We start from the raw sequence: 57671 nt of genomic DNA, 5'->3' as shown, positions 1-57671 counted from the left end.
TCCCAGGAAGGGCCATTTACCGGATCATCTATTCTTGTAATTTCATTGGAGGCAAAGGTGCCCTGCACGCCCAGCTCATACTGCAGCGCCCGCGTGTGCCCGGTATAATGCAGCACCAGCTCCCAGCCATTGCTCTTCATCTCCGCGTAATTCTCCTTGGGCAGCGTTCTGCCGAATGTGGCCGGTACGGAACGGGCGCGGTTCCATAGCATATCCGTTGTTGTGCGGAAATAATAATCGAAATTCAGGTCCAGCCTGCCTTGCAGCACCGTTGCATCTACCCCGATATTGGCGGTGCGCAGCTTTTCCCAGGTAATATCGGGATTGGCGTATACGCCATTATACAGTACGATGGCAGCCTCATTGTCCAGTACCGGCGCATAGAATGGCGGAAAGCTTCCGGGGACCTGACCCTGTGAAAAAAAATATTCATCAAGGTATTGAAATGCGCCTACGTTATCATTCCCGGTGATGCCGGCGGAAGCCCGCAATTTCAGATCGCTGAAAAAGCTGGTGTTGCGTAAAAACGGTTCTTCGGATAAACGCCATCCGGCTGAAACGGAGGGGAAGAGCCCCCATCTCCTGCCGGGCGGAAACCGGTAGGAACCGTCGTAACGCACCGTGGCGTTCATCAGGTACCGGTTGTTATAAGTGAAATTCACGATCCCTACCAGTGACCGTCTCGCATCGTCAATGGCCGATCTTCCGTCTATCGTTTGCTGATCGGGGCCGCTGGCATAAAAGTAATCCTGCCGGTTGGTAGGGAACTGCCGGCGGCTGGCGTTAAAGTAATCGCTGTTCTGTTCTATCTGTTCGTATAAAGCCAGTCCGCTGAATTCGCTTTTCCCGGCGGTCTTCGCATAATTCAGCGAGATGTTGCAGGTGTTGTTGGTAAACTGCCGCGACTCTTCGAACAAAGAGGTGCTTATCTGGTTGCCGATACCGATGGACCGTATGCCGGTGATATTCCCCTGACCATCTTCGCGGTACAACAGGTAAGGCGTTCTCCACCATTTCTGGAAGTACTGCCTTCTTACCATGGCCGCAGTGCCTTTTATGGACAAGCCTTGCGTAATAAAAGGCAGTTGCTGTTCAAAGAACACGGTTCCCTGGAATACTTCGTCGCGCTGCATGTTCTCCCCGCTTTCCCTGATATCTGCAAGGGGATGCGGGATCATGGCATCATAGTATCTTCCGCTGACCGTATAGGCGGGAACGGTAGGCGGTGATTGTACGGTGTGCTCAAAAATGTTGTAGGCGTCCAGGCCGGCGGCGCGGGTAATGCTGCGCCTTGCTTCCAGGTTGAGCCCTGTGGTGAGTGTTGCGTTGATACGTGCATCTATGTTGGCTCTCAGGTTGATGCGCCTGAAATTATAGGAGTCCCATAATCCCCGCTGGTACGCGCTTCCCAGCATACCAAAAAAGCGCACGTGTTCGGAACCGCCCCTGATGGAAAGATGCTGCTGCGACAGGGAGCCTTTCTCTGATAAAACGGTCTTCCACCAGTCTGTACCGGCTTTGCCCGACTTGAAATCCTGCAGTTGCTGCGCAGTGTAAAACCTGCTGGCATGAACGGGATTATCGGGATCATAGCCGGCATTCAGGCTGGCCTGATTCCACATAGCAGCATATTCATAAGCGTTCATCAGGCGCGGATACCGGGTAGGGCTTTCCATGCCGATGGAGCCATTGTAAGTGAGCACGGGGCGGTCCGCCGTTCCTCTCTTTGTTGTGATCAGGATCACACCGCCGGCGGCCCTGGCGCCATATACCGCTGTGGCGGCCGCATCTTTCAACACCGAAATGGTTTCTACTTCGTACGGATTGATGTTACCATATTCGTCGTTCCTGATGATCCCGTCCACCACCACCAGCGGGCCCGGTTCATTAAGGGATACTTTTCCCCTGATCCGGAAATATGCTCCGATACCCGGCCGGCCGCTCGTGGTGGTTGCCAGTACGCCGGGTACCCGTCCCGCGAGGGTATTGGAGATATTCAGGGTCGGCGTCTTTTGTATTTCAGCGCCCGGCACCGTGGCGATCGAGCTGATAATATTTCTTTTCTTCTGCGCATTATAACCCACCACCACTACCTGGTCCAGGGACCTTGTATCATTTTCCAGCGTAATGTTAAAGGGCGCCGAACGTTTTTCCTTTAATTCCACTTCCCGCGTAACATAGCCTACCATGCGCACCTGTATGCCTGCCGGCAGCTTTACATGTTCCAGTATGAACGCTCCTGATGTATCCGATGTGGTGCCGCGGCCGGCAGCCTTGATAAGGACCGTTGCGCCCGGCAACGCCGCTCCCTCTTCGTTAAAAACCCTGCCCCGTATAGTACAGCTGCTGTCTGTTTCTTTTTTTCTGAGGAGAATGGCAATACTGCTCCGGTTCACCCTGTAAACAAGTGGGGTGTTATTCAGCAGCAGGTCCAGCGTTTCTTCCAGGGAACGCATGCCTGCCGGCAGGTTCCAGTGCTGGTATGGGCTCAGCAGCGCATCTACATAAGCAAACCTGAAATCGGTCTGCTGTTCTATTTTCTGTAGCCCCGCCACTAACGGCTCGTTTTTCAAGCTGATCGTAACCATTGTACTTTTTATATTTTGTCCTTTCACAGGCATCGCCGGCAATACATTGACGAATAAAAAGAGTAAAACAGGTATCAGAGAATCGAGGCGCATATAAACACATTTTCAGGAGACATCCTGGCGGAGCACGACATTGCCGTACAACTCCATAATGAAAAAATTCATAACTTGGAGAAGTTTTAAAGTCCTCGAAACACTTAAAACGCCAGGCTGCGCTGATCCTGAGTCAGTGTAGCCTCTTTTTTTGGTATATGCTTTATTCTTTTCCTGTACATCCATCACCATCCAGCCAGATGGTATCTTTTTCATGTTCCCACCTGATGTCCGTCACCGTGGTAATCACATCCAGCACCTGCTCCAACTTGCTGTCGCTCAAAAAAGTGCCTGTGAACCTGCAGTGCCGCAGATCCTTGTTACGGAACAGGATCGTTACATCGTAATGGTCATTCAGAACGGTAACGGCCTCTCCCAGCGTCATATTCTTGAAGAAAAGGTTCTGGCGTTTCCATGCCGTCACCTGCCGCACATCCACCTGCCGCTGTATAACGGCTCCTGAAGTTTTATCCGCTACGATCTGACCGTTCCTGGTAAGTATGCCCAGCATCTTTTCCCGTTCTGACACCTGTACCTTGCCACTGGCCACAGTGACCGTCACATCCTCTTCCGCGGGATAATTGCGGATATTGAACCGGGTGCCCAACACCGTGGTGGTAAACTTCCCGGTATGCACCACAAAAGGCCGCCCGGCATGTTCCTGCACATCAAAGTAGGCTTCCCCGGTCAGGTATACATCCCGGCTATTCTCCTGGAACACGGGCGGATAGTCCAGCTTGCTGTTACTATTCAATATAGCGGTGGTGCCGTCCGGCAAGCTGATCACCTGGCGTACGGGCCGCTGGGCGTGATCCGCAGACAGCGGCGCGGTCTGCGGTGCTTTCCTCTCCCGCTGCCACCATGCCAGCGCCAGGCAGGCAAATAACACCGCCGCTACTTTTAAAAGCCGTATTACAGGTTTATGCCTCTTTTTCTGATGCAGCCTGTTATAATCTATCTGCTGCGCGGCTGCCCGCTCCCGGATGCTTGCATAGATCTTTTCTTTATCTGCTTTCCCCGATGGCTGATATTCCGGCGGCATCTTATCCCATAACGCCAACATCTCTTCGCTGACCAGGTCATTCTCCGACAGCTGCGACATTAGCTGCCAGAACTCGTTCAATTCGCTTTTACTGCAATTGTTCTGTAAATATTTTTCGAACAGATATTTTAGCCTGATGGGATTGGATGACATAATTATAAGACGGCTAAAAAAAGGGGGTGGTACTATTGCGGCCGGGTAATAATTTTTTCCGGGGTCAGCATCTGAAGAATACGCCAAGCGCTATCAGGGGTTCGATATCATTACTTTTCAGGTAATGGCGGATGGATTTCAGGGCTTCCGCCATACTATTGCGGACGGTATTCCTGGATAAGTTGAGTTGCCGGGCTATCTGGTCATGTGTTAATCCCTTTTCCCTGCTGAGGGTAAAAATAAGGCGGCGTTGGGGAGATAGCTGAAGAATAGCCTGCTGAAGGATGTCACGCGATTCGCCATCCAGCAGCCGGTGATCGGCGCCACAGGTTTCCTCCGTTTCCATTTCACGCGCAACGATCCGCTTCAGCTTTTCATCGCGACTGGCTATCTTGAAAAAATCCATGGCTTTGTTGTAGGCTACTTTTCGCAGGAAGGCATCCAGATGCTGGATATCCAGCAGCAGTTCCCGGCCTGTCCATAATTTCAGGAAGATGTCTATCACGATCTCTTCGGTGATCTCCGGGGATTTGATGATCCTGATCAGGTAGCCGTACAGCTTTGCCCAGTACAGATCATAGAATTGCCTGAACGCGCGTTCATTGCCTTCTGCAATCTGTGACAGCAGCTCTTTTTCCATATCGGGGGGATGGGATGGCAAATTTCTGATTTTGATCGATACCTGGTTGATACTTGTCAAAAGTAGCAATTTGATGAGAAAAACAAGAGAACGGGTTAAAAAATGGACAGACGTACGTATAAAAAAACCGGTAAACCGCCCGTCGAGGCTGCGTTTACCGGTTAAACCTGATGTTCATGAAGAAAGGTCACTGTTGACAGATGACAGTTGCTATCTGCATTGATTCCCTTAAACCTGTCTGTTTGTCTTTGTTTAATGAACAACTATCACCTGTCATCAATTCCCTTTTCTTCTATTGATAGCCTTATTGATAGCCGCCGCCCAGTGAGCGGTAGAGGTCTACCATCGCTGTCAGGCGCTGGCGGCGGATATCTACCTGTGTCAGCTCGGCCTGGAGGCTGTTGCTCTGGGCGGAGATGACTTCGAGGTAATTAGCGAGGCCGCTGCGGAAGAGCAGGCGGGCATTGAATACGGCCTGCTGCGTGGTTTGCAGCCTGGATGCGGCTATCTCCTGCTGGTCCTGCAGCTTGTCCAGCTGCACGAGCGCATCGGTGACTTCACGCACGGCGTTGGTCACTGCCTGGCGGAAGGAGATCACGGCCTGGTCGCGTTCCACTTTGGCCACTTCCAGCTGCGTCTTTAAGCGGCGCTGCTGGAATACGGGCTGCGCGATGTTCCCGGCTACGGTGCCGAACAGCGAGTTGGGCATGGAGAACCACTTCCCTATCTCGTAAGCATTGAGCCCCCCGTTGGCCGTGAGGCTTAACGTGGGATACATGCTTCCCTGTGCTACGCCCACATTGGCATTGGCGGCTTTCAGACTCAGTTCGGAGGCTTTCACGTCCGGGCGGTTGGCGATCACTTCCGTGGGTACGCCGGTATGCAGACTGTCCCACAGCGGGAAACGTTCGAGCGTGCCGTTCCGTATAACCGTACCCGGTAGTTGCCCGGTGAGGATGCGGATGGCATTTTCCTGTATCGCGGCGGCCTGTTCCAGCTGAGGGATCAGTAGTTCCGCGGCCTGGCGCTGTGTGATGGCCTGTTGTACGGCCAGCTCCGTTACTTCCCCGGCGGTCTTTTGCATGCTGATCATGTTCACGATCGTATCACTGAGGGAAACGTTGCGGCGGGCGATGGCCAGCTGCGCATCGAGCATCAGCAGGTTGAAGTAGCTGTTGGCTACGTTCGCCACGATACCGGTCTGCACGGCCTTGGCGGCCTCGAAGCTCTGCAGGTAAGAAGCCAGCGCGGCTTCTTTCTGCCGGCGGATCTTGCCCCATACGTCTATTTCCCAGGAGATGCCTACGCCCAGCGTATAGTCTTCAATGTGGCTGGTCTTCAGGAACTCATTCAGGCTCAGCCCGTTCAGGCTGTTTTTGGACGGTATGTTGGTATTGGCCGTGGCATTGGCTGTTACGGAGGGCAGCAGGGCGGCTTTGGCCTGTTTTACGTAGGCGGAAGCTGCTTCAATGCGCTTCAGCGCTATCTGCAGGTCGAAGTTGCCTGTCAGTGCTTCGGAGATCAGCTGCTGCAATGCAGGATCGGGGAAGAACTGCTTCCAGGGCGCTTTGGCCACGGTGCTGTCTGTTGCGGCGGTATTACCGAATTGTGATGGCAGCGCCACTTCCGGCCGCTGGAAGTCCTTACCCACTTTGCACGCGGCGAAGGAAGCGGCTGCCAGTATAATTATCAGATATTTTGAATATTGCGTCATGATCCTTGTTTTACTTTATACGGTTGCTTCTTCCAGCTCTTCTTCCATCTCTTCTTCATAGACCCTTAAACCAGGGCGGCCGGTTATTCTTTCCTGCAAGTACTGGAATATTACATACAGCACAGGAATAATGAATACGCCCAATATTACACCGGTCAACATACCGCCGATGGCGCTATAACCAATTGAATGGTTGCCCACTGCGGAGCCTTTCTGCACAAATACCAGGGGTATCAGACCTACGATAAAGGCGAATGAAGTCATCAGGATGGGGCGCAGCCTGGCTCTTGCCCCGGCCAGCGCCGATTCAAGCAGGCCCATGCCGTTGCGCCGCCGCTGCACGGCAAATTCTACTATCAGGATGGCGTTCTTCGCCAGCAAACCTATCAACATGATCATACCGATCTGTACGTAGATGTTGTTGTCCAGACCGGCAAAACCGATGAAGGCAAATACACCCAGGATACCTGTGGGGATGGTCAGGATAACTGCGAGCGGCAGCACATAGCTTTCGTACTGAGCGGCCAGCAGGAAGTATACGAACAGGATGCTGAGCAGGAAGATGTAGATCTGCTGGTCGCCGGCGCTGATCTCTTCGCGGGTCGCTCCGGTCCATTCGTACCCGTATCCATGCGGCAACGCTTCTTTTGCGGTTTCCTCAATGGCTTTGATGGCATCGCCCGTACTGTAACCCGGCTTGGGCGTACCATTGATGGTAACGGCATTGAACATGTTGTTACGGGTCACTGTTTCCGGACCGTATACACGTTTGAGCGACACCATGGATTTTACCGGCACCATCTCGTTCTGGCTGTTCTTCACGTAAATACCATCAAGCGAGTGGATATCCTTACGATAAGGTACATCAGCCTGCGCTACAACACGATAGTACTTCCCAAAACGGTTAAAATCCGAAACATAGCTGCTGCCGTAGTATATCTGCATGGTTTGCATCAGATCGCTAACGGATACGCCTAGTTGTTTAGCCTTGAAATTATCCACTTCTACCTTATACTGGGGGTTACCCGCGGAGAAGGTGGTGAAGGCTGCGCCGATTTCCGGTCTTTGCATTAAAGCACCGATGAAAGCCCAGGCACTGTTACCCAGCTGGTCCAGCGGGCGGCCCTGCTTATCCTGCAACATGAACTCAAAACCGCTCACGTTACCAAAGCCCTGTACTGTAGGGAAGGTAAAGAAGAAGGCGCTGGCATCTTTCAGCTGGCTTGCCGGCCCATACATCATGCCGGTGACCTCGTCGATGTTCTCCACATCCCCTCTCTCCCCTTTTTCTTTCAGGCGTATAAAACCTGCGGCATACGGGGATGCGGCGGCATTGCTGATAAAGTTAAAGCCGTCCACCGTCCAGGTATGTTTCACTGAGGGGAACTGGCGGATCGTTTCGTCCAATTTCTGCGTGGACTTGTGCGTTCTGTCCAATGAGCTGCCCGGAGGTGTGTTCAGTGCATATAATACGAAGCCCTGGTCTTCCGTAGGAATAAATCCGGTGGGCGTCTTTCTTACCAATATAAAAGCTATGACGGATACAATCACCAGCAGGCCGATGGCAACTACCTTCCTGCGGATCAGGAAATTAAGGCTCTTGATATACCGGTTCGTCATAGCGCGGAAACCGGCATTAAAAGAATTAAAGAAGCGGCTTCCAAATCCCGTCTTTCCACCATGCTCACCGTGCGCGGGTTTTAAGAACAAGGCGCACAACGCGGGGCTCAGGGTCAATGCATTGATCGCCGAGATCATGATGGCAATCGCCAGTGTGAATGCGAACTGCCGGTAGAATACGCCGGCAGGGCCTTCCATAAAACCAACGGGTATAAATACCGCCATCATCACCAGGGTAATGGAAATAACGGCTCCTGATATTTCGTCCATCGACTTCAGCGTTGCTTTTCTTGCCGGCCATCGCGTGTGTTCCATCTTGGCGTGCACCGCTTCCACCACCACTATCGCATCATCCACCACGATACCGATCGCCAGCACCAGGGCGAACAGGGTGAGCAGGTTGATGCTGAAACCGAATAGCTGCAGGAAGAAGAACGTACCTAAAATGGCTACCGGCACCGCAATCGCAGGGATCAGCGTAGAACGGAGGTCCTGCAGGAATATGTAAACCACGAGGAATACCAGCAAAAATGCGATCACGAGCGTTTCACGTACCTGATGTATGGAGGCGTCCAGGAAGTCCTTCGCGTTGTACATCACCACTGTCTTCACGCCGGTAGGAAGATTCGCTCTGAAATCCACCAGCAGTTGTTCGATGTTCTCCAGAATCTCATTGGCATTGGAGCCGGCCGTCTGGATAATCGCAAAACCAGATGCCGGTTTACCGTCCAGCAGGTTGTTCGCGCCGTAGTTGAGCGACCCGAATTCTATACGGGCTACGTCTTTCAGGCGAAGCATGGACCCGTCGCTGTTGGCCCTTACAACAATATTCTCATAGTCTTCATTCAGGCTCAGCTTCCCTTTGTATTTCAATACGAATTCAAAGGTTTCCGTGCTGTTTTCGCCCAAACGGCCCGGGGCGGATTCTATGTTCTGATCCCTGATCGCGTTCAGCACGTCTTGCGGGGCAAGGTTATTGGCTGCAAGGCGGTCCGGCTTTAACCAGATACGCATGGAATAGTCCTTCGCGCCAAAGACCTGCGCCTGGGCTACGCCGGGCACACGCTGGATCTGGGGGATCAGGTTGATCTTGATATAGTTTTGCAGGAATTTTTCATCGTATTCTTTAGGTTTTTCACTATACAAACCCATGAACATGATGAAACCGTTCTGCACTTTCTGCGTGCTGATGCCTGCCGTTACCACTTCCGCGGGTAACTGGCTGGTGGCTTTGGATACCCTGTTCTGCACGTTTACGGCAGCGATATCCGGATCAGTCCCCTGTTTAAAAAAGACCGTCAGCACCATACTGCCGTCGTTATTGGAGTTGGAGGTCATGTAGGTCATGTTCTCCACCCCGTTCACTGATTCCTCTATCGGGTTCGCCACGGAACGGGCCACTACTTCGGCGTTGGCGCCGGGGTAGACAGCTGTTACCGTCACGCTGGGCGGCGCAATGTCCGGGAACAAGGTAACAGGCAGGGCGAAATATGATATGATGCCCAATAATAACAGGATTATGGACACTACCGTAGAAAGGACCGGCCTTAATATAAATCTTCTTAACATGATGAATTCACTTTTTAGCTCGTAAGCAAAATGGATTTTTTGTACCTCCTGTTACTTACAATTGTTTTGATTTGAGCACGCTATCCGCCGGTACCGGCTGTGGTGTGATTACAGCTCCATCCTTTAAATTGGCTGTTCCGGACAAAACGATCCTTTCGCCTGCTTTCAGTCCGTCGCTTACAAAATAAAAGTTGGCTGTTTTACCGGCGATGCGGATGGGTCTGCTGGCTACTTTGTTGCTGTCAGCTACTGTATATACCAGCACTTTGTCCTGGATCTCGAATGTAGCTTCCTGCGGTATGGTAATGGCGGCGGGAACTTCCCGTGCGAACCTTACTTTGCCGGTGTTGCCTGTACGCAGTATGCCGTCCGCATTCGGGAAGGTGGCGCGGAAGGTGATGGCGCCGGTTGTTTTATCGAACTGGCCTTCTACCGCTCCTATTTTCCCTTTCTGGGAGAACGTACTGTTATCTGCCAGTATCAGCTCTACCGGAGGTGCGTTCTTCAGTTTCTCTTCAAGCGTTTTGCCTGGAAAATTGTTCTTGAATGTGATGAAGTCCGCTTCGCTCATTGAAAAGTAGGCGTACATTTCATGTACTTCGGAAAGCACGGTGAGGGGCTGGGCATCGGTGTTGCTTACCAGGGCGCCTACTTTATAAGGAATCCTTCCTATATAGCCGTTCACCGGTGCGGTGACGAGGGTATAGCCTACATTGATCCGCGCACTGCCTACTGCCGCTTTGGCCTGGGCTAAAGCAGCCTTCGCTACCTCATAGTTTGCTTTCGCTGTTTTCAATTGTACGTCAGAAACCACGTTGCTGGCTACCAGGGGTTCCAGGCGGTCCACTTCCACCTTCGCCTTTTCAACGTTCGCCTGTGCTGCAAGCTGGTTGGAGCTGGCGCCGTTCAGTTGTTCAGCATATACTTTCGGGTCTATTTTAAACAAGGGCTGCCCTGCTTTTACATGCGCGCCTTCATCTACAAATATTTTTTCCAGATAGCCGGACACCTGCGGGCGCACGTCTACATTCACCTTTCCTTCCAGCGAAGCGGGAAATTCCAGGTACGTAGTAGCCGGGGCCGATGCAACTACCATCACCGGCAACTGCGGAGGCCCTTGCTGAGGCGTACCTGCCTGGGGAGCTGAACAGCCATATAGTAGTACAGCCAACATCAGGATGCCTGGTGCGTAACGGAGTGGCGTATGTGTGATCATTTTTTTCAGTAATCGTTTCATGTGTTATTATATTATAGAATTTAACGTGCGTTTGATTTAAGCCGCCAGGGCAGATATGATATTGAACATATCAGGCATGGCGTATGCTTTACCGCTTCTTTTGTGCAAAAAAGCAGTTAACATAGAGAACATACGGGCACAAAAATGCCTGTGTATTCAAAACATGGTGTGAAAAAAGGAAGACTAAACAACTGCCTGGGCTTGCAGTATATCCATCATCGTTTGAGATTGCTTTTTGTTACTGCTGTCGTAAAAAAAAGCGAGGGGGGATGATGGACTGATTACATTTTCATAATCTTATCGAATTGATGCGTTGAATTGACATTGCAAATGTAATACGTTTAAGCTATACGATGTATGTTCCAAATTGGGGGTTTAGTTGTACTTTTCACGGATAGTCTTTTGAAATCCTGCCGGCGTCAATCCTGTATGCTTTTTAAAGAACCGCGAAAAATAAGCATCGTCGTCAAAATTCAGTTCCCCCGCTATCTGCTTTACAGACAGCCTTTGCCAGAACAACAACCGTTTTGCCTCCATGATGCGCTTCGCATCGATGATCTGCTTGGCGCTGCGGCCGATGGCATTTTTTACCGTATCGTTAAGATGACCGGGCGTTACATGCAGCATTTCCGCGTAGTCGGATACCTGCACTTTTTCCCTGAAATGCTGGTCTACCAGTACTTTGAACTGGATGCCGAGGCCGTTGATGGAAATGTCCGCCCGGAAATCCTCGTCGTTCTCCGGCCGCGCGATACGCCCACAGGCAATGATGAAGGCGCTCAGCACGTTCCGGATCACGGCTTCCTTGCGCGGCTTGTCGTTCCGGTACTCATGGAGCAGGATGCGCGCGAAGGACAGCACTTCCTGCAGCTGGCTTTCATCCAGATGCACGATGTTATCCTTGAATATGCACTGCCAGCAGCTCAGCACACCGAGTGTTTCCGTAATGAGAAAGTCGTGTGTGAAATACAACGTGAGCACTTCTGCATCGGTGCTCATGCTATGCTGATGTACCTGGTCCGGCTCCAGCATGATAATAGCCGGCGCGTGGATAGTATGTTTTTCGAAGTCGATATACCCGGTAACTGAACCTTTCAGCAATATATTTATGTTATAGCCATCGTGACGGCGGGGCATGTTTAACCCTTCCCAGTTGAGATCTTTCAGGTGCATCAACTGGATGACAAACTGAGAGCTTTCGGTGATACTCTCCGGATCCCCGACGCTAATGAGCGATGTACGGCTATATTTAGTCAGTTGCATGAGATACGAATTTTATCAGGTTAAATGGTGCGGTGGTTATTCCACCTTTTGCTTTTCCCGGACGAGTACCAGGTCATTTATTTTTACGGTGATGGGAATGTTCCCTACCTGTACGATCGCATTCTTGTTGCGGAGCGCTGTTACTGTTCCTACCTGGTTATTGACTTTTATTTTTACACGGTCCCCGATCTTTATGTCGCCTTTGATCTCCTCGAACTTGTCCTGCACTTTTTTCTGGATCTTTTCATTGATCGCTTTTTCTTTCCGGCGGAAGAGCAATGCTTCGGCCTGCTTGATCACCTTCTGCTTGTCATCCGTCCGCTTCCACTCCGCTACGATCTGTTTGAGCTTGCGCTCCATGTCTTTCAGGTAAATGATCTCTTCTTCGCGGATCTTGTTCTGCAGCTTCAGGATGTTGTATTGCTGCTGCACACGTTCCTTGTCTGACAGCACTTCATATTCTTTCTTCAGTCTTTCATTCTCACGAAGCAGCTTCTGCAGCTCCTTTTCCCTGCTTTCCACTTTCTGCAGGTCCTGTTCCGCTTTATTCAACAGCTTGTCCAGCCGGAAATGTCCTTCATCCACCAGTTTTCTCGCGCGGTTGATCAGCGACTGGTCCAGCCCGATGCGCTGCGCGATGGAAAACGTGTACGAGCTGCCGGGTTTCCCTACGATCAGCTTGTACATGGGTTGCAGGTTCTCTTCATCAAAGGCCATGGCGGCGTTCACGATCCCTTTCACCTTTCCTGCCATGATCTTGAGGTTGAGGTAGTGGGTGGTGACGATGCCGAAAGCGTGTTTCCGGGCCAGCTCTTCCATGATCACTTCGGCAAAAGCGCCGCCCAGGTTGGGATCGGAGCCACTGCCCAGCTCATCGATGAAGAACAGCGTTTTGCCGTTGGCGTTCTCCATGAAGTGCTTCATGTTCTTCAGGTGCGAGCTGTAGGTACTTAGTTCAAACTCCAGGCTTTGCGTGTCGCCGATGTGGATCATCAGCTGACGGAAGATGCCGAGCTGGCTGGTGGGATGTACCGGCACCAGCAGGCCCGCCTGCAGCATGAGTTGTATCAGCCCTACGGTCTTCAGCGTCACCGTTTTTCCCCCGGCATTCGGACCGCTGATGACGAGGATGTGATGATCCTTGTCCAGCGACATATTAACGGGAATGGTGGGCTTGCCCTGTTTGCGGTTATACAATAGCAGCAATGGGTGATAGGCTTCTACGAGATGCACCTGCGCATGCGGCACGAGCGTCGGGTAGTTGCCGTTGATGTCCAGGGCGAGCCGGGCTTTGGCCCGGATGAAATCGAAGATGCCGAGGATATCATGATAGCCTTCCAGCAGGGAGTGGTACTGCTGGAGCTGTGCTGTAAGGGTGCGCAGGATCTTGTAGACCTCGCGTTGTTCATCCCTTTCCAGCGAGAACACTTCGTTATTCAGCTGAATGGTTTCCTCCGGTTCCAGGAACGCGGTACGGCGGGTATCTGACTCACCGTGCAGGATTCCTTTCACCATGCGTTTCTGTTCGGCAAAAATGGCCACTACCCTTCGTCCGTTCAGAAAGCTTTCTTCAATGTCCGCCAGGTAGCCCTGTTTCTGCAGCTTGCCAAGGATGCGGTCAAACACCCTGCGCAGCTCCGTCCGCTTCCGGAAGAGGGACATCCTGATCTTCGCCAGCTCGGGCGTGGCATTGTCCCGCACCTGCCCCGCTTCGTCCAGCACTTCATCTATCAGCGAAATGATCTTCTTTTCGTAATATGTCTTCGCAATGACCTCATACAATCCCGCATAGGTCACTTTTCTGTCGGCGTCAAAAAAACGCGCGATGCTGCTCATGTTGTCCGCCAGCTTCCTGAGCTGCATGAACTGTTCCCCGGTGAGCACCGATCCCTGGATCTCCAGGAGGCGGAGTTCCCTGCGGAGGTTCAGCACAAAGTCGTTGGGGAAATGCTGTTGCAGCAGTATCAGCTGTTTATATTCATGCGCCTGCTGCAGCGCGGTTCTCACGTAATCTATATGGGTATGCAGTCGCAGTTCTCCGGCCATTTGTTTGCCCAACTCCGTTTTACAATGCTCCTGCAATAATCCTTTTACCTTGTCAAATTCCAACTGCACCGGCGCCGACTCTGGAAAATACTTCACCTTCTTGTCTGATTTTTAATAGTTACCGGCTGCCGGCCCATGCAGCCCTTCCTTTTTTTGTTCCCGCAAAGTTGGCCTATCCGTCTGAATTGATAAAAAATGATTGATCAACAGACTGTCATGAGTGACAAATGCGGTTCGTCATTTCATGTGTTTTCCAAAAGAATGTTAAAGTTACTTAACTTGTTGAACCAATACGCCAGGTATATCGTAATTTGATGTACAGATCAAATTTATGATACGATTGACAAAACACCTGCTGTCCGCCTGCCTGCTGGTTACCAGCCTGGCCTCCTGCGCACAGCAGCCGCGGCAAACAGAAAAAGTACCCGAAGATATGACCATTGACAAAAACATGAAAACAGCGCAGGCTACGTTCGGCACCGGCTGTTTCTGGTGTACGGAAGCGCAGTTCCAGCAGCTGGAAGGGGTGCTGAAAGTGGAATCCGGCTATTCCGGGGGCGCAAAGCCCCATCCCACTTACGAAGAGGTGTGCACCGGCACCACCGGCCATGCTGAAGTAGTGCAGATCACCTACGACCCGGCAAAGATCTCTTTCGAGACGCTGCTGGAGGCGTTCTGGCAGGCGCATGACCCTACCACGCTGAACCGCCAGGGGAACGACATCGGCACGCAGTACCGCTCTGTGATCTTCTATCACGATGAGGAACAGCACCGGCTGGCGGAGCTTTACAAGAAGAAGCTGGATGAGTCCAAGGCTTTTGATGACCCTATTGTGACGGAAATAACGCCTTTTAAAGCGTTTTATGTGGCGGAGAACTATCACCAGGATTATTATAACCTGAACGGCTCACAGCCGTATTGTTCTTATGTGATCCGGCCGAAGCTGGAAAAATTCAAGAAAGTGTTCAAGGATAAGCTGAAGAAGTAGTCAACCCGGAAAATAGACAATTAGAATCGCTATTATACCCTTTCATAGGGGTTGTAGCGATTTTTTTATTGGTGGTAGCCCGAAATGGCAGTCAGGATCTCCCGGGTATTCGGCGGAAATGCCGACGTATGGATACGGTTGCAGACGAAGTACGATCTGCGGAAAGCAGAGGAAAAAATAGAGAAACTACATTACAGGCACTCCGCCTGACGGCTATAACGCCTCAAACTTCTTGTCGCCCTTGTATAACCAGGACAGCAGGAAATACGCGACAGCCGTGATGATCAGCACATAACCAATAAACCCCACTGTCATAGCTGTTTCTATGCTCATCCAGCTGTAAAGTTCCGCAAAGTAGGCCGCCACTGCCAGTATAATCCCTGTTATACCGCCGATGATGGTGATCGATTTCATAAGGTCGTTTTTGGGTTAATCTGATATTCGGTTACATGTTCCTTTAGCTTATAACGTGCCAAACCGCAAAAGGTTAACAGACAGGAAAAAAGAAAAACGGGATGTGGAAAAAATCGGGGCTTTATGGGGAAAAGGGTACACGGTACGCATTAAACAAAAAAGCAATAACATGTCGTTATTGCTTTTTTGTTTACCCTGAAAAGGGGAGATTATTTCTTCGCGAGGTCCTTAATACGGATATTCCGGAAGCGGAGAACAGAGCCGTGGCCCAGGAAACCGATGTGTCCCTTATCCCTTTTCAGCCCCGGATGTTCTTTATGGTCCAGCGTACCGTTATCGCGGGCATCTGCAATATCGCCGTCCAGGATCACGGTGCCGTTGAGTTCCACGGTGATATGCGTGCCTTTTACTGTCACCTGCTCATAGTTCCACTCTCCCACCGGCTTCAGGAAGCCGCGTTTGGCGGGGATCACCCCGTACACAGAGCCGTGGTACTGGTATATGTGCAGATTCTTGTAGATATCGGCCTCATTGTCCAGTATCTGCAGCTCCATGCCTTCGTAAGCCGCATTGCCGGTCAGCGGTGCGCGGATACCCAGGCCGTTGTTGGCGCCGGGCGTGAGCTGGAACTCGAAGCGGAAAATGAAATCGCTGAATTCATCTTTCGTATAAAGATTACCACCGCTGCCCTTTTGCGGAGAACAAAGGATATCGCCGTTATCGATCGCATAGCCGGAAGTGTTGCCGGTCCACTGATGCATGTTGGTGCCATCAAACAGTATCCTGTAGCCTTCTTTCTTTTCTTCTTCGCTGAGGGTGAACGGTTTCACCTGCTCGAACTCACGGATATAGAGGTTGCGGTATGCCACATAGGTGCCATGCGCCTGCAGCTCTATCTGCTCTTCTGTGAAGATGGGCAGTGCGCGGTCCCAGTAATTTTCCAGCATCACGTTGTTCACCACCAGCTCACCGTTGAGATACACCGTTACGCGGTCGCCTTTCATGATGATGCGGAAGTTGTTCCACTCCCCGATTGCATTGTCTGCTACTTTCGAGGGTTTGGCGGGATTCTGCTGGTTGTTGTACAGGCCGCCGGAGCCTACCTGCGCGCCTACGTCGTGACGCGCGGTGTCCCATATCTGCACCTGCGGGGTGCCACGGAGATAGATGCCTGCGTCGCCGTCTTTCGTGATCTTCCAGTCCACGAACATTTCAAAATCACCATATTTTTTTTCTGTACACAGATTATCGCCTTTGCCGGTGAAGATCAGCAGGCCGTCTTCCGCTTTCCATCCGGTGCGCATTTTCTCATCTGCTTTCGCCTGTTCTTTTTGCAGGGTAGCAGCATTCATTTTTGCGCGTTTGACGGGATCGGCAACAAGCCCTTTCCAGCCTTGCAGGTCTTTTCCGTTAAACATGGAAACGAATCCTTCGCCTGCGGGCATTTCCGCGAGGTATTTGCGGATCGCTTCGCGCTGGTAATCGGCATCGCCGCCTTTGAGCACTTTCGATGTTTTTTCCAGCAGGCTGCGCACCAGTGCGCCGTTGTACGTTTTATCCGCCAGTGCGATGTTCATCACGGCCTGGGCGGCTTCCTGCTCTACCGCGGGATCGTCCAGGTAATTACCAGCGAAGAGCAATGCGGGAAATGTTTTGCATTGTTCGGTCTGTTGCAAAATGGATTTCTTCACTGCCGCGTCCGGGGACAGTTCCATGGCGTCGCGCAGCATAAGGAGGCGCTGGTCTGCCGTGCCGGCGGTCTTTGCCAGGCGAACGAAGCCTTTGAGGGCAGTGTTGCGGTAGTCCTTGCTGTCCCGCGCGATCTTCAGCAGTGCGCTGGTAGCCGCGTCATCGGTCCATGCGTTGAGCGCTTTCACGGCGGCGGCCTTCTGGGAGGGGCTGCCTTTTTCGAATGCGCCGGCAACGACTTTCAGGGCGGCGGGACCACCGATCCCGGCCAGCACCTGGTAATAGCGTTCCTGTTTGGCAGGGGCTTCCTTTTCCATTTGCGCGATCACCGGTGCGGCGTCTGTAGCCGCGCTGACCACCGCGGCCTGCAATGCCCTGATATCCGCCGCATTTTCCGCACCGGACAACAGCGTGAACAATGTTGACAGCTGACTGCTGCCTGCGATGTCTTTCAGGCTGGCATACGCGGCCGTGCGGACACTTTCATCCGCAGATCTTGTGAGCGGCAACACGTCCTGGAAGCGGCTGTCCGCCTTGCGGGACGCAAGCACGTCTATCAGCGCCACCTGCGCGGCAGGCGGCATGGCGGCAATTGCGGCGCCGGACTGGCTGACCACTTCGTTGCCTTTAATGGTTTTAAGTACGTCCCGTACGGCTACCACTTCTTTCGCATCGCCTTTCTTCAGTACTTCGAGCAAAGCGGGAATAGCCTGTGCGCCGCCGGTTTGTCCGGCTGCGGTGATGGCCGCCAGCCTTACGTCCGCGTCTTTATCTTTCAGCGCCTTCGTGATAGCGGGCAATGCTTCAGCGGCTTTATGCGCACCGAGCATGGATATTACCGCGGCCTTGCTGCTTCCTTTGGCTTTGCCGAGGGCTTTCAGCCAGCGTGCGTTGTTGCCGGGGCTTTGGAAGGCGCCCGCGAATTTCAAAGCAGCGTCGCGGTATTCCGTTTGCGGATCATTGACGGCGGCGAGCAGCCGGGGCATGCTTTGCGCACCTTCGGCTTTAGTGAGCACATACAATGCGGCGGTGCGCACATGTACTTCTTTCGCTGCTTTCAGCACTTTGTTCGCAATGGTGGCAGCTTCGGCAGACTGGCCGTTTTCAGCCATCTGCAGGGCGCTCAGCAGGTAAGATGATGTTGCATTGGTGACATCGTATTTATAACCGGACTTTGCGGCCGCCGAGGCGGATGCGGGTGATGCGAGCTGAGACAGGGCATACATCGCTGTTTTTGCCAGCATCGGGTCCCCTTTCGTCAGCAGGGCGGTCAATTCGCCGGTGGCGTTCGTCACCCGCGCATCGCCGATGGCCTGCGCCAGTATCTGCTGCGTACGTCCGTTCGCTTTGGGCAAGGCTTCCAGCAGGGCCTGCTTTGCCGCGGGCGTGCTGATCTTCACCAATGTGCGCGCGGCGGGATCGCAAAGGCGCTCATCTAACAGGTAAGGTTGTACGAAACTGACAGCCTTGTCATCTCCCACCTGCTGCAGCTGTGCAATGATAAATGCCTTGTTCTCTTTATCGGCCATCTGCTGCAATGCTTTGCAATAGGCAGCGGAGGCAACTGCGCGTTCCTTTTCCTTTCCGGCCTGGGTCACGTAGAACGAGTAGCCGCCCAGCGCGTATTCTATCGCGGTGTTATCACCTTTGCCGGGCGCGTTCATCATGGCGGCCATGCCGGTGATGCCTTCTTCGCCAAGGGCTGCCATTGCTTCCATATTGGCTTGCAGGGCGGCTTTGCCGGCGGCAGGCTGCTGTGCGAGCAGGTCTGCTATTTTGGTATCCGTTGTACGCATATCGGGCTTTGGCTGTGCCATTACGGCCAGCTGCAGCACGCAGCATGCAACGATGAGGAGTAGTTTTTTCATTATACTGAATTAAATAAGATCAATCATACAAACTAAATGGTCCAGGGTCCGCGCATGGGCTGGAAGATCAATTTATTGGCGCCCTCATCGCCGATAAACTCCTGTTTCACCGGGTCGAATTTCAGGTCGCGGCCAAGCTGCAGCGCTATTTTGCCCATGTTCACGATGGTAGCGGAACGGTGGCCGTTCTCTTCGTTGAGCGCGAATTTCTGCCGTTTTTTCACGGCTTCCACAAAGTCGGTGACCTGCGGTTCGGGGTCGGGGAATGCGGCGAGCTTCTTTTCCAGGTCCGGGATATCGGACTTGAAACCGGGGTACAGCTTGCCGTTCGGCCCTTCGATGTAGGCGGCTTTGGTTTCCGTGCCGGCGCCGTCCAGGATGATCTGGCATCCGTCCTCATACGTGTAGGTGATCTTGCGCCAGGTGCCTACCGCGTCGATGTGCTGCTGCGGTGCGTCTACCTGCACGGAAACGGGACTGGTATTGTCTTTCCCGAGGAAGTACTGGATAGGGTCCAGGTAATGCTGGCCCATGTCACCCAATCCTCCGCCATCGTAATCCCAGTATCCGCGGAAGGTGCCGTGCACACGGTGGGGATGGTAGGGTTTGTAGGGAGCGGGACCGAGCCACATGTCATAGTCCAGCTCTTTGGGAACGGACTGCGGTGTGAGATTGGTTTTGCCTACCCAGAAGAATTTCCAGTCGAAACCGGTATGGCGGCTGACGGTGACTTTCAGCGGCCATCCGAGCAATCCGCTGTTCACCAGCTTTTTGATCGGTTCTACCGTAGTGCCCATACCGTAAAAGCGGTCGGAAAAGCGGAACCAGGTATTGAGCCGGAAGATGCGGCCGTGCTGCTGGACAGCTTCCACGAGGCGCTTGCCTTCGCCGATGGTGGCGGTCATGGGCTTTTCGCACCAGATGTCTTTCCCGGCCTTGGCTGCGTCCGCGGCGATGATGCCGTGCCAGTGCGGCGGCGTGGCTACGTGCACGATGTCCACTTCCGGCAGCTGTATCAGCTCGCGGTAGTCGGTGAATGTTTTAACGCCCCTGGCTTTGTCTTTCAGGGCGTCCAGCCCTTTCTGGATATGTGTTTTGTCCACATCGCAGATAGCCACTACCCTTGTGCCGGCGTAACCAAAGTGACCGCGGCCCATGCCGCCGGTACCCACTACCGCCTTGGTCAGCTGGTCGCTCGGGGCCAGGTAGCCGCGGCCCAGTACATGCCGGGGCACGATGGTGAATGCGGCCAGGGCTCCCACGGAGTTCCGGAGGAACTTCCTCCTGGAAGAATGGTTTTCTTTATTTCCCATGGTGTATAAGTGAATTTCCTTACAAAATACAAATTAGAATCTGTGCTTGCTGCTATAAAAAATAAAAGGCAAACGGGCGCAGTGTCCCGTTTGCCGGCGTGCTATCAAAACAAACTAGTAATCTTCGTTCTGCTCCATGTTGGGATTGGAGAGCATTTCCCTTTCGGGGATGGGCCAGTAGTAGTCGCGGGCGCGGTAAACGCGGTCCTGCACCAGGATGGCTTCTCCTGTATCGGGGTCTGTAGCGCCGTACACGGAGCCATTCATCACGGTGTTCACGATGCCCCAACGGCGGATGTCGAAGTAGCGCTGCCCCTCGAAAGCCAGCTCTGCCTGGCGCTCACGGCGGATGAAGGCGCGGAGTTTCTCCTGTGTATTGTACCTTGCGAAGTCTACATCGGGCATGCCCGCGCGGGAGCGGATGTCGTTGAGGTGGACGGCGATATCCGGATTCTGCCAGTCGTTCAGCTCCACGAGGGCTTCCACGTAGTTGAGCAGTACTTCCGCGTAGCGGATGAACATGAAGTCGAGATTGCGGGGGCCGGACTGGCGGTCTTTCGGATCGAGGTATTTACGCACCCAGTAGCCTGTAGCGGTAGATTTCTGCACGCCGATCTTGTCCGGGTTTTGCAGGGAAGGATCAAATGGCTTCAGGATGTAGGAGCTTTGCACGAAAGATTGACCGGGATAGAGGACAGAAGCAGACAGGCGCGGATCGCGGTTGTTGTTGTAGTTGGGATTTCTGCGGTAGATGTCCACAGAATCCGGACCAAGCTCCTGAATAGTGTATCCCTGTTTTGTTTCGTAGTTGTCCACTACGCTCTGGGTGGGCGACAGGTAGGTTTCCCCGCCGATGCCGTAAGGCGCGAAGGTGGTCCATGCGCTGCCGCAGCCGTTCACTTTGAACCAGATGCGTTCCTTGTTCAGCTCTCCCGCATACATAAATAATTCGGAGTAGCTGTTGGCCGGATTGGAGGCGCGGTAGAGGCTGTGCTTACCGGAAGTGATGACGTTCTTCGCGGCGTCCCTTGCTACGTCGTACTTCTTGTAGTACATGGCTAACCGTGCCAGTAATGCGTAGCAGGCGTTGGCGGAAATACGCTTTGCATCGTTATTGTCGTATTCCGGGGGAAGGTTCTCTCCGCATATCTTCAATTCCGAAGCAACGAAATCATATACTTCCTGCTCCGTGTTCCTTTTGAGAAAATTTTCGTTGGGCGTGAGCGATTTTGTAACGATGGGGATGCCGCCGAAGTACAGGAGGCATTCCATGTGGTAATAGGCACGGAGCGCACGGGCTTCGTATTTCATGCGTTCTTTCAGCGCTTCGTCCATGAAACATTTGTCTACGTTCTCCAGGAAACGGCAGGCACGGCGGATATCCAGGTAGTTATCCCGCCAGATCCATTCCGCCACGTCCCAGGTGGCGTTTTGCAGTCCGCGGGTGTATATGTCGTAATTACCACGGTTCTCTCCCCTGCTCACACCTTCGTCCGTCATGCCGGAGATAAGCATCACGTTACGGCCGGAAGACCCAGCGGGCACGCCGGCATACACAGATTCCAGCGCACCGGTGGCGTTGGCTTCTGTATTCCACCATTCGCTGTCGGATATCTGGGTGGGATGATCGTTGGTGAGGAATTTTTCGCAGCCCGACAACGTTGTGATACCAGCACAGGCCGCGATCCACATATAGGAAAATTTCATTTTTTTCATAATTGCTGATTTAGAATTGAACGTTACATCCTACCATATAGGTTTTCATAATGCCGTAAGTCCACTGGTTGCCCTGGCTTTCGGGGTCTGTCAGCTTCATGCCAGTGATCACAAATGGATTCTGTGCGTTCGCATACAGGCGGATGTTACGGATGCCCATGCGTTTCAGGCCAACGGTCTGCAGGTTGTACCCCAGCTGTACATACTTCAGGCGCATATAAGCGCCGTCCTGGAACCAGAAATCCGATGTCAGCTTGTTAGACGCGGGTGATGTATTCAATCGCGGGAACCGGGCATCGGTACGTTCAGGCGTCCAGTAGTTCTCGGAATAGTATTTAGTGGGCACGCCGCCGTCGAATGACATGTCCAGCGGGTAAGCCAGCATACCGGCTAACAATACATCACTATTGGAAACGCCCTGGATGAGCCATTCGAGGTCCCAGTTCTTATAGCCGATGCGGAAGTTCGAGAAGTAATCCACTTTAGGCGTTCTGTTGCCGATCAGCTTCTGATCGTTTCCGTCGATGATGCCGTCGCCGTTCTGATCCACATATTTGATATCGCCGGGCAGCTGGCCGGTGAAGATGGGCACTTTGCTTTTGCCGTCCGCTTCAAAATCATCTGCCTGCAACAGGCCGTCGGATTCGTAGCCGTAAATGCTGTTGATGATATTATTTTCCTGGTCAATCCGTGTTCCATCGATGTACGGCCCGCCTTTCAGGGAAAGGATCGTATTCTCGTTGTAAGTGATACCGGGGCGGATAGATATGCTCCAGTCCTTTCCAAAATTTTCATTGTAATTCACCGCTAGTTCCAGGCCCTGGTTACGCACTTTGCCGGCATTGATGGGAGGCGTGCCGAGGCCGCCGACGTAGGATACCGGAGGGGTCAACAGAATACCATCCGTTCTTTTATCGTAATAATCAAATGTTACTTCAATACGATTGCTATACAATCCCAGATCAAAGCCAATATCCAGCAGGTTCACCGTTTCCCAGGTGATATCCGGGTTACCCCAGGTGCTTTCCACACCGCTTGAAGTATTGATCAGATTTTGATAGAGATAGGGGTCAATGTTCTGGTTACCGAGCTGACCATAGGACGCCCGGAGTTTCAGGTTGCTGATCGTGCGGGAATCTTTCAGGAAATTTTCCTTGTGCATGTTCCAGCCCAATGCTAGAGAGGGAAAGTAACCGTACTTATGGCCCGGGCCGAACTTCGAGTTACCATCCATGCGGAACGCGGCTTCCACCAGATATTTGTCGGCATAAGAATAATTCAGCTTGCTGTAAGTGCCGAGTATAGACCATATGTCCCACTGTTTGCTTTGCGTTTCTTCCTGCGAATACCCAAGCAATGCAAAAAAATGGTGTTTGCCAATATCGAAGGTATAGTCCGCGGAAGCGCTGGCGTAATAGTAAGTGGTACGGCCTGTCTCATAAGTACGCTGCTGCCCCCACGTCTGTACCAGTTGGCCTGTGTAATAATCGAAGAAATGATAATTGTTTCTGCTGGTCCGTGTTACATCACTGTTCAGGCGGTAGCTGAACTGTCCTTTCAGGTTCAGGCCGGGTATTACTTCCCATTTGGGTTGCAGGTTGATGCTGCTCTGCATGGATTCATATTTTCTGGCGCCGCCTACTTCCGCATAAGCCAGCGGATTTACGATATCCACATAGCGGCCGTAGATGGCGGGTGAACCATTAACCATAGGGTATTTAGGCAGGATGGTCGGCGGAACACGGTAAATGTCTTCCAGCATGCGGTTACCGTCATTGCCGTTCGGGCGATTGGGATAGCTGACATTGCGTTTAATGGCCAGCATGTCCACATTTACGAGAAATTTCTTGCTGAGGGAAACGGAGGTGTTTGCCCGGATATTGTATTTGCGGGAATTGCTCACCGGCACCATGCCGTCATGGAGCTGGTAATTAGCCGTGAGTGCAAAGCGGGCCATACTGTTACCACCGCTCACGGAAAGCGAATGACTGGTAATGGCCGGATTCTTTTTGATGATCACATCCTGCCAGTCCGTATTGGGATATTTCACCGGATCAACGCCCATGCGGGTGCTGTCGATCGCATCCTGCGTATAGAACGCAGGCCGGCCATTGTTTACCAACGCTTCGTTATACATCGTCATGTAAGTAGGCCCATCCACCAGATCAGGCATGGTAGAAGGGGCCTGTATGCCAAAATACCCGTCGTAGGTCACCGCTACCCTTCCCGGCACACCGCGTTTGGTAGTTACCAGGATCACCCCGTTACCGCCGCGCGCGCCATATACGGCCGCAGCCGCCGCGTCTTTCAGCACGGTGATGCTCTCCACGGTCAGCGGATCAATGAAGTCCATATCCATCGGAATACCGTCTACCAGTACCAGCGGATCACCATTATTCAGCGTGGTCAGGCCGCGGATTTTGATGGAAGCGGCATCGCCGCCGGGAAGGCCGGAGCCCTGGCGTACCTGCAGACCGGTCACACCGCCCTGCAACGCCTGTGATATCTGCGTCACCGGCTTGCCGGACATCCGGGATTCCACATCCACCGACCCCACAGAGCTGGCGATATGTTTGCGCTGCAGCTCGGAAAGCCCCACTACCACCACCTCATCGAGCGCGGAAATATTTTCTTTCAGCGAAATAGTCAGGTTACTTAGCGGGCGCGTCACGGTAAATTCTTCGGGATGATAGCCCATGAGCGAGAAAATGAGTACATCATTCTTTGTAGCACGGATGCTGAAATATCCATCGGCATCCGCCATGGCGCCTTTATTGGAATCCTTGATACGGACGGTCACGCCGGGAATGCCCTGCGGTGGTTCGTGCGTATCGTAGATGCGGCCTTTGATCACAAAGCCGGTGTCTTCCTGCAGCGGCCTGGTGGAAACGGGCAGGTCTTTGGACACGATGGCCACCTGCTTTTTGATAATGCGGTAAGTGAGGCGGGTATCTTTCAATGCCAGGTCCAGCACGTCCCGGATGTCGCGGTCCTTTACGTCCAGCGTAACTTTCTGGTCGGCGCTGATCAGCTCATCTTTATAAAAGATGCGCCATTCGCTTTGCAGCTTGATCTGCGAGAAAAGATCCGGCAAGGTGCCTTCCTTCATCCGTACGGTAATCCTGCCCTGCGAGAAGGATTCGGATGAAAAGGCGCAGGAAATTCCCACGAACAATAAAAAAGTAGTCAACTTCATAATCCGTAGCACTTTTAATACAGCGCTTCCCCTGCGCGGGAAGCGCTTGCCGACATGGATTTTTTGCATACATTTACGATGTTTAATTAAGACAATAGTTAAGCCTGTCCCGATGCCCATCGGGACCAGTAACCGGAAGATGTTTGCACCATCTTCCGGATTTTTTTTATAAAGCGATCATTGGTTGCGTATGCTGTTACTTCTTTTTCAGTATGATGCCGTCTGTTGTGCGTTCATACTTCAGACCGGTGCTTACGCTGACGGCGTCCAGCACAGTGCTGATATCGTCCGCCAGGTCCAGATCACCGGAAAACGTCGATTTTGAATTGGTTTCGGTGGTGATAAGAATATTAAAATACCTGCTTAGTTTTTTCAGGATGTCCGGCAATGGCGCGCGGGTGAACACCAGGCGTCCGTCTTTCCAGGCGGTATAGGCCAGTATATTCACGTGTTCCTTGCTGATGCCGCGGCCCGCCACGGAGTAGCCGGCTTTGTAACCCGGCGTCAGCAGCTGTTCCGCATCACCGGCGTTGGCATTTACTTTTACGCTGCCCTGCACCAGCACAACGGTTTGCTCGGCATCGTCCGCATACGCGCTGATATTGAATGCGGTGCCCAGCACGCTGGTCTTCAATTCGTTCGTAAATACAAAAAAGGGCTGGTCCGCCTGCTGCGCCACATCAAAATAAGCCTCCCCTTCCAGGAACACTTCCCTGCTTTTTCCATTGAACACCACCGGGTATACCATGCGGGAACCGGCGTTCAGCCAGACTTCCGTACCGTCTTCCATGATGATCTTCGCACGGCGGCCATAGGGAACGATCAGCGTGTTATACTGTATGTCACTACCTGCGCCCTGCTCGTACTGCTGCTCTTCGTTCACCATCACCCGGGTGCCGTTCTGGCCGTAGGTCAGCGAAGCGCTCGCGCCGCTCAGCGTCACCTGCCTGTTGTTGCCTAATACGAGCCTTGTTTCGGTGGAGGTATCCGCAACAGGCTGCTGCTGTCTTGCAAATGCGAGCACGCCGTTTTCGGCGGCGGGTTTCTCCCGCAGCATCCACCATCCGGCAGCGGCCAGCACCACCACAGCCGCCGCTACCTTCCACCAAAGACGGCGGTAGACCGGCTTTTCCTCCGATATGCTGTACTCGATCCGCTCCCACAGCACGGCTTTTTCCTCCGGCGCCAGGGCTTCATTCCCCGCCGCCTGGACGATCTGCCGTACATCGGGCTCCAATGGGTCCTTTTCACCGGAAGGCTGTTCGTTTCGCTGGCTCATGCTTGATTTATTGTATAGAGTGAGAAATAGGCGGGATATAGACGCCGGGATCAAAAAAAATTTAAAAAAGACAATTGAAGAGGCAGATCACCAGGTAATATACGGGTACGCTTTTGAGCTGCTCACGCAATTGCTGGAAGGCGCGATAGGCCAGGGTGCGGCAGGTGGCAATGCTGATCTTCATGATCTCCGCCACCTCTTCGTAGCTTAGTTCCGTATTATAACGCAGGTACAAAACCTCCTTCTGCCGCGCCGGCAGCAGTTGCAGGGCGGCAGACAGCCGGCGCAGGGTTTCCTTCTGTTGTTCGCCGGCCATGATGTGATGCTCGGTATCATATTCTATCATGAAAGCGGGGTCTGCGTAAGCGCCCAGGTGCAGGGACATTGATTTTTTCCGTACCTCATGCAGCTTGCGGCGGAAAGCGCCAAGCAGATAAAAACGGATGTTCACGGACGGGGAAAGGTTCCGGTGATAACGGTGGAGGTCCACAAACAGATCGTGCATACAGTCCTTCACCGTTTCTTCCTCCCGGAAATAGCGCAGGCCATAGCGGTACAGCACATCAGCATATGCTTCATACAGCACTTTGAACGCCCCGGTTTGACCTTCCCGGATGGCTGTCCATAGCGCATTTTCATCTGTAAAATGCTGAAGGTGGTTCACTTGCGGTTCTTGATGATCTGTTTTAGCTCTAAATTGCGACAACGTAGTGGCGACAATATATAAAACTTTTGGAAATGGGCCGTATGATATTTATTTAACTTCGCAGTGGATATGTATGCTACCTTTCCACCACCGCCGTCGCTGGCCCGGCATGTACGGATGTTCTGGGTCTTCGAGCACGATGTGCCGGACGGAGAGCCGTACGTATACCGCTCCATGGCGGACGGCTGCGCGGAAATGGTGTTTCATTACAAGAATAATTTCTTCGAGCTGGATGCGGGCGGCCAGTCTTACCACCCCGCCGTAGTGCACGCACAAAGCAGCCGCCACCGCAGGTTCCTGACGCATGGCAGCTTCGGGATATTCGGGGCCTACCTCTACCCTTCCGCGTTACCGCAACTCTTCGGACTGTCATCCACCGCCTTCAGCAACCAGATGCCGGCTATTACCGCCGTTCTCGGCAACGACGGCGAATTTTTACAGGAACAGGTGATGACGGCTCCCAGCAATCACCGGAGAGTGCAGATCGTCAGCCGTTTTCTCATCGCACAGCTGCATAAACGCCGGCAGGATGAAACGGCCGCCCACATTGCCATACGGCATATTATCCAGGCGAAAGGACAGGTGAACGTTACGGCACTGGCATCACAGATATGCCTTTCCACGCGGCAGTTTGAACGGAAGTTCAAGGAGTTCAGCGGATTTTCTCCCAAGATGTACACCCGCATCATCCGCTTCCAGCGCGCGCTGGCGGAATATGGCAATGCCGCGCGGAGCATGACGGACATTGCGTACGAATGCGGGTATTATGACCAGTCGCATTTCATTCATGAGTTCAAAGAATTTTCCGGCTATCATCCACGCCAGTATTTCTCCGGGCGGCCGGAAGGGATCGAATACAGGGAAGGATAAAAATGTCGTTTTTATCCAATTTGCCCACGCTCTCCGCTTCTAACTTTGTTTGTGAATAAAAACTTCTGTTATGTCAAAAGCAAATATTCCCGAAGGGTATCAGGCAGTTACACCTTATTTCCTCGTACCGGACGGCGATGGTTTCTTCGCTTTCCTGAAAACAGTATTTGGCGCGCATGAAAAGGCGGCGCACCGCGATGCCTCCGGCCGCCTCATGCATGGCGAAGCGGATATAGACGGCGCGGTGGTGATGTTCGGCGAGAGCAACAAGGACTGGGCGCCGGAAACGGGGGCAGTGTTTGTATATGTAAAAGATACGGACGAAACCTATAAAAAAGCGATGGAAGCCGGCGCTACTTCGCGCCAGGCGCCTGAAAGCAAGGACTACGGCAGGGCGGCGGGCATCCGTGATCCGTTCGGGAATACGTGGTGGATCACGGCTGTGTGATCAGTCCTGATTATGCTCCCCATAATAATCCCACATCATCATAAACACCTTTTCTTTCAGCATGCGCACATCTTCCCGTTTCAAACCTTTCGTTTCTACGGGCGGCAGGAAGTGGAAGTCGATATGATGCGGCAAGGCAAAGAAGACCTTTCCGGGCACGAGTATTTTGCGGGTGTGGAACACAAGTGATGGGATGATGGGTACCTGCGCGTCGATCGCCAGCAGGAAAGCGCCGTCGTAGAAGCTTTTGAGCGGATAACCGGTGCGGTTGCGGGTGCCTTCGGGGAAGAGGATCATATGCATGCCCATGTCCAGCGCTTCCCGCATCCGCTCGATGCTTTGCTTGCGGCTGGCTTCGTCTTTCCGGTTCACCATTACGCTGCCGATCCTGTACATCATGCCGAAGAGGGGTATCCTGCTCATTTCCTGTTTGGCGAGCGTTTTGTTCACGCCGGGCACACCGGGTGTGGTAACCGGTACGTCCATCAGTGAATTGTGGTTGCACACGACTACGTAGACCTGTCCTTTTTTGAAATGTTCTTTACCACGGCGGTAAACGGGGCAAAACACGATCGGCATGAACACCTTCATCCAGCCGCGGGCGAGAAAGAGAAAATAACGGGTCTTGCGGGGGTCTGGTAACAGGGAAGTGATCCAGATAGGGATCACCATCACCAGCAGGGTGACGACGAAGATCAAAAGCCCATACACTGCATAAACGCGGCCTGCTATATTTCTAAGCCAATTCATAGTTCATGTAAAGGGAGGATATATTGAATGTTACAGTTGCCAATCCACCGGCGCCTTGCCATCTTTTACCAGCAGCTCGTTGGCCTTGGAAAAGTGCCGGCAGCCGAAGAATCCTTTGTCTGCGCTGAATGGCGAAGGGTGTGCCGCTTTGAGGATGTAATGCCGGGTAGCGTCGATGAGCACCTGTTTGTCCTGCGCGAACTTGCCCCAGAGCATGAACACCACGCCTTCTTTCAGGTCGGAGATCTTGCGGATCACCGCGTCTGTGAAGCTCTCCCATCCTATTTTGCTGTGGGATGCCGGTTCGCCGTTGCGCACGGTGAGCATGGCGTTGAGCAGCAGCACCCCGTGTTCCGCCCATTTGGTGAGGTCGCCGGTTTCCGGGATGGGGATGCCTACGTCCTTATTCAGTTCTTTATAGATGTTCACGAGCGATGGCGGTGGCTTCACGCCTTTCTGGACGGAGAAGCAGAGGCCATGCGCCTGCCCTGGCCCGTGGTAGGGGTCCTGGCCGAGAATGACTACCTTTACGTCGTTGAAGGGCGTTTTTTCGAATGCATTGAAGATCAGGTTTCCAGGGGGATAGATGACCTTGTTGAGTGCTTTTTCATGTTTGAGGAACATGACGATCTGCTCAAAATAGGATTTCTGAAATTCGTCTTTCAATACTTCTTTCCAACTGCTTTCAATCTTTACATCCATTACGTTAGCTTTAAACAACGGAATATTTGATAAATTGGTGGAAAATTATATAAATTTGCACTCCCAATAAAAAATATTTAATGTTTTACCGGACCGGTAGCTCAGCTGGATAGAGCAGCTGCCTTCTAAGCAGCAGGTCATTGGTTCGAATCCAATCCGGTTCACTAAATAGTAAAAGCAGGCTGTAAGGTCTGCTTTTTTGTTGATGTCCCGCATTATATTTGCTCCCAAAAAAATCCCGCATACCTCATGAAAAGAATATTACTCCTTGCCACCGCATGCCTCTTCACCGCTGGCGCTTTCTCCCAGACTTTCCGCCACGGCGCCGGCCTCGGTTATTCCGTAGATAAAGTAGAACTGACGGATGCGCGTGTAGGCGTTTACTTCATCTACGCCCCGCGTATCGACTTCCTCGAAAACGACCGCACCTCCCTTTCCGTTGCCGTTCCCCTCACAGTAGGCGGCTCTTTCAGCTACGACTATTATTATGATGGCTCATACGGCACCTTGTACGATGATTATACGGTGAACTTCTACACGAATATTCCCGTGATGTTCAATGTGAACTTCGGGGCCGGATCATCAAAAGCGAACAGAAGCCGTTTCGGTGGATATATCGGCGGAGGGTTCGGATATAACTACAACGCCTCTACGGATGACGCGATCTACGACGAGTATGGCAACGCGGAACTGATCAATACAGGCGGAAGTACTTTCGGGCCGGCGGCTAACGGCGGTTTCCGTATCCGCACAGGCCGGCAAAGTAAAAATATCGAGATCAGGATGTATTATTTCAGGGGGCTGAGCAGCGCGAGGCTGAACCTGTTCCAGCTGGGTTGCCTGTTTAACTTTTAGAGGATGCAGGCGGCAAACACGACGGGCATTGCGGCGTCCGGAGCATCTGAAGGCTGCAGTGGAATGCTCTGATTACCTGTCGGGGCTTTCCCTGCCCCGCTACAAATCGAAGAACTGCCGCGTTCGGTTGATCCGGAGGTCGCGCAGGATGCCTGCCTTGGGATTGATGGTGATGCTGAACTGGCGGTAACTGCCGAAGGGCACCAGGTTGATGCTCATCTGCCAGCAGTGCAGGTCGCGGGAAATGGTGAGCGTGGTATAGGAGATCTGTTTAAGGCGGAAATCGAAACCGCTGGTCATAATGATCTTCCATTTCGGCGTCAGGCTGAAGTCGCCGCTGAAGCCGAGGTACTGCGTAAATATCGTGGTATCCCGCAACCGGTCTACCGTTCGCGCGCGGGAATAGTTCAGGCTGTATGATAGGTCCAGCCGCCAGGGAATATCAAAATCCACGTATTCACCGGGGTTGGTGCGCATCAGCTCCGCCTGCCGGCGCTGCTCTTCCAGCTGTGCGTCCGGCGTTTCTTCCTGGTCTGCAAGATCTTCCTTCAGCTGCTCCTTCTCCTTGCTTTTCTTATCCTGGCTCTGGAAAGAGGTGCTGATGGCAATATTGGCGTTGGTCAGGCGGCCCACGCTGAATTTATCTCCCTGCCACATGTACCGGTCTACCGGCAGCCCGAAGCTGTCTACCTGGTAAGGATTGATCGTACCGCCGGCGGAAACGTTCACCTTGTCGAACAGGTTGGTCCTGGCATTCAGCGAGATAGGCGACAGCCGGAACGAATCAGCCACGAGGTTGTAAGACCCGCTGAAGCCGAAGCCGTCCAGCAGCTTGATCTTCTTCACGCCGGATGTATCCTTGTCCGACTTCACCTTCATTTCCAGGTTGTTATCCAGGCCGAAGGTGATACCGGCGAATGTTTCCGGGTTGGAGGGACCGAACGGCGAGTTATCATAATAGGAGTACCGCTGCATTTTCCCTTCCTTGTTGATCTGCAGCAGGTAGTAATCCTTGCTGGCGAGGTCGGGCGTATAGCTCATGCCGATGTTCGGGCGCATGACGTGGCGGATGGCCTGCACTTTTGAATTCTTGTTCTTGAAAGCATACATCCCGTAGATGGCGGTGGCCAGCGACGCGGAGGTAGACATGGCGCTGCTCCTGTAAAATCCGCTGTTGAAGGTGGTATCGTACGTTTCCGTTGCCTGGTCAAAGCTTACCACCTGTTGCTTGAGGTACCATTTTTCCGTGTAGGAAATGCTGGGCGTCAGCGTGAGGTTGCGCAGCACGGGAATGGACAGGCTGATGGGCACCTGGTGCTGGATGCCGGACTGCATCTTGTCGAACATCGCGGGTTTGCCGAAGGTGGAGTCCGCAAAAGAGATATTGTTCCGGAGGAGGCCGCTATAGCTGATGCCGATCTTCTCGTACCATTTGGGCGTACCTACCATTTCTTTTTTCTGGAAGGGATAAAGGGTGTTCACGGTGAATGATCCGTCCGGGAACTTGATGTTCACCTGGCGGGTGCTCGTATTCTGGTCGTGACCCAATGCCAGGGTGAGGTTATAAGGTTTGCCGGCCCAGGATTTTGAATAGTTGATGGAGGAATACATCATATTATTCATACGGGTGGCCGCATTCGTAACATTGAACTGGTTGTAGGACGAGGTACCGAAGTTCACGCTGGCGCCGAAGTTCGTTCCCGGCCGTGCCTTTCCGTCCATGCTGTGGCTCCAGGTCACGCGGAAGTCTTTTGAAGTGGTGAACTCGCTCTTCACTTCCGGATCGCCGAAGCGGGAATTGGAAAAGGCGATATTGAAGCCGCCGTTATACTTGTAGCGCTTCCGGTAAGTGGGGCTGAGCGTCATACCCCAACTGCCGTAAGAATACACATCCGCCCGCACCGTAAGGTCCAGGTACTCCCCCAGCCCGAAATAATAACCGCCGTTTTCCAGGCCGATCCCTTTCTGCTGGTTCACCACGTAACTTGGCGGCAGCAGCCCGGTACGCTGGCCGTGGCTGATGGGAAAGATGGCGAAGGGGATGAAAAGCGGCGTGGGAATGCCTTCGATCTCGAGGTTCGCGGGGCCGGAAACGATGAGCTTGTTCGGGATCACCTTGATCTTCCTGGCCCTGAAAGCGAAGTGCGGCGTATCGAGGTTACAGGTGGTATACCCGTTCCTGAAGCCGAACACGGTGTTATCCGGCTGCTTTTTCACTTTGGTGCTGTTCACATATCCTTCTCCGTATTGCGCGCGGGTCTGGAAGATCATGGCCTTGCCGCTGTTGAAGTTGTACTGCACGGAGTCCATTTCCGAGCTGGTGGTCCCGTCGTTCAGCACCGGCTTTTCAACAGGCTTGCCGGCCGTATCTACCCCCATCCGGGAGGTCAGAATGCCGGTGGACTGGTTGAAGACCATCGTGTTGCCTGTCAGCTGCGTTTGCTCATATTTTACATCGGCCTTGTTATATAAGCGGAATTCCTTTTTCTTTACGAGCATAACGATGGAGTCCTGCGCCTTGTAATATACGGGAGCGGACAGGCTGTCTTTCGATAATTTCACCGGAACGGTGTCTGCCTCGGCAATGAGGACGCTGTCCGCCATCACCGAGCTGTCCGGCAGAAACAGGCTGTCCACCACCGGCAGGGGCGGAACGCTGTCAGCCATTCTTTTAATGACGGGGCGGGGAACGGTATCGTTTTTTAACCGCGGAGTGGTGTCATTTTTTAAAGGAGCAGTGGCTTTTAAAGGAACGGTATCATTCCTGAAAAACGACGAATCGATCTCTTCTTTGGATGGAAACCTGACGGGATGCGGCTGCGGCAGGGTATCTGTGAAAATTTTGTTAAAGTAACCGGACGGAAGTACGGCCGCGCGGGCAAATTCGTCTTTTAGTAAAGGCAACGCCATTAATAAAAGAAGAATCAAAGGCAGGAACAGCCGCCTTAAAAAGTTTTTATAATTATTTTTGCAGAAAGGGTCCATGTGTTAAGCGGGCACAAACCTACATGATTTTATACAAATTATTACATAGTACGCTAACGGCCCGGTAAAGGGAAATGGTATGGAATAGCGGATTGGCGTGCATCATATAAGTATAAAATTATTGTGAACAATTGATACTGACCTTTGACAAAATTGATACAACCCATTAAAAATAAACTGCTGACATGCGCTGGAAAAGAGTTTTATTTTCCGGGCTGGGTATAGGATTGATCTGTTCCCTGTCCGTTCATGCAAAAACTACACCGGTTTTACCGGTTCAGGACAAGCCCATCCGTACGATCGTGATCGACGCCGGGCACGGAGGAAATGACGTTGGCGCAAGAGGCAAGTATTCTTATGAAAAGGACATTGCGCTGGACGTGGCGCTCAAGCTGGGGAAGATCATAGAAGACGCCATGCCGGATGTAAAGGTGGTATACACGCGGAAAACCGACCGGTTTGACGACGTGCGCAAGAAAGCCGCCATTGCCAATGAAGCGCAGGGCGACCTGTTCATCTCCATCCACTGTAATGCCGCGGCCGCCCTCTCCCGGGTGACCGGCTACAAGAACGTGACGCGCCGCAACAGCAAAGGGAAAAAATATACCAGGCGGGTGCCCATCTACAAGAAGATACCCAATCCCGCAAAAGGCACGGAAACCTATATCTGGGCCACCACCAAGAATAACGCAAAAACGGAATCGCTGCGCAACAGCTCCGTGATCGTACTGGACGCCAACTCGGAAGAAACGCAGCAGCTGATGGACACGAACGACCCGGAGACCATTATTATGCTCAACACCCTCCGCAACGTATTCTTCGACCAGAGCCTGCGCCTCTCCGGCCTCGTGGAAGATGAATTCACCAAAGCAGGCAGGATCAGCCGCGGCGCCCGTCAGCGTAACGAAAAAGGCATCCTCGTACTGCATGCCACCGCCATGCCCAGCGTGCTCGTGGAACTGGGCTTCATCAGCAACCCGGAAGAAGAAGAATACCTGAACTCCGCCAGCGGCCAGAATGAAATGGCACAGTGCATCTACCGCGCCGTTAAAAGGTACAAGGATGAACTGGAAAAAGTATACAATACCGTACATAGCAGCGCCACCAGGACCAACACGCCGGCAGAAACACCGGTGACCCCTGCGCGCCAGAATATACCCGCTTCCGTTAGTGTGCAGTCAGACAACGCGCCCGTTGCGGACGCAAAGGCCGTATACTATAAAGTGCAGCTCATGACCACCGAGAAAGTGTACGCCCGCGGCAACGAGCTTTTCGCGAAGCTGGACGGCACCATCGACCGCGAGGAAGTAAAACAGGGCGGCAAAAAACTCAATAAATATACCTGGGGAAATTTCCGTACCGAAGCAGAAGCCCTCTCCGCCGTATACAAAGCAAAGCAGAGCGGCTTTAAAGATGCCTTTGTAGTGGCCTATCAGAACGGGGAAAGGATCGAACAATAAGTTCAATTGGCCCGTGTTTTGCGTTAAATATGTTTGCCTACGACTGCCGCACGGTTGTTTTTATCTATTTTTGCACACGAAACCTTAGATTTATCTCGATGCTTAAAATATCTAATGAAACAAAAGTAGGCGTGTTGACTGCGCTCGGAATAGTGTTACTGGTGATTGGGTTCAACATCCTCAAAGGCAGAAGCCTCTTTTCCAACAAAAGGACTATCTATGCCGTATACACGCAGGTGAACGGCCTCGCCCCCTCCAACGCCGTGGTAGTGAACGGCCTCACCGTAGGCAGCGTGCTCGGCCTGGAAATAATGGACAAACGCGCCGGCCGCATCCTGGTCACCCTTCAGATCAACAAAGAGATAGAAATACCGGAAAACTCCGTGGCCCGCATCAGCTCAGACCTGCTCGGCACCAAAAAAGTGGAGATCGACTTTGGTAACGCCAACAGCTATCTGAAAAATAAAGACACCATCTATGCAGCGGTAGACGGCTCCATCACCGACGCGCTGAAAGAACAGCTCAGCCCGCTCGTGAAAAAGCTGGAAATGACCCTCGGCGCAGTAGACACCCTCCTGCTCACCGTGAACTCCGTGTTCGACACCACTACCAAGCACAACATACGCACCGCCGTGGCAGGGCTCAGCGGTACCATGCACAACCTCAACAATGCCACCCGCTCCATCAACGGCATGCTGGCGGAAAACGGCAAGATCGGCGGCACCTTCTCCAACTTCGAAGCTGTGTCTGCCAATCTGAAAGATAATAACGACAAAATATCCAACATACTCGGCAACTTCGACAAGGCGTCCAACACCCTCGCCAATGGCCAGCTGGACACCGCGCTCGCACAACTGAGCCACACCGTTACCCAGCTGAACGCCGTTGTTACCAAGGTGAACAGCACAGACGGTACGCTTGGCATGCTGATGAACGACAGGAAAGCATACAACAACCTGCAAACCTCGCTCAGCAGCCTGAACAAGCTGCTGGAAGATCTCCGCTACAATCCATGGCGGTATGTGCACCTGAGCGTATTCGGCAGGAAAAACAAAGTAGTGCCCATTCCTTCCGATACAGCGCAACTACAATAAGAAATGATCAGGAACCTAAGATACGGCCTCATCCTGCTCGCTGTAACAGGTGCAACCGGGCTGTTGGCTGCAAACAGTCACGACCATATACGCACCCTCCGGCAGAACGATACCACCAAACGTATTAACCTCCTGCATGCGGATTTTGTGACCAACATCACCACCGATTCCGTTTCCAAACGGAGAGTGAAGGGAAATGTGGCCTTCAGGCAGGGCACCAGCTATATGTACTGCGACAGCGCGGACATCGATGCGCTGAAGAACAGGATCGAGGCATGGGGGCGCGTGCACATTAACCAGGACGACAGCATCCATACTTATTCAGACTATCTCATCTACCTCGGGAACGAACGCCTGGCAACGCTTACCGGTAACGCCAAGCTGACGGACAACAAGGTAGTGCTCACCAGCCCGGAACTGCAGTACGACATGAACACCAAGATCGGCACCTATACCAAAAGCGGTCGGCTGGTAAATGAATCCTCCGTGCTCACCAGCCAGGAAGGTATCTATTACGCAGATACGAAAGATGTATATTTCAAGAGGGATGTAGTGGTGGTAGACCCGGATTTTACCCTCAGCACAGACACGTTGCTGTACAACACGACCACCAAGATCGCCACCATCCTGGTGCCCACGACCATCAACGATGGCAAGACCACCATGTACGTAACGGAAGGGTTTTACAATACCGAAAGCGGCTACGGTAGCTTCGGGCAGCGCCCGGTGATCGAAGACAGCACCAATACTTTTACCGCCAATGATATCCAGACGGACAAAGCCTCGGGGATTTCCATCGCTACCGGCAATATGATCTGGCGCGACACTGCCCAGAAAATAGCCGTGCTGGCCAATTACGGCATTGTAGACCAGAACCTGAAAACGGTGCTGGCCACGCAAAAGCCGGTGATGATCCTGGAAGGAAAGAGCGACACGCTGTTCCTGGCGGCGGATACCCTGTTCTCAGGTATTGTTGGTTTGGAGCGGAAGGATACGACAGCGGCCACTCCTGCCCTGCCGGATACCGCAAACGCCGCCACGGCGGATACTTCTAAGACGGTTAAATTGCAACCCGCATCAAAAGCAGATTCCAGCTTTGCCTTGCTGCTGGATAAAGTGGTAGTGGATTCTGGCCGCGCTGCAAAAGCTAAAGCCGATTCGATCATCAAAATAATAGACACATCCAAAGCCGATTCAATCATCAAAACAACAGACTCATCCATCGTCACCAAAATCGATTCCATCATCCCAAAACCAGACAGCCTCCTACTCTCCCAGCGAACCCGCCCGGATTCCCTGCCCGCGCATCTTGCCAAAGCAGATTCCGCCGCCACCGCACTACTGCAGCGCGTGATAAAACCTGATTCCTCCGTGATCCAGGCAGACTCCGCACTACTGGGCTTCCCCGCCCCCATCACCATCGCCGACCAACCGGCGGCGGCGCCCAAAGACACCACGGAGAAAAGATACATCATCGCCTACCACAACGTAAAGATCTACTCCGACTCCCTGCAAGGCGTGGCGGACAGCGTATACTATTCCAGCATCGACTCCGTATTCCGGATGTATAAAGATCCCGTACTCTGGGCGAGCGACAACCAGATGTTCGGCGACACCATCTTCCTGTTCACCAAAAATCAGAAAGCGGACAGGCTGCTGCTGGACCAGAACGCCCTCATTATCAGCGAAGCGGGCCCCGACATGTACAACCAGGTAAAAGGCAACACCGTACTGGGATTCTTCAGTAACGACAAGCTGGATTCCATGCATGTGAACGGGAACGCGGAAAACGTGTATTATGTGCAGGACGACGACAGCGCCTACATCAGCATCAACCGGCTGCTGTCCGCCTCCACACATATATATTTCGAGAACGGCGAACTGGAAAGAGTGGTGTTCATCAAGGAAGCGGAAGCTACCATGTATCCCTTCACCCAGATGCCGGAAGAACAGAAACTGCTGCCGGGCTTCAGGTGGATGATCCAGCGGAAGCCCAAATCAAAGTACGAACTGATCGGTCAATAAACCTGTATGTATAAATGAATATTATCGGAAAAGTAAGGAACAAACTGATATCGCCCATCTTTCAATTTCTGGCAGACAGCCGCGCGGTGGGCATTGTGCTGATAGCCTGTACGATAGTGTCCCTGATCCTTGCCAACTCTTCCTTCGCAACATCCTATATCAGCTTCTTTACCGCATTTTTCGATCCGTCTACCGGCCATCATTATGAATGGAACGGCCTTCATCTGCCGAACTCCTGGCTGCTGTGGATCAACGACGGCTTCATGGTCCTCTTCTTTTTCCTGGTGGGGATGGAGATCAAACGCGAGCTGACCACCGGCGAGCTGGCTTCTATCCGCAAATCCCTGCTGCCTGTGCTCGCCGCGGTAGGCGGTATGGTAGCGCCCGCTTTGATATTCTCACTTTTCAACGGCGGCACTCCTTACGGGCACGGTTGGGGCATTCCCATGGCTACCGATATCGCGTTCTCCCTCGGCATTCTTTCCCTGCTCGGCAGGCGCGTGCCCATCAGCCTGAAGATCTTCCTCACCGCCCTGGCCATCATAGACGATCTTGGCGCGATCCTCACCATCGCGATATTTTATACAGATGAGCTGCACATGATGTACCTCTACATCGGCGGCGGTATTTTTGCATTGCTGTTGCTGCTCAACTACCTGAAAGTGCAAAGGCTCATTTTTTATTTTATCCCGGGCGTCATTCTCTGGTACTGCATTTTCAACTCCGGCATCCATGCCACAATAGCCGGCGTGCTGCTGGCGTTTACCATTCCATTGAGCAAGATCAATGCGCTGGAACACAACCTGCACGACCCGGTGAACTTCCTGATCATGCCGGCATTCGCACTGGCCAACACCGCCATCGCGTTCCCGGCGGACCTGCTGCAGGCATTCTCGCATTCCGTGAGCTTTGGCGTGATAGCGGGACTGGTACTGGGCAAGCCCCTGGGCATTTTCCTCATCTGTTTCATAGCCGTAAAGCTGAAGCTCGCCAGCCTGCCTTCCCAAACAAACTGGACGCAGCTATGGGGGATTGGCATGATCGCAGGCGTCGGTTTTACGATGAGCATTTTTATTGCCACCCTGGCGTTTAGTGAAATAGAGATACAGGTGATCTCGGTGATGTCCGTCATACTGGCTTCGGTGATTGCCGGCGTAGCGGGATTCATATTTCTGAGAACGCTGGGCAAGGCCCCGGAATGAGCCTTTGGCATTGTTATTGCAAATACGAGATCGCATGAGATACCGCATCATTACCGTTTTAATGATATTGAGCTTTGCCTCCGGCGTAAAAGCGCAGGAAGCCCCACGGCAGATAGAAGCTGGCATAAGACTTGGACTACCCCTGGGCGTAACAGGCCGGTATTTTTTTACGGAGCATTCCGCGGCGGAGGCCATTGTAGGGTTGTATAACAAGACAGCTTCGCTGACGGCCTTGTATCAATATCATTTTGACCTTTCCACCCTTACCGTGGAAGGGTTTGGATGGTATGCGGGCGGTGGCATGCACATCGGCACAAGGGATATCGACGGCAGCCAGGAGTTCCTGGCGGGTGTGGACGGGATCGCGGGCATCAACTACAATTTCTCCGATATCCCGCTCAACCTGAGCCTGGACTGGAAGCCCGCCATTCACTTTAACACCTCTCCCGACCTGCCGGAATTTGCGATATCGGCGAGGTATATTTTCGGACGGAAGAAATAAAATTTTTAAAATAAAGACACAAATATGAAAAGGATTCTGTTGCTCTTCGGAGTACTTTCTTTGATGGCCTTCCAGGCAAATGCACAACGTGGCGGCGGTTCACCCGCAGATTACAAAACAGCGCTCGGTATCCGCCTGAACCCCTGGACGGTAGGTTTCACTGCCAAACATTTCATACAGGGGCCGCATGCCATTGAAGGGATCGTTTCCCATTACTTCGGCGGTGGCGATGATGCCGCCTCCAATGTTACGTTTACCGGCCTCTACCAGTATCACTGGGGCTTCACCAACCGGTCCGAGTGGAACATGTACGCCGGCGGTGGCGCGCATCTTGGCTTCTGGAGAGATTATTACTGGGACAACGGACGCCGTCACAATGATGGAACGGACGTGGTAGCCGGTCTTGACGGGATCTTCGGTGTGGAATACACTTTCAAGAACATCCCGCTGAACCTGAGCGGCGACATCAAGCCTTTCTTCAACTTCTCCGGTGGACATGATTTCATCGGTGAGCAGATCGTTGGCGTGTCCGCGCGTTACACTTTCAGATAATTCAACGACATTTGATTGTAAGGGCTGATCAGAGCAAACTGGTCAGCCCTGTTTCATTTGGGTGGAATAAAGAATCACTGCTGCCAGCTGTTCAACAGCTCACCGGCAAGTGAACAGAAATATCTATATTTATCCTGATGAAAATCCTTTCCGCACAACAGATCAGGGCGGCGGACGCCTATACGATCGAGCATGAGCCCATCCGCAGCGTACTGCTGATGGAACGCGCCGCCGCTGAATGCGCGGGATGGATGGTACATACCTTCGGCGAAAACCCGCCCCCCTTTTACATCTTCTGCGGCATGGGCAACAACGGCGGCGACGGCCTCGTGATCGCGCGGCTGCTGAAAGAACACGGCTTTTCCGTGCAGGCGTGGCTGGTGCATCACTCGGACAAAGCGTCGGAAGACAATCTCGCCAATCAGCCGCATTACCCTGAACTGCAGCATATTCATTCGCTTACAGACTTCCCTTCCATCGATGCGGAAGGCGTGGTGGTGGACGCGATCTTCGGAACAGGATTGTCCCGCCCGGTGGAGGGATGGACAGCCGGGATCATCCACAAGATCAACGATCAGCGCGGCCGGCATACCATCGTTTCCATCGATATGCCCTCCGGCCTCATGGCGGACAAGCCTGCCGGGCACGCACCGTGTATCCATGCACGTTATACACTGAGCTTTCAGTTCTACAAGCTGGCGTTCATGCTGCCGGAGAATGCGGATAGAGCGGGACAGGTGGTGATACTGGAGATCGGTCTTCACCCGGATTATATCACGCAGGTGCAAACGCGGTTTCATGTGGTGGATAAGCATATCGTGCGGACTATTTACCAGCCCCGCGATCCCTTTGCGCACAAAGGCACTTACGGCCATTCGCTGATAATAGCGGGCAGCTACGGCAAGATGGGCGCCGCGGTGTTGTCTGCCAGGGCCTGCCTGCGCGCGGGCGCCGGCCTGGTCACTGCGCATATACCGCGGTGCGGGTACGAGATCATGCAAACGGCCGTACCGGAAGCCATGTGCGAAACGGAAGACACGCAGCATATCAACACCCACTTCCACGAAACCGTAAAAGACAGCTACGCCACCATCGGCATCGGGCCGGGCATCGGCACGGAAGCCGCCACCGCCAAAGCCCTGGAAAAGCTGCTCAGCCAGTACGAAAAACCAATGGTGCTGGATGCGGACGCGCTCAATATCATCAGCACCTACCCTTTCCTGCTGCACAAAATACCGCACAGCTCCATCCTCACCCCGCATCCGAAAGAATTTGAAAGGCTCTTCGGCGCCACGGAAGACCAGTTTGAGCGCCTGGAGCTGCTGTCGTCAAAGGCCCGGGAACTGCAACTGTACATCCTCCTGAAAGGCCGTTACAGCGCCATGGCTTGTCCGGACGGCGCCGTATACTTCAACCCCACCGGCAATCCCGGCATGGCCAGCGCGGGCAGCGGAGATGTGCTGACGGGCATCCTGACCGGCCTGCTGTGCCAGGGATACACGCCCAAGGCGGCGTTGCTGCTGGGCGCATGGCTGCACGGATTGGCCGGCGACCTTGCGGCGGACGATATTTCCGAAGAATCCCTGATCGCGGAAGACATCATCAATTATCTCGGCCAGGCCTGGCTGAACGTCAGGAATACCTGATAAATATCATGCCTCAATATAATATGTCCCGCCCACTAGTAAAATAAAATCCAATACATTATCTTCGTCAACCTTGTAAATTTTAAAAGGCTTATATTATATGAGTATCGTTTACATTATTCCACTATTCGGACTGATTGCACTGTTATTTACCGCCGTACAGAGCGCCTGGGTTTCCAGGCAGGATGCCGGCAATGAAAGGATGACGGAAATTGCCAAACACATTGCTGAAGGCGCGATGGCCTTTCTCAAGGCAGAATACAAGATCCTTACTTATTTCGTGATCATAGCAGCCTTGCTGCTGGGCTATATGGGTTTTTCGCATGAGAACTCGGACTGGACGATCGCACTGGCTTTTATCATCGGCGCCATTTTCTCGGCCACGGCCGGGTTCATTGGTATGAGAATAGCCACCAAAGCCAATGTACGCACTGCCCAGGCAGCGCGTAGCAGCCTCTCCCGCGCGCTGAAGGTGTCCTTCACCGGCGGCTCCGTAATGGGGATGGGCGTGGCCGGCCTGGCGGTATTCGGCCTCGGCGGACTGTTCATCGTGCTCAAAGCATACTTTGGCGCGGGCGCGAATACGGACGAAATGATCAAGACCATTGAAGTACTGACCGGCTTCTCGCTGGGCGCGGAAAGCATCGCGCTTTTCGCCCGTGTAGGCGGCGGTATCTATACCAAAGCGGCGGACGTAGGCGCTGACCTGGTAGGTAAAGTGGAAGCCGGCATCCCCGAGGATGATCCCCGCAACCCCGCTACCATCGCGGATAACGTGGGTGATAACGTGGGCGACGTGGCCGGTATGGGCGCTGACCTTTTCGGTTCTTATGTAGCTACCGTGCTCGCCACCATGGTGCTGGGCAGCGAAATAGCCGCCAACGACAATTTCGGGGGGCTCTCCCCTATTATCCTGCCGATGCTGATCGCAGGGATCGGGATCATTTTCTCCATCGTGGGCACCTGGTTCGTACGCATCAGCGATAAAGCCGGCCTCAGCACGAACGCCGTGCAGAAAGCGCTGAACATGGGCAACTGGGGCTCTATCATCCTCACCGCCATTGCCGCTATCGGGCTGGTATACTGGATCTTGCCGACAGAAGCCATTTATCTTAAACGTGATTTCATAGCAGGCACCACCGAACTGAAAGAAGGCGCCAAAGCCATTACACAGAACGGCGTGATCGGCGCGATCCTGGTAGGTCTGGCTGTGGGTACGCTCATGAGCATTATCACCGAGTATTACACCGCTATGGGCAAACGCCCTGTGATGTCTATCATCCGCCAATCTTCCACCGGGCATGCCACGAACGTGATCGGCGGGCTGGCTGTGGGCATGGAATCCACCTTCCTGCCGATACTGGTGCTCGCGGGCGGTATCTACGGTTCTTACCTCTGCGCGGGCCTCTACGGCGTTGCCATCGCGGCAGCCGGTATGATGGCCACCACCGCCATGCAGCTGGCGATCGACGCATTCGGCCCTATCGCCGATAACGCCGGCGGTATTGCGGAAATGAGCGAATTGCCGAAAGACGTTCGCGAAAAAACAGATATTCTCGATGCGGTGGGTAACACTACCGCCGCCACCGGAAAAGGATTTGCGATCGCTTCCGCCGCACTGACCGCCCTTGCGCTCTTTGCTGCCTTCGTAGGCGTAGCGCGGATCGACGGTATTGATATTTATAAAGCCGATGTACTGGCCGGCCTCTTCGTGGGCGGTATGATCCCGCTTATTTTCTCCTCCCTCGCCATCCGCGCGGTAGGTGAAGCGGCGATGAGCATGGTGGAAGAAGTACGCCGCCAGTTCAGGACCATCCCCGGCATTATGGAAGGCACCGGCAAGCCGGAATACGACAAATGTGTGGCCATCTCCACCGAGGCGTCCATCAAAAAAATGATGCTGCCCGGCGCGATCGCCATCGTTTCTCCCCTGCTGATGGGATTCATCTTCGGGCCTGAAGTGCTCGGCGGTTTCCTGGCAGGCGCTACCGTGAGCGGCGTACTGATGGGCATGTTCCAGAACAACGCCGGCGGCGCGTGGGACAACGCCAAGAAATCATTTGAAAAAGGTGTGGACATCAACGGCGAGATCTTCTACAAGAAATCCGAGCCGCATAAAGCTTCCGTTACCGGCGATACCGTAGGTGATCCCTTCAAGGATACTTCCGGCCCGTCCATGAACATCCTCATCAAGCTGATGTCCATCGTTTCGCTGGTGATTGCGCCCACGCTTGCTGAAATTCACAGCGAAAGCGTAGCGGCAAACAAACAACAGCCTGCGCCTAAAGTTGAACAGGTAGTTAAAACACAGCCGCAGCCCGCGAAAGCAACTGCCATGCTGGTGAAATAGAAAGTCCTTCCGGTAAAAATATCAGGGCTGTCTCGAAAGTTAAATTGAGGCAGCCCTTTTTATGTCTTTTAACTGCTATAAATCAATACAATACACTATCAATATTACAAAACTATGGCTGAAAACCCTCTCCTATAGCGATTTACCGGAGATAACCCATATATAAGCCATATGTAACCCTTATGCTACTCATATACAAGCCGTCCTAATAAGATATGAGTTATCTATGGCTTATCTATGTTTCAGATAATGATATTCAAAGGATTATCGTACATGGATGGCTATTGTTCGGCTAATGAAAAAGGCCATCTCAAATATTCCTGAGATGGCCTTTATGCTTAAAACGATGAGATGATCAGACTCTTCTTTTCACTTCCCTCGGGCTTACGCCGAACTTCTTTCTGAAAGCATGGCTGAAGTGCTGTATGGATGAATATCCCAGCTCATCCGCGATATCGGTGAACGACCGGTCTCCCCGGTGCACCATTTCCCTTGCCTGTTCCAGCCGGTAATCGCTCAGATATCCGAATACGGTATTGTTGAATATTTTCCGGAACCCTACTTTCAGCTTGAACTCGTTCAATCCTGCTTTGCGCGCCAGCTCATGCAGGGAAGGCGGCTCATGCGAACTGGCGATCAGCAGGTCGCGCGCATGATAGATCCTTTCTTCGTCCGTACCGGACACCTTCTCCGCCTTGCGGCTCCCCCGCTCTTCCAGTTCCACCTGCTCGCATTGCAGCGCCAGCAGCTCGATGGCCTTTGATTGCAGGAAGAGTTTTTTCAATCCGCCCTTGAAGTGGCAGGTATGTACTTCTTCGATCACTTTCATCATCCGCGGTGTGATCTGCATCCCCTTATCGAAATACATGGGCTTGCGGTTCTCTACCTTCTCCGCGAACCTGTCCAGCACAGGACCGTTGTTGGCTGCCGCCAGTTCGATGAATTTGCCCCGTGTGAATGAAAGGGCGAAGACCTTCATTTTCGGCTGGCGTTCCAGCGTCAAAGATTCCTCAATGTCCGGCGTATATACCATGTTATACTGCTGCGTGGAAGTCTTCAGGTTATTGACCACACCGGCGATGCTGGCCGTTATTTCGCCCCGTAGCATAAAATGCGTTCCTACCCGCTGCATCGCTTCCTGGGCTTCCACATGCAGGCGTTGATGCACTTCCACATCACCATATCCAAGCATGAATCCGTCGAAAGAGATATCACGGAAGCGGGCATTGCCAAAATCGAAGTTCAGCCGGTGGACCTGCTCCTGTATCTCCGTTGACGGCGCTGGCTCCTGCTCAAAGCTTTCGTCACTGTGAAACAGCACCTCCCGGGCGTCGTTCCTGATCGTAACTGGCATAAAAATCCGTTTAGTATAAATAATAATCCGTTTGGTATAACATCAAAACGGAGATGGATGCGAATTTTGTGTAAAAGTATTTAATTCAGACACATGATCGGCATTTTCAAAACAAACATCAGTACGCAACAAGATAAAAACACCGTTGTCAATGCGATTGCCGGGCATTTCAGCCCAACTGCCTGCACGGTAGACCTGGAAGACTGCGACAAGGTGTTACGGGTTGTTTGCCAGCAACTGGAAGAAGAACGGTTGATCTCCTTCGTGCGCAACCTGGGCTACCATTGTGCCCTGCTGGACTAGCCAGTCTTTATGAAATTGCATCCTTTTTGGCTGATAAAACATGATATCGGTCAGCTACCGCCTTTTTCCTTCCCCTTTCCGTGATTTATTTGTTACCTGTAGGGGTAACCGCCCTTTTGCACGTCATATCTCCGGAAAGCAAAATGTTTTCCACCCAACGAAACGCTAAAAACCTGAAAACCAGTATGAAGCTCACAAGGCCATTTAAAAGTACAGCCTGCACACTGCTGCTGCTTTGCCTGGGCATGCTGTCCATACAGCGCGCCACCGCCCAGCAGCAGCGTTACACGATCAGCGGCTACGTCCGGGACGAGCAGTCCGGCGAATCCCTCATCGGTATTTCCATCGGTAAAACCGGCACCACCCTGGGCACCGTGACCAACGAATATGGATTCTATTCGCTGACGCTGCCGGCCGGCAAACACGAGCTGCAGTACACTTACATCGGCTATGCGCCGATGAAATTTACCATTGACCTGACCAGTAACATCCGTAAAGACATCCGCCTCGCGCAGGCCGACCGCCAGCTGAATGAGGTGGTGATCACCGGCAAGCACCAGGAAAAGAACATCAACACGCTCAATACCAGCCTTAACAAGCTGGATATTGCAGAGATCAAAAAACTGCCTACCCTCATGGGTGAGGTGGACGTGCTGCGTACCATCCAGACGCTGCCCGGCGTAAATACCGTGGGCGAAGGCGCCGCAGGCTTCAACGTGCGCGGCGGCAACCAGGACGAAAACCTCATCCTGCTGGACGAAGCCCCGCTTTACAACTCCACCCACATGCTCGGCTTCTTCTCTGTATTCAACCCGGATGCCGTGAAGAACATCAACCTGATCAAAGGCGGCTTTCCGGCCGAATACGGCGGCAGAACGGCCTCCGTGCTGGACATCCGCATGAAGGACGGCAACGATCAGCGCCTCGGCCTCACCGGCGGCATCGGCAATATATTCAGCCGCCTCGCCATTGAAGGTCCCATTAAAAAGGATCAGTCCTCTTTCATCATCGCCGGCAGAAGGTCTTATATGGACATTCTCATGAAACCTTTCCTGAGCGGTGACATGGCCGATACCAAGCTCTACTTCTATGATGTAACGGCAAAGGCCAACTTCAAGCTGAACAAGAACAACACCATCTTCGTGAGCGGGTACCTGGGTCGGGATGTATTCGGATTCGGCAACGAGGCCAACATGAACTGGGGTAACACCACCGGCACCGTCCGCTGGAACCACATCTTCAACAGCCGCCTCTTCCTCAACCTTTCTACCTACTACACGAAATACGATTACAGCCTCGAGTTCAAAAGTGATGAGACCGACCAGGTGCAGCAGAACTTCAGCTGGGTATCAAACATCATCAACTATGGCGTGAAACCGGCCTTCACCTATTATGTGAACGCCAAAAACACGCTGCACTTCGGGCTGCAATCCACTTACTACACTTTCAAGCCCGGCAAGAGCATCGCCACGGAAGACGGCCGCTCCGACGCGATCATCCTCCGCGACAAACATGCCCTGGAATCCGCCGCTTACATCGATCATGAATGGAAACCCACTTCCAGATTCGGGATACAATACGGCGCCCGTTTATCCGGCTTCCAGTTCCTCGGCAAAAGCACGGCGTTTTATTATGCGGACACCACGCCCGGCATCCGCAAGCGCCTGACCGGCACGGAAGATTTTGCTTCCGGGAAAGTGATCGCGGATTACTACTTCCTGGAGCCGCGCGTGTCCGCCCGCTACGGGCTGAACAGCACTTCGTCCGTAAAGCTGTCCTACGCCCGCAGCGCGCAGTACATGCATCAGCTGAGCACCACCGCATCGCCTACACCGATCGACATCTGGACGCCCGTGAGCAACAACGTGAAGCCGCAGGTGACGGACCAGGTGACCGCCGGTTATTTCTATAATGCCCCCGGCGACCAATTCGAAGTATCCGCCGAAGTATTTTACAAAACGATGAAAGATCAGCTGGACTTCATCGACAACGCCAACATGTACCTCAACGAGCAGCTGGAAGCCGACCTGGTGTCCGCCAAAGGCCGCGCTTACGGGCTGGAGATCTACGCCAAAAGGGACATCGGTAAAACAACGGGCTGGCTCAGCTACACCCTCTCCCGCTCGGAAAGGCAAACGCCCGGCATCAGCAAGAACGAATGGTTCCTCAACCGGTACGACCGTACGCATAACGTAAACCTGGTGGTATCGCATGAATTTACCAAACGCACCAGCCTCGGCGCCAACTGGGTATTCGCTTCCGGAACGCCCGCCACCTTCGCGGACGCGCGCATGGAGTACCAGGACTGGGACATTCCCTACAACACGACCGACAAACGTAACAACTACCGCCTCGCTCCCTTCCACCGCCTTGATCTTTCCTTCACCTGGAAAGGCAAGCAGCTGAAGCGCTGGAAAGGGGAATGGGTATTCTCGCTGTACAATGTATATGCCCGCAGGAACGCCTATACGGTATACTTCCAGCAGAACAAGGATGATCCTACCAAAACCGAGGCCGTACGTCTTTCCATCATCGGCTCTATCATTCCCGGCATTACTTACAACTTTAAATTCTGATCATGAAACCGAGCATGACATATTCACACAGGGCCATGTTAATGCGAGGTTCCATCTGGCCCGTAAAAAATAAATATTGACAGATGAAACGATTCCTTTATATATTCTCCATACTGACTGCCGGCGCGGGTTTTACCGCCTGTGAAGATGTGATAGACCTGGATGTACCGGAAGGCAAGACCTACACCGTGGTGGATGCATGGATCACGAATGCGCCCGGCAAACAGGACATCCGCATCACGCAAACCGTTCCCTACACCAGCACGCAGCCCGCGCCCGTTGTGGACAACGCGGTAGTCATTCTCTCCGATCTTACAGACGGCACTACCTACAACTTTACCTTTGCCGACGGCGTATACAGCTACGATCCCGGGGCGGATAACAGCATTGGCAAACTGAACCATGCGTACCGCCTGCGGGTGCAGCTGGGTGAAGAGATCTTTGAAGCGACAGACACCATCCGCAACGTGCCCGCCATTGATTCCATCACTTACGAATACAAAAAGGAAGAAGATGCGGAAAGCGGTGAAGAAGGCTACTACGCACGTTTTCACGGCAGGGACCTGCCGGGGCAAACGGACTACTACTGGATTCGCAGCTACCGTAATTCACTGGCGAGAAAAGAAGCCGACGTGTTCGCGATCAACGCGGCATTCAACGAAGGCATTACGGACAGCGCGGTATTCATTACCCCCATCAGCGAAGGCATCACGAAATACGACAAGCCCTTTCAGCTGAATGAAACGGTGATCGTTCGGATCGCTTCCTGCACGAAGGCCAGCCATACTTTCCTGACGCATGTGGAATCGCAGCTGAACAACGGCGGCCTGTTCGCCTCCATCCTGCAGAACGTGAAGAGCAATCTCGTGAATACCAACACGGCAAGCCAGGCGCGGGTGCTCGGCTGGTTCGGTACCTCCGGTGTGAAATACAATGAAAAAGTGATCCGATAAATCCCAAATTCCATTTATGCAAGCAACCATCAACTCCATCCTCGCCACTGTGATGATCGTGCTGCTCGCCGGCACGGCGCAGGCGCAGGATGGCCAGATCGAAAGTCTTGCCGGCGGCGGTAAAAAGCGCATCCGGGTAGGCGGCTTCGGCGCACCTACGATCAAGTACACCACTTTCTACGACCAGAGCGCGATACTGCTCGGCGGCTATGCCGGCGTGATGCTCAACAGCAAGATCATGCTCGGCGCCGGCGGCTATGCGCTGGTGAACAACATTGAAGCGCCGGAGAACAGTCCCGGTTCCCCTACGCAGTACTGGAACATGTGGTACACCGGTTTTGTGCCGGAATATACCATCAAGTCGGACAAGCTGTTCCATGCGGCTGTGGGACTGCTTATAGGCGGTGGCGGCGTATTCAAGAGCGAACGCTATCACGGGGTGAGCGACGAGAATACGGACTGGGACCACAGCGGTTTCTTCGTTGGCGAGCCGCATGTGAGCTTTGAAATGAACATTACAAAATACCTGCGTATAGGCGTGGGCGGTTCCTACCGCTACGTACAGGGCTCCAATACCAGCGGCATTACAGACAGCCAGCTGAGCGGGCCAGCCGCACACTTTACACTGAAGGCAGGCCGGTTCTGATCTGACAAAAAACAGATGGCAGGAAGTGACCAAGAAGTAAAACGAAGGCTTTGAGAATCGCTTGAACAGCAACGGTTCCCACCAGGTAACCGGATAAATCAGGGCTGGCCATTACTTTTTGGTCACCCCTTTTTTTTTGTCCCTGCCACCACTCCTCCCACCCCATCACCATCCAAATAAAAAATCACCCCTTTATTTTGCTATTACGAAAAGTATCGTACATTTGTTTACGAAGATATTCGTAGAACAGGTATCATTTATAAAATTCAACAATGAACAAGCAGGTTAAACCAACGGAAAGTGAACTGGAAATACTGGGCATCCTGTGGGAACGCGGGGCCAGTACGGTAAGGGAAGTGCATGAGATACTGGAGCAAAGCAAGGAAGCGGGTTACACCACTACCCTCAAGCTGATGCAGATCATGCATGAAAAAGGTTTGCTGAAGCGGGATGCCAGTGCGAAGACGCACATCTACGAAGCCAGCGTTTCGCAGGAGCGCACACAACAGCAGCTATTGAACAAAATGATAGATACGGTATTCAATGGTTCCGCCACCCAGCTGGTGATGCAGGCCCTGGGCCATCACCGTTCTTCCCCGGAAGAGCTGGACCGTATCCGCCAGTATCTGAACGAGATGGAAAAAAAGCAGTCTTAAACTTTTTGCCATGACATCCTTGCTACCATTGACCACTGACATTATCCGCGCCTTCGGCTGGACGCTGCTGCATTCTTTCTGGCAGGCCTTCTGCGTGTATGCGTGCCTGAGAGTAGTGCTGAAGATCTGGCCCATGGCCAGCGCCGCCATCAAATATCATTTGTCGTTTCTCTCACTGGCCGGTATCAGCGGCTGGTTCGTATGGACCTTCTTTCATGAGCTGTCGCTTGTAAAAGCGGAGCATGTGGTGGAAGAGCTGGCGATGAAAATGGACGTTTCCACGCTGGCCGCGGTGGCGCAGCATGTACCGGCGCAAAAAACGGACGGGCTGCATATGATGCTGCCGGGCATGGAAGTGTACTTCCCGGTGCTGGTTTCTATTTACGCCATCGGCGTGGTGATCATGGCCATCAAGCTGTGCATTGACCTGGCCCAGCTGCGCCAGATACGGCAGCAGGACGTTACCGCCATGGGTAAGGAATGGGAACATCATCTGTTCAGGCTGGCAAGCCGCATGGGCGTGGCCCGCAAGGTGCAGCTGTTCATCTCGAAGCATCTGCAGGTGCCCGTGATGATCGGCTTCCTGCGCCCGGTGATCCTCCTCCCCGCCGCGATGGTCAACAACCTTTCGCCGGACCAGCTGGAAGCCATCTTGCTGCACGAGCTGGCGCATATCAAACGTAATGACTACCTGTTGAATATCTTCCAGTCCATTGTTGAAACCATCCTGTTCTTTAATCCTTTTGTATGGTGGATCTCCAAAAACATCCGCCTGGAAAGGGAACATTGCTGTGACGATCTTGTGATAGCAGGTACCGTACAGCCCCTGCAATACGCCAGGGCGCTGGTTGCGCTGGAAGAATACCGGTTGACAGCCAACCCGATGGCCATGGCGGCGGCAGATGACAAACACCATTTACTTCATCGCATCAAACGCATCATGGAAATGAAAAAGAAGAATCTTAACTATACGCAACGGATGATGGCCATGCTGATCATTCTCACGGGGCTGGTGTCTATCGCCTGGCTGAACCCTTCGGCCAACACCGCCAAAGCGGAAACGTTCTTCAGCTGGAACAGGGACACTGTGCCCGTACCGCCTCCGGCGCCGCCCGCACCACCCCCAGTAACAGCCACCGCCGCCCCGGTAGCGCCCATAGCTCCGGTAACGCCGCCTGCCCCGCCGGCGCCGGGTACGCCCGTTTCCCCGGTAGCGCCGCCAGCACCACCTGCTCCGCCCACACCGCCCGATTTCATCTATGATTTTGATAATGACACCCTTCCGGCCAAAAACCGCAAGATCATCATCACCAACGATAAAGGCGAGGTGAAAGAATACAACAGCATCGACGAGATGCCCGCGGGCGACCGCAAAAAAATGGAAGAAAGCTACATCCGCATGCAACAGGCGCAACAGCGCGCCCGCGACGCGCAGGCCAGGATGAAGAACTTCAACTGGGACAAAATGAACCAGCAGATCGCGGAAAGCATGAAGAACATCGACTGGGAAAAGATCAACAGGAATGTGACGGAAAGCATGAAAAACATCAACTGGGATAAAATGAACCAGCAGCTGGCCGAGAGCATGAAGAAGATCGACTGGGACAAGATGAACAGGGATATTGAGAAAAGCATGAAGAACATCGATTGGGACAAAATGAACAGGAATATCCAGGAGCAGATGAAGAACATCCAGTGGGACAAGATACAGGACCAGCTGAAGGACAAGATGAACAAGGCCGACTGGGAAAAGATGCAGCAGGACATCAAAAAGAGCCTGGACAAGATCAATTGGGAGGAGATCAATGCCGCGCGCACGGAAGCCCTCCGCGATATGAACCAGGCCCGCGCCCACGACATGCGCGCCCGGCAGGAAGCCCTCAAGGCGGCGCACCAGGAAAGCATGGAAGCCCTCCGCGCCCGGCAGCAGGCGCTCCAGCTGGCCCGCGCCGAAGCCCTCAAGGCACAGCAGCAGCAGTTCCGGGCAGTGGCCGAGGCCAGGAACGCCTACCTCCGTTCCGGCCAGGCTGCCAGGGCAGAGAAACATTCCAGGAATATGAACGACCTCCTGAAGGGGTTGGAAAACGACAAGCTCATCGACCGCAGTGAAAACTTCGATATCCAGAAAAAGGACGGCCACCTGTACATCAACGGGAAGAAGCAGCCCGCCAAAGTAATGCGGAAGTATTCGCAATATCTGAAGGAAGATAACGTTTCAATATCAGGCAATAAGACAAATCTCCATATAAACGTTCAGGACCAGGATTAACCATTCATTTTATTTTCGCCATTCTATCAGCTAAAAAAAGCCACTGGCCTTCACCGGTCGTGGCTTTTTTATTATATTTGCCCTTCGTTTCATCACCATTAAAAACCCTTTTATGCCGTCATTTGACATCGTGAGCAAAGTAGACCTGCAAACCCTCGATAACGCCATCAATACCGTTAAAAAGGAGATCACCACCCGGTACGATTTCAAGGATTCGCATGTGAGCATCGAGCTGAATAAAAAAGACCTGGTGCTCAACCTGGAAGTGGAAAGCGATATGAAGCTCGGCCAGGTCATAGACGTGCTGGTCAGCAAATCGATGCGGCAAGGGCTGGACGCCTCCATTTTCGACCAGAGCAAGGAGCCTTACCAGAGCGGAAAGGTGTTTAAAAAAGACATCCCGGTACGGAACGGCATCAAACAGGAAGACGCCAAAAAGATCGTCAAGCTGATCAAGGACGCCGGGCTGAAAGTGCAGGCCGCCATCATGGACGACATTGTACGGGTGACAGGCAAGAAAATAGATGATTTACAGGAAGTTATACAAAAATGCAAGGAAGCCAACCTGGGCATCCCCCTGCAATATGTAAATATGAAAAGCTAAATTTCTTGGCTATTATAAAAAGTTCTGTTACCTTTGCACTCTGTATTTTTTTAACTGATTGATATGAAACAAGGAATTCATCCGGAAAATTATAGATTCGTAGTGTTTAAAGACATGTCTAACGGACAGAGCTTTTTGAGCCGTTCCACTACGCCTTCCCGCGAAACTGTGCAATGGGAGGATGGCAACGAGTATCCTTTGATCAAGCTTGAGATCTCCAATACATCTCATCCTTTCTATACCGGTAAGAACGTACTGGTGGATACCGCAGGCCGTATCGACAAATTCAACAAGCGCTACAAGAAAGAGGCTAAATAAGCCTTTTTTGTGAATATCTTTTCATGATCCCGCCGGTTTAATCGGCGGGATTTATTTATTTTAGCCAGCTATGAATCCACACTATATCCTGTTTGACACGCCTGAGCGGGATCTGTTATACCCCTTTTCCCACACCCGGCCCGTAGCCGCCATCAAGGTCGGCCTCCTCAGCATCCGGGAAAAATGGGAGCGCTGGCTGAACACCACGCCCATCAGCTATTTCACGATGGACCACCTCCAGGCCAGATACCCCCTGATAAAAGCGCCCAAAAGTGCCCTTACGATACTGCTGAACGGCCATCTGCTGCCCTCCGCTCCCCTGCTGGAAGCCATCCGCCTGCTGGAACCCGGGCAGGAACTGTATAAGGACGGCAGGCTGCTGGTAAAGGTGATCAGCGGGGAAGACTTCTTTTCTCCCGCTACTTCGGAAAGAGTGAATTTTGACGGGGACATTGTACGGATAGACCTCCCCTGGCACATCTTTCAGTTTAACGACCAGGCGATCCGGGACGATTTTGAACTGCTGACCGCCGGCCGTGTTTCCGCGCCCCTTTCATCCACCAACAAGACTTTCAACACAGACAACATATTCATAGAGCCCGGCGCCGTAGTGGAATGCTGCATCCTGAACGCCGCCACCGGCCCGATCTACATTGGTAAAGACGCGCAGGTGATGGAAGGCAGCATGATCCGCGGGCCCTTCGGGCTGGGCGAATCTTCCGTCGTAAAAATGGGCAGCCGCATCTACGGCGCTACTTCCGTGGGCCACCGCTGCGTGGTGGGCGGAGAGATCAAGAATACCGTCTTCTTCGATCATTCGAACAAGGGGCACGACGGCTATCTCGGCGACGCGGTGATCGGCGAATGGTGCAACCTGGGCGCGCATACCTGCTGCTCGAATATGAAGAACAACGCCCGGGAGGTGCGCATCTGGATGGAAGCCAGGCAGGAAGCCTGGTCCGCCGGACCGAAGTGCGGCGTACTGATGGGAGATTACAGCCGTTGCAGCATCAATACCATGTTCAATACCGGCACCGTTATCGGCGTGTCCTGCAACGTTTTCGGCAGCAATTTCCCGCCGAAGTTCATGCCCTCCTTCAGCTGGGGCGGCACGGACCGTTACCGGCTGGATGAAGCCCTGCGGGACGCGGCGGCCTGGATGCAGCTGAAAGGGCAAACGCTGACGGAAAGCGACACGCAAATATTGACATATGTTTTTCCGGGATAAAGCCGTATTTTTCGCGCCTCAAACCCGAATCAGAAATATTAAAATGATATGAGAAAGAAGATCGTAGCAGGCAACTGGAAGATGAACCTCACGCTCGCGCAAGGCGAACAGCTGGTGAACGACATCGTAGCGGCCGGCATTCAGTTATCCGAAGGCCAGGAAGTGGTGATCGCACCGCCCTTCCCCTACCTGACCAAAGTAAAGCAACTGACAAAAAATTACCCCGGCATTTTTGTGGCGGCACAGAACTGCGCCAGTGAAAAATCAGGCGCGTACACCGGTGAGGTAGCGGCGGACATGCTGCAGTCCATCGGCGTGGATTACGTGATCCTCGGCCACTCCGAGCGCCGTGAGTATTTTCAGGAAAGCAATGCGCAGCTGGCGAAAAAGATAGACCAGGCGCTGGCCGCCGGCATCAAACCGATCTTCTGCTGCGGCGAGCCGCTGGAAGTGAGAAAAGCGGAAACGCAGAACGCTTTCGTTGCGCAGCAACTGCAGGAAAGCCTCTTTCACCTGGATGCGGCCGCGCTGAAAAATATTGTGATCGCATACGAGCCGATCTGGGCCATTGGCACAGGGCTTACCGCGAGCGCGCAGCAGGCGCAGGACATGCATGCGTTCATCCGCGCGCAGATCGCGGAGAAATATGGACGTGAAGCCGCGCTTGGCCTCACCATCCTGTACGGCGGCAGCGCAAAACCGTCCAATGCGCCGGAACTGTTTGCCTGTCCGGATGTGGACGGCGGCCTGATCGGCGGAGCCTCCCTGGTGGCGGCGGACTTTACGGCGATCGTAAAAAGCTTCTGATCATATGGTGGCTGCGGGTTTTCTTCTGCAGCCACTTTTTTTAGTATTTTTTGCTAAATTTATTAGTATTTACTAAAAATGTTCGTATATTCGTATTGTGAAAGGAAGGCAGCTATCTGATTGCTGTTGATGATAGCAACCACCTCAAATTGATGATTGAAAAATCATATTGATATGGAACACGAAGTATTATATGACTACATGTTGGTGATTCATCCGGATGCGCAGACGGTGCAGGATGTAAGTATGTTCAGGCATTTGATCTCGGAGGAGCTGGGCGGTCTTCCGGGGGCTTTTACGCAGGCGCATATATCCTTATTCAGGTCGGAGTTCCCGGAGCGGTACGAGGCTGATTTTATCGGCATGCTGGAAAGAGTGGTAATGGACCAGTCCGCCTTTACGGTATATACTTCCCGTATTGATCACTGCAAACAGGGGGAATCGAAGCACATGCTGTATGTGAATGTGGCGAACCCGAAACCGGTGGAAGATTTGCACCGGAAGATCCTGCAAACCTTTGAGCTGCGGGCGAACAGCTACAAACCGCATATCACGCTGGCCCGGGCCATCAGCCACCAGCAGATGAACCAGTTGTCGCCTTACTTTTCCAACAAGATGTTTGTGCGCAGCTTTCATTGCCACAGCTTCAGCCTGTTGAAGAAACCGGCCGGAGGCGCGGGTAAATATGAAGTAGTACGGGAATTCCTGTTCGGGAAAGATCACCCCTCCGATCATCCGCTGTTTAACCACGCGGCCTGATCCCCCGGCAATAGTATCTTTTATTCAAACTGCTTTCAAGAGTCAGTCAGTATCATATATCCCAATTGACCGGGTCGGGCGTTCATCTCCTGACTCTTACATTCTGCTTGCTGGCATAAAATTCATCGTTGTTCACACGGGGATTCATCGCTGTTTGTGCGAGGCTCATCGTTGTTCACACGGAACTCCCATGTGGTATGTTTACTTTCATCCGTTTATCATATACAGGTGCGCGTAGTCCGGGCGCCGGAGCAGATTTTTTGTTATTTTTAGTTATTAATCCGTCCATATCATGATCCACAAGGAAATCCTGGTAAAAGGAAAAGTGCAGGGCGTCTACTTCAGGGCCACCGCAAAGTCTGTGGCCGACAAGATGGGCATACGCGGCGCTGTGAAAAACACGCCGGACGGGCATGTATGGATCGCAGCGGAAGGTCCCGAAGGTGTGCTGGAAGAGTTCATCGACTGGTGCCGTTACGGCCCGTCCGGCGCGGAAGTAAGCCACCTGGAGGTCACGGAAGGCCCCCTGCGGCATTACCCTGATTTCGACATTCTCCGCAAGTAACAAATGCTCCGGTTCTTATGATCGAAAAAAAAAACGGGGCAGTACGCTGTACTGCCCC

The 57671-nt window shown here is 53.0% G+C and carries 44 protein-coding genes and 1 tRNA gene (1 of these 45 running past the window's edge); 26 read left to right on the top strand and 19 right to left on the bottom strand.

Features of this window, described 5'->3' with window-relative positions:
* The 8 genes from CCY01nite_RS15825 to CCY01nite_RS15790 form a co-directional block, all read right to left on the bottom strand.
* Positions 1-2588 carry the 5' portion of a SusC/RagA family TonB-linked outer membrane protein gene (locus CCY01nite_RS15825; protein WP_186831087.1) on the bottom strand. Its footprint begins 676 nt before the window's first position, so only the first 2588 of its 3264 coding nucleotides appear in the window; its start codon is at positions 2586-2588; its stop codon lies beyond the left edge, outside the window.
* A 256-nt stretch (positions 2589-2844) separates the two neighbouring features.
* Positions 2845-3876 (bottom strand): FecR family protein, encoded by a 1032-nt coding sequence (locus CCY01nite_RS15820; RefSeq protein WP_146863776.1) that lies wholly within the window; start codon positions 3874-3876, stop codon positions 2845-2847.
* A gap of 64 nt (positions 3877-3940) precedes the next feature.
* Positions 3941-4537, bottom strand: a complete 597-nt coding sequence (locus CCY01nite_RS15815) for an RNA polymerase sigma factor (protein WP_146863773.1) — start codon at positions 4535-4537, stop codon at positions 3941-3943.
* A 283-nt stretch (positions 4538-4820) separates the two neighbouring features.
* Positions 4821-6230: an efflux transporter outer membrane subunit gene (locus CCY01nite_RS15810; RefSeq protein ID WP_146863770.1), complete on the bottom strand. Its 1410-nt coding sequence runs from the start codon at positions 6228-6230 to the stop codon at positions 4821-4823.
* Positions 6231-6245: 15 nt separating this feature from the next.
* Complete coding sequence (locus CCY01nite_RS15805; RefSeq protein WP_146863768.1) at positions 6246-9419, bottom strand: efflux RND transporter permease subunit; 3174 nt, start codon at positions 9417-9419, stop codon at positions 6246-6248.
* Positions 9420-9474: 55 nt separating this feature from the next.
* A complete protein-coding gene (locus tag CCY01nite_RS15800; protein WP_146863765.1) occupies positions 9475-10656 on the bottom strand; it encodes an efflux RND transporter periplasmic adaptor subunit in 1182 nt (393 codons plus the stop codon).
* A gap of 375 nt (positions 10657-11031) precedes the next feature.
* Complete coding sequence (locus CCY01nite_RS15795) at positions 11032-11919, bottom strand: helix-turn-helix domain-containing protein (protein WP_146863762.1); 888 nt, start codon at positions 11917-11919, stop codon at positions 11032-11034.
* 36 nt (positions 11920-11955) lie between these two features.
* Positions 11956-14061: an endonuclease MutS2 gene (locus tag CCY01nite_RS15790; RefSeq protein WP_146863759.1), complete on the bottom strand. Its 2106-nt coding sequence runs from the start codon at positions 14059-14061 to the stop codon at positions 11956-11958.
* Positions 14062-14296: 235 nt separating this feature from the next.
* Between CCY01nite_RS15790 and msrA the strand changes: the two genes are divergently transcribed.
* Both msrA and CCY01nite_RS26985 read left to right on the top strand, forming a co-directional pair.
* A complete protein-coding gene (gene msrA / locus CCY01nite_RS15785; RefSeq protein ID WP_307726083.1) occupies positions 14297-14953 on the top strand; it encodes a peptide-methionine (S)-S-oxide reductase MsrA in 657 nt (218 codons plus the stop codon).
* Between the two features lie 84 nt (positions 14954-15037).
* The gene (locus CCY01nite_RS26985; protein WP_262713322.1) at positions 15038-15163 is read left to right on the top strand and encodes a helix-turn-helix transcriptional regulator; all 126 of its coding nucleotides are present in this window, start codon (positions 15038-15040) and stop codon (positions 15161-15163) included.
* 3 nt (positions 15164-15166) lie between these two features.
* Here CCY01nite_RS26985 and CCY01nite_RS15780 read toward each other — a convergent pair whose 3' ends face one another.
* From CCY01nite_RS15780 to CCY01nite_RS15750, 7 genes are all read right to left on the bottom strand, one after another.
* Entirely contained in the window at positions 15167-15367 is a 201-nt protein-coding gene (locus tag CCY01nite_RS15780) for a hypothetical protein (protein WP_146863756.1), read from the bottom strand.
* 209 nt (positions 15368-15576) lie between these two features.
* The gene (locus CCY01nite_RS15775; RefSeq protein WP_222614411.1) at positions 15577-18924 is read right to left on the bottom strand and encodes a 3-keto-alpha-glucoside-1,2-lyase-like domain-containing protein; all 3348 of its coding nucleotides are present in this window, start codon (positions 18922-18924) and stop codon (positions 15577-15579) included.
* A gap of 32 nt (positions 18925-18956) precedes the next feature.
* Positions 18957-20237 carry a Gfo/Idh/MocA family oxidoreductase gene (locus CCY01nite_RS15770; protein WP_146863750.1) on the bottom strand — a complete coding sequence of 427 codons (1281 nt, stop codon included), beginning with the start codon at positions 20235-20237 and terminating at the stop codon, positions 18957-18959.
* Between the two features lie 114 nt (positions 20238-20351).
* On the bottom strand, positions 20352-21953 hold the full coding sequence (locus CCY01nite_RS15765) for a RagB/SusD family nutrient uptake outer membrane protein (protein ID WP_222614410.1): 1602 nt from the start codon (positions 21951-21953) through the stop codon (positions 20352-20354).
* A gap of 10 nt (positions 21954-21963) precedes the next feature.
* Positions 21964-25149: a TonB-dependent receptor gene (locus CCY01nite_RS15760; RefSeq protein ID WP_222614409.1), complete on the bottom strand. Its 3186-nt coding sequence runs from the start codon at positions 25147-25149 to the stop codon at positions 21964-21966.
* A gap of 196 nt (positions 25150-25345) precedes the next feature.
* Positions 25346-26428: a FecR family protein gene (locus CCY01nite_RS15755; protein ID WP_146863744.1), complete on the bottom strand. Its 1083-nt coding sequence runs from the start codon at positions 26426-26428 to the stop codon at positions 25346-25348.
* 61 nt (positions 26429-26489) lie between these two features.
* Positions 26490-27092: an RNA polymerase sigma factor gene (locus tag CCY01nite_RS15750; protein ID WP_186831086.1), complete on the bottom strand. Its 603-nt coding sequence runs from the start codon at positions 27090-27092 to the stop codon at positions 26490-26492.
* 111 nt (positions 27093-27203) lie between these two features.
* On the opposite strand from CCY01nite_RS15750, the gene CCY01nite_RS15745 reads away from it, so the two are divergent.
* Positions 27204-28004 (top strand): helix-turn-helix domain-containing protein, encoded by an 801-nt coding sequence (locus tag CCY01nite_RS15745; RefSeq protein ID WP_146863738.1) that lies wholly within the window; start codon positions 27204-27206, stop codon positions 28002-28004.
* 70 nt (positions 28005-28074) lie between these two features.
* Positions 28075-28452 (top strand): VOC family protein, encoded by a 378-nt coding sequence (locus CCY01nite_RS15740; protein ID WP_146863735.1) that lies wholly within the window; start codon positions 28075-28077, stop codon positions 28450-28452.
* On the opposite strand, the gene CCY01nite_RS15735 is transcribed toward CCY01nite_RS15740, so the two are convergent.
* Both CCY01nite_RS15735 and ung read right to left on the bottom strand, forming a co-directional pair.
* A complete protein-coding gene (locus CCY01nite_RS15735; RefSeq protein ID WP_146863732.1) occupies positions 28453-29202 on the bottom strand; it encodes a lysophospholipid acyltransferase family protein in 750 nt (249 codons plus the stop codon). It lies immediately after the preceding gene.
* Between the two features lie 30 nt (positions 29203-29232).
* Positions 29233-29904: a uracil-DNA glycosylase gene (gene ung, locus CCY01nite_RS15730; RefSeq protein WP_146863730.1), complete on the bottom strand. Its 672-nt coding sequence runs from the start codon at positions 29902-29904 to the stop codon at positions 29233-29235.
* A 90-nt stretch (positions 29905-29994) separates the two neighbouring features.
* Here ung and CCY01nite_RS15725 point away from each other — a divergent pair.
* A tRNA-Arg gene (locus tag CCY01nite_RS15725) sits at positions 29995-30068 on the top strand.
* Positions 30069-30153: 85 nt separating this feature from the next.
* Positions 30154-30759 carry a hypothetical protein gene (locus CCY01nite_RS15720; RefSeq protein WP_146863727.1) on the top strand — a complete coding sequence of 202 codons (606 nt, stop codon included), beginning with the start codon at positions 30154-30156 and terminating at the stop codon, positions 30757-30759.
* Positions 30760-30858: 99 nt separating this feature from the next.
* Here CCY01nite_RS15720 and CCY01nite_RS15715 read toward each other — a convergent pair whose 3' ends face one another.
* A complete protein-coding gene (locus CCY01nite_RS15715; RefSeq protein WP_146863724.1) occupies positions 30859-33663 on the bottom strand; it encodes a putative LPS assembly protein LptD in 2805 nt (934 codons plus the stop codon).
* Between the two features lie 266 nt (positions 33664-33929).
* Between CCY01nite_RS15715 and CCY01nite_RS15710 the strand changes: the two genes are divergently transcribed.
* The 8 genes from CCY01nite_RS15710 (at position 33930) to CCY01nite_RS15675 (ending at position 44575) form a co-directional block, all read left to right on the top strand.
* Positions 33930-35204, top strand: a complete 1275-nt coding sequence (locus CCY01nite_RS15710; protein ID WP_146863721.1) for an N-acetylmuramoyl-L-alanine amidase — start codon at positions 33930-33932, stop codon at positions 35202-35204.
* 98 nt (positions 35205-35302) lie between these two features.
* Complete coding sequence (locus CCY01nite_RS15705; protein WP_186831085.1) at positions 35303-36298, top strand: MlaD family protein; 996 nt, start codon at positions 35303-35305, stop codon at positions 36296-36298.
* A gap of 3 nt (positions 36299-36301) precedes the next feature.
* Positions 36302-38323, top strand: a complete 2022-nt coding sequence (locus CCY01nite_RS15700) for an OstA-like protein (RefSeq protein ID WP_146863715.1) — start codon at positions 36302-36304, stop codon at positions 38321-38323.
* Between the two features lie 14 nt (positions 38324-38337).
* Positions 38338-39525, top strand: coding sequence for a Na+/H+ antiporter NhaA (nhaA, locus tag CCY01nite_RS15695; protein WP_146863712.1), 1188 nt, complete (start codon positions 38338-38340; stop codon positions 39523-39525).
* 34 nt (positions 39526-39559) lie between these two features.
* On the top strand, positions 39560-40027 hold the full coding sequence (locus tag CCY01nite_RS15690) for a hypothetical protein (protein ID WP_146863709.1): 468 nt from the start codon (positions 39560-39562) through the stop codon (positions 40025-40027).
* Positions 40028-40051: 24 nt separating this feature from the next.
* On the top strand, positions 40052-40579 hold the full coding sequence (locus CCY01nite_RS15685) for a hypothetical protein (protein ID WP_146863706.1): 528 nt from the start codon (positions 40052-40054) through the stop codon (positions 40577-40579).
* A 137-nt stretch (positions 40580-40716) separates the two neighbouring features.
* Positions 40717-42225: an NAD(P)H-hydrate dehydratase gene (locus tag CCY01nite_RS15680; RefSeq protein ID WP_146863703.1), complete on the top strand. Its 1509-nt coding sequence runs from the start codon at positions 40717-40719 to the stop codon at positions 42223-42225.
* Between the two features lie 100 nt (positions 42226-42325).
* Positions 42326-44575, top strand: coding sequence for a sodium-translocating pyrophosphatase (locus CCY01nite_RS15675; RefSeq protein ID WP_146863700.1), 2250 nt, complete (start codon positions 42326-42328; stop codon positions 44573-44575).
* A 355-nt stretch (positions 44576-44930) separates the two neighbouring features.
* On the opposite strand, the gene CCY01nite_RS15670 is transcribed toward CCY01nite_RS15675, so the two are convergent.
* On the bottom strand, positions 44931-45929 hold the full coding sequence (locus tag CCY01nite_RS15670) for a helix-turn-helix transcriptional regulator (RefSeq protein ID WP_146863695.1): 999 nt from the start codon (positions 45927-45929) through the stop codon (positions 44931-44933).
* Positions 45930-46022: 93 nt separating this feature from the next.
* On the opposite strand from CCY01nite_RS15670, the gene CCY01nite_RS15665 reads away from it, so the two are divergent.
* From CCY01nite_RS15665 to CCY01nite_RS15610, 12 genes are all read left to right on the top strand, one after another.
* Positions 46023-46232 carry a hypothetical protein gene (locus tag CCY01nite_RS15665; RefSeq protein ID WP_146863692.1) on the top strand — a complete coding sequence of 70 codons (210 nt, stop codon included), beginning with the start codon at positions 46023-46025 and terminating at the stop codon, positions 46230-46232.
* A gap of 185 nt (positions 46233-46417) precedes the next feature.
* Positions 46418-48808, top strand: a complete 2391-nt coding sequence (locus CCY01nite_RS15660; RefSeq protein ID WP_246129952.1) for a TonB-dependent receptor — start codon at positions 46418-46420, stop codon at positions 48806-48808.
* Between the two features lie 83 nt (positions 48809-48891).
* On the top strand, positions 48892-49761 hold the full coding sequence (locus CCY01nite_RS15655; RefSeq protein ID WP_146863689.1) for a DUF4249 domain-containing protein: 870 nt from the start codon (positions 48892-48894) through the stop codon (positions 49759-49761).
* A 16-nt stretch (positions 49762-49777) separates the two neighbouring features.
* Entirely contained in the window at positions 49778-50407 is a 630-nt protein-coding gene (locus CCY01nite_RS15650) for a hypothetical protein (RefSeq protein WP_146863686.1), read from the top strand.
* 272 nt (positions 50408-50679) lie between these two features.
* Entirely contained in the window at positions 50680-51063 is a 384-nt protein-coding gene (locus tag CCY01nite_RS15645) for a BlaI/MecI/CopY family transcriptional regulator (protein WP_146863683.1), read from the top strand.
* 10 nt (positions 51064-51073) lie between these two features.
* On the top strand, positions 51074-53332 hold the full coding sequence (locus tag CCY01nite_RS15640) for a M56 family metallopeptidase (protein ID WP_146863680.1): 2259 nt from the start codon (positions 51074-51076) through the stop codon (positions 53330-53332).
* Positions 53333-53444: 112 nt separating this feature from the next.
* Positions 53445-53936, top strand: coding sequence for a YajQ family cyclic di-GMP-binding protein (locus tag CCY01nite_RS15635; protein ID WP_146863677.1), 492 nt, complete (start codon positions 53445-53447; stop codon positions 53934-53936).
* 63 nt (positions 53937-53999) lie between these two features.
* Positions 54000-54254, top strand: a complete 255-nt coding sequence (locus CCY01nite_RS15630; protein ID WP_146863674.1) for a type B 50S ribosomal protein L31 — start codon at positions 54000-54002, stop codon at positions 54252-54254.
* A 70-nt stretch (positions 54255-54324) separates the two neighbouring features.
* The gene (locus CCY01nite_RS15625) at positions 54325-55482 is read left to right on the top strand and encodes a putative sugar nucleotidyl transferase (protein WP_146863671.1); all 1158 of its coding nucleotides are present in this window, start codon (positions 54325-54327) and stop codon (positions 55480-55482) included.
* A 48-nt stretch (positions 55483-55530) separates the two neighbouring features.
* The gene (tpiA, locus tag CCY01nite_RS15620; protein ID WP_146863668.1) at positions 55531-56289 is read left to right on the top strand and encodes a triose-phosphate isomerase; all 759 of its coding nucleotides are present in this window, start codon (positions 55531-55533) and stop codon (positions 56287-56289) included.
* 174 nt (positions 56290-56463) lie between these two features.
* The gene (locus CCY01nite_RS15615; RefSeq protein ID WP_146863665.1) at positions 56464-57048 is read left to right on the top strand and encodes a 2'-5' RNA ligase family protein; all 585 of its coding nucleotides are present in this window, start codon (positions 56464-56466) and stop codon (positions 57046-57048) included.
* A 292-nt stretch (positions 57049-57340) separates the two neighbouring features.
* A complete protein-coding gene (locus tag CCY01nite_RS15610) occupies positions 57341-57613 on the top strand; it encodes an acylphosphatase (protein ID WP_146863663.1) in 273 nt (90 codons plus the stop codon).
* The last annotated feature ends 58 nt before the right edge of the window (positions 57614-57671 follow it).

It is taken from the genome of Chitinophaga cymbidii (assembly GCF_007992715.1).
Classification (GTDB): Bacteria; Bacteroidota; Bacteroidia; order Chitinophagales; family Chitinophagaceae; genus Chitinophaga; species Chitinophaga cymbidii.
This window is presented reverse-complemented; position numbering and strand designations above follow the sequence as displayed.

Coding starts and splice junctions, on each gene's coding strand:
- CCY01nite_RS15820 (WP_146863776.1), bottom strand. CDS start 3,876: ATGTCATCCAATCCCATCAGGCTAAAATATCTGTTCGAAAAATATTTA.
- CCY01nite_RS15810 (WP_146863770.1), bottom strand. CDS start 6,230: ATGACGCAATATTCAAAATATCTGATAATTATACTGGCAGCCGCTTCC.
- CCY01nite_RS15805 (WP_146863768.1), bottom strand. CDS start 9,419: ATGTTAAGAAGATTTATATTAAGGCCGGTCCTTTCTACGGTAGTGTCC.
- CCY01nite_RS15800 (WP_146863765.1), bottom strand. CDS start 10,656: ATGAAACGATTACTGAAAAAAATGATCACACATACGCCACTCCGTTAC.
- CCY01nite_RS15795 (WP_146863762.1), bottom strand. CDS start 11,919: ATGCAACTGACTAAATATAGCCGTACATCGCTCATTAGCGTCGGGGAT.
- msrA (WP_307726083.1), top strand. CDS start 14,297: ATGATACGATTGACAAAACACCTGCTGTCCGCCTGCCTGCTGGTTACC.
- CCY01nite_RS26985 (WP_262713322.1), top strand. CDS start 15,038: ATGGCAGTCAGGATCTCCCGGGTATTCGGCGGAAATGCCGACGTATGG.
- CCY01nite_RS15780 (WP_146863756.1), bottom strand. CDS start 15,367: ATGAAATCGATCACCATCATCGGCGGTATAACAGGGATTATACTGGCA.
- CCY01nite_RS15775 (WP_222614411.1), bottom strand. CDS start 18,924: ATGAAAAAACTACTCCTCATCGTTGCATGCTGCGTGCTGCAGCTGGCC.
- CCY01nite_RS15770 (WP_146863750.1), bottom strand. CDS start 20,237: ATGGGAAATAAAGAAAACCATTCTTCCAGGAGGAAGTTCCTCCGGAAC.
- CCY01nite_RS15765 (WP_222614410.1), bottom strand. CDS start 21,953: ATGAAAAAAATGAAATTTTCCTATATGTGGATCGCGGCCTGTGCTGGT.
- CCY01nite_RS15760 (WP_222614409.1), bottom strand. CDS start 25,149: ATGAAGTTGACTACTTTTTTATTGTTCGTGGGAATTTCCTGCGCCTTT.
- CCY01nite_RS15755 (WP_146863744.1), bottom strand. CDS start 26,428: ATGAGCCAGCGAAACGAACAGCCTTCCGGTGAAAAGGACCCATTGGAG.
- CCY01nite_RS15745 (WP_146863738.1), top strand. CDS start 27,204: ATGTATGCTACCTTTCCACCACCGCCGTCGCTGGCCCGGCATGTACGG.
- CCY01nite_RS15740 (WP_146863735.1), top strand. CDS start 28,075: ATGTCAAAAGCAAATATTCCCGAAGGGTATCAGGCAGTTACACCTTAT.
- CCY01nite_RS15735 (WP_146863732.1), bottom strand. CDS start 29,202: ATGAATTGGCTTAGAAATATAGCAGGCCGCGTTTATGCAGTGTATGGG.
- ung (WP_146863730.1), bottom strand. CDS start 29,904: ATGGATGTAAAGATTGAAAGCAGTTGGAAAGAAGTATTGAAAGACGAA.
- CCY01nite_RS15720 (WP_146863727.1), top strand. CDS start 30,154: ATGAAAAGAATATTACTCCTTGCCACCGCATGCCTCTTCACCGCTGGC.
- CCY01nite_RS15710 (WP_146863721.1), top strand. CDS start 33,930: ATGCGCTGGAAAAGAGTTTTATTTTCCGGGCTGGGTATAGGATTGATC.
- CCY01nite_RS15705 (WP_186831085.1), top strand. CDS start 35,303: ATGCTTAAAATATCTAATGAAACAAAAGTAGGCGTGTTGACTGCGCTC.
- CCY01nite_RS15700 (WP_146863715.1), top strand. CDS start 36,302: ATGATCAGGAACCTAAGATACGGCCTCATCCTGCTCGCTGTAACAGGT.
- nhaA (WP_146863712.1), top strand. CDS start 38,338: ATGAATATTATCGGAAAAGTAAGGAACAAACTGATATCGCCCATCTTT.
- CCY01nite_RS15690 (WP_146863709.1), top strand. CDS start 39,560: ATGAGATACCGCATCATTACCGTTTTAATGATATTGAGCTTTGCCTCC.
- CCY01nite_RS15685 (WP_146863706.1), top strand. CDS start 40,052: ATGAAAAGGATTCTGTTGCTCTTCGGAGTACTTTCTTTGATGGCCTTC.
- CCY01nite_RS15680 (WP_146863703.1), top strand. CDS start 40,717: ATGAAAATCCTTTCCGCACAACAGATCAGGGCGGCGGACGCCTATACG.
- CCY01nite_RS15675 (WP_146863700.1), top strand. CDS start 42,326: ATGAGTATCGTTTACATTATTCCACTATTCGGACTGATTGCACTGTTA.
- CCY01nite_RS15670 (WP_146863695.1), bottom strand. CDS start 45,929: ATGCCAGTTACGATCAGGAACGACGCCCGGGAGGTGCTGTTTCACAGT.
- CCY01nite_RS15665 (WP_146863692.1), top strand. CDS start 46,023: ATGATCGGCATTTTCAAAACAAACATCAGTACGCAACAAGATAAAAAC.
- CCY01nite_RS15660 (WP_246129952.1), top strand. CDS start 46,418: ATGAAGCTCACAAGGCCATTTAAAAGTACAGCCTGCACACTGCTGCTG.
- CCY01nite_RS15655 (WP_146863689.1), top strand. CDS start 48,892: ATGAAACGATTCCTTTATATATTCTCCATACTGACTGCCGGCGCGGGT.
- CCY01nite_RS15650 (WP_146863686.1), top strand. CDS start 49,778: ATGCAAGCAACCATCAACTCCATCCTCGCCACTGTGATGATCGTGCTG.
- CCY01nite_RS15645 (WP_146863683.1), top strand. CDS start 50,680: ATGAACAAGCAGGTTAAACCAACGGAAAGTGAACTGGAAATACTGGGC.
- CCY01nite_RS15640 (WP_146863680.1), top strand. CDS start 51,074: ATGACATCCTTGCTACCATTGACCACTGACATTATCCGCGCCTTCGGC.
- CCY01nite_RS15635 (WP_146863677.1), top strand. CDS start 53,445: ATGCCGTCATTTGACATCGTGAGCAAAGTAGACCTGCAAACCCTCGAT.
- CCY01nite_RS15630 (WP_146863674.1), top strand. CDS start 54,000: ATGAAACAAGGAATTCATCCGGAAAATTATAGATTCGTAGTGTTTAAA.
- CCY01nite_RS15625 (WP_146863671.1), top strand. CDS start 54,325: ATGAATCCACACTATATCCTGTTTGACACGCCTGAGCGGGATCTGTTA.
- tpiA (WP_146863668.1), top strand. CDS start 55,531: ATGAGAAAGAAGATCGTAGCAGGCAACTGGAAGATGAACCTCACGCTC.
- CCY01nite_RS15615 (WP_146863665.1), top strand. CDS start 56,464: ATGGAACACGAAGTATTATATGACTACATGTTGGTGATTCATCCGGAT.
- CCY01nite_RS15610 (WP_146863663.1), top strand. CDS start 57,341: ATGATCCACAAGGAAATCCTGGTAAAAGGAAAAGTGCAGGGCGTCTAC.